The following is a 55,005-nucleotide window of genomic DNA, read 5'->3' as shown; positions in this document are numbered from 1 at the left end:
GACCTCGGTCTACCTCACCTCCGGCGAAGCCGACGGCATCAACGCCGCCGAAGGCAAGCAGGGCTCGGCCAAGCCCAACAAGCCCGCCTACGCCGAAGCCCGCCAGAACGGCATACGCGCCGCCTACGCCAAGATGGCCACCGGCGACCGCAGCAGCCCCTGGCAGCGCACCGTCGTCCCGACCAAGGGCGGCGGCCACGCCGAGGTCGACGTCCTCGTCGCCAAACCCCAGATCAACCTCGTCTGGCTGCAACTCCGCGAGGCCGGCACCGTCTACGACCCCGCCCCCGACAGCCTCCACGGCCTGTGGGACGGCAAGGTCCCCCGCCTGGAGTCGGTGCTCGCCTCCGGCACCCCGGTCAAGCAGCGGTTCGCGTACACGAAGGACCAGGTCGTCCAGACCCTGGCCGGCGTCCTGGAGCAGTACAAGCCCACCACCGTCCGCTCCCAGGACCCGACCCCCGGCCGGTTCCCCGACACCAAGCGGTACACCGACCACCAGGACCACTTCTACGGCGCCCGCTTCGTGCAGCTGGCCACCGCCGCCTACGCGAAGGACGTCAAGGACCGCCCGCACTTCGCGGTGCAGAACTACGTCGGCTACTTCAACGGCTCCCTCCCCAGCGCCCTGGACCCCGACGAGGCCACGGAGAAGCTGGACATCCTGGACACCTACGCCTGGCTCGACAGGCAGAACCACTGCGGCAGCGACGCCGGCTGCGGCGACCTCAAGGTGTCCGACAACCCGGCCGGCAACCACTGGACGCAGACCGTCAACTACGCCCGCGGCACCAGCACGTCCTGGCTGACCTCCGACCGGGAGCACGGCCTGTGGGCCTTCAAGGTGCTCGACGGACAGGTCGCCGTCTGGCACCGGGCCGGCCTCATCGGCCGCTGGAGCGGGCCCACCCTGCTCCCCGGCACCGGCATGGACCAGGGCATGTCCACCGTGACCCTCAAGGACGGCCGGATCGCCGTCTTCGGCACCCGCACCTCCTTCGGCGCGAAGCCCGCCGACTACCGGCGCGAGGTCGTCCACGCCGTCCAGAAGGGCCCGGGCTCCGAGGAGTTCGGCCCGTGGCAGTCGCTGGGCACCCCCGAGACGGCGGACGAGAACTGGACTTCCGACATCAGCGCGCCCGCCGTCTCGATCGACGGCACCGGCCGGCTGGCGGCGTACGTCCGCGACGGCGCGTACAGCCTGCGCGGCCGGGTGCAGCACCCGGACGGCAGTTGGGGCCCGTGGGAGAGCCACGGCGGCACCGACCTGCACGGCTCCCCGGTCACCGCCACCGACGGCGCCGGCCGACGGATGGTCTTCTCCACGACCTCCAAGACGGTGGTGGGGTGGGTACAGCCGAAGCCGGGCGCCCCGCTGGGCCCGGCCACCGCCACCGGGCTGCCCGACACCACGCTCCCGCTCACGGCGGAGGGCCGCGAGGGCGGGGTCCGGCTGTGGTTCCGCAAGCCCGGATCCGGCAACGTCCGTACGGCCCTGATGACGGGTGACGGCGGGCTGAAGGTGAACAACCTCACCGACCTCGGCGGCCTCCAGGGCTTCGGCTCGGTGACGGCGAGCGGGCACGTACTGGCCGGCCGTACGGCGGGCGGGCAGCTGGGCTCGGACCTCGGGCCGGGCCGGCCGTGGGAGCGGTCGCCGCTGATGTTCGTCGGCGCGCCGTCCTCGACGACGACCGGGAAGAACATGGTCAGCCTGGCGGTGGTGGGACTCGACGCACGGCTGTACGTGACCTCGTCGGCGGACGCCCCGGACGCGTACCTGGCGCCGTGGCAACCGGTGGGCCCGCGCAACACGGCCCCGTAGCCCAAGGCCGTGAAGTTGAGGGCTGTTCGGCCCTGGCAGGAGGATGTTGATGCTGGGGCGGCTTTGTAGGTGCAGCGGTCGACGCGGAGGCTTTTGTAGGCGTAGCGGGACAGGGGGTTTGCGGATGGCGGAGAGGCGGGCCAGATAAGACTGCGCCGGTGTCGGCGGCCGCTTGGAGGAAGGCGTTGGCGGCGAAGCCGGGGTCCAGCAGAACGATCATGCCGGAGTGACGGCACGGGTACCGCAGGCGACCAGGGCGGTCAGGCAGATCTGGGGGTATCCGGCGGTGTACTGGTTGGAGCCCTTGCCCAGGGCCTGCCGGACGGCGGGATCATCGGGTACGTCGAGGTAGGCGCCGTTGATCGCGACGACGAGCAGGGCGCTCCAGCGGGCTCGGGTGGTGCGGATCGCGGACGCCAGTCCGGGCAAGAGGTCCAACAGGGCGCTCAGCGGGCGGACTCCGAGCCGGGCGCGGGCATGCCATAAGGCCGTCGCGGTGACCTTCGGTATCGGCAGAGCGTCCAACACGGTGATGAGCTTGGACCACACGGCAGCACAGCCGCGTCCCGGTGGTGGCCGTCCGTGGTGTTTACCGCTGGCGGACCGGGTACGACTGATGGCCGTGTACTACCTCACGATGCGATACCCCGCCCCGCTGTTCGGGATCTCACCGGCCACGGTCGGCCGGGTCATCCAGCGGCTCGGGCCAATGCTCGCGCTGGAGCCGGCTCCGCGGCCCGTCGCGGGGGTTGAGCGGCTGGGGACCATCCGAAGGAATCGGCCTGGCAGCGCTCCGTCGCGACTACCACCTCGCGAACGGCGTTCGCATCGCAAGCTCGGGAGCGGCTCGGCGCAGCGCGGCCCCGAAATCACCGGCCAAGCCGGTGAGAAGCTCCAACGCTGCGGTACGCGAAAGGACTTCCACGTCCGGATCCGGGTGCCATGCAGTGCCCGAGGTGCATCGGATCTCCGTGGTGTCCCCTGCGGGCACGAAGGTCAGGCGTCGCTCGATCCCCTGCCCGTAGAGGTCGATCTCGGCGGCACGGCCCGATTGCAGACTGTCGATCGCTTCAGGGAGCTGCTCGATCACCGACGAAAGATCGTACGAAATGTTGACCGGCCATTCCTGTTGACCGAACCCCGAGACGACGAAGCGTGCATCCGTTTCGGAGAGCAGCTGACACACGTCCATGGTCAGCGACTCATAGTCGTCGGAGAGCTCGACTTCCAGCAGATCGGGCGGCAGTTGCGCCGAAGGGGACGTGAGGGACATCCTCATGCTCATTTCACCGTCACTTCACTATGGGGAATGCTGTCTTGTAGCTTCCATCAGGTTTGGGAACCATACGGACGTGGGTCGGTTCCACGATCGAACCATCGGGCTTGATGACCTGACCCATTCCCGGTGGGATCGGTACTTCGCGTACTCCGGCATTCGGATCATGGTGCGCCTTCAGGAACTCCACAGCCTTGGCATTGTCCAACCACTGCCCTTGATCATTTCCTGTGGAGCGGGCACGGTCCGTGAGGCTCTGCGTGTTCTTCGTTCCCGCTCCGTGCTCACTGAACGTGTGACCGAAGGTGGGTCGGCTCTTTTCGTTCCAGTTGAGATCCTCGGTCTTCTTCTTGCACGGTTTGAGTCCGAGCGGATCCGACCAGGTGTGAGGGTTGGACACGTAGGACCGGGGAGTGGGTGCAGGAGCCAGGCCCAATGGGTCCGGTGTCAGGTACTGCGCCACCTCAGGGTCGTAATGTCGGAAATAGTTGTAGTGCAGACCCGTTTCCGGGTCGAAATACTGACCTGGAAACCGAAGCGGAGTATAGGTCGTACTGGTCGCAGCCCACGTCGTCGTGCCCCACAAGGTGCTGCGCATGCGCCATGCCAGATTGCCCGCATCGTCGATCAGTTCACTCGGTGTGCCGATCAGGTCGGTGACGATGGAAAAGAATCGCTCGGCGACCAATTCATGTGGTGCGTCAGGTCCGAGAATGCGCTCCGTCTGGGTGAGCGGATGCAACCCGTCGTGGTCCCAGGTCAGCGCCACAGGATGGGGCAAAGTCGTGGCGGTGGTTGTCTGTTCGCACAGCAGGCTGTCGTCCCAGACGAACAACACCTGCTCCACGATCGACAGACCGCGGTCGGCCAGGCGCTGCTTGGAGACACGGCGGCCGAGCGCGTCGTACTGGTAGCACCACACGGAGCCGTCCGGTGTGGTGACGGATGTCAGCCGGTCCTCGGCGTCCCACGTGTAGCGCCAGTCATCCCCTTAGCCCCACACCCTCCTACGCATAGCGACCATTGACACCAAAAGGCCGCATTCTCCACCAAACCCCCGATACCAGCACGCCGGTTGACCCCAGGTGCGGACGAACAGCCTCCACATCTCGATCACATATCCGGACCAAAAACTCCACAAGGCACAATCACGTCCTGTCTTTTCCGGAAACCGGCAGTCATCGGCGAAATCGGTGAACCAACTTGCCGAAATTGGCCTCTCTCTGACTGCTCAGCGGTTTTTCCGCCCGGAACGACCCCCAAGGCGTGACCCCGATGCCCATGACCCGCCGCCGCTTCGCGGCGCTCGCAACCGTGCTTGCCGCCGGCACCACCGGCGTGCTCGCCGTTGCCTCCGGCCAGCAGACGCCGGCGGAGGCCAGGCAGGAGAAGGCCCCGGCGGCCGCGCTCCCGGCGAGCACCACGGCCGGATCGGTCGTCCAGGTCGTCGCCCACCCCGACGACGACCTGTTCTTCATGAACCCCGACCTCAGCCGCTCGCTGCTGGCCGGCATACCGGTGACCACCCTCTACCTCACCTCCGGCGAGGCCGACGGCCGCAACGAGGCCAAGGGCGGCGCCGCCAAGGACCCCGAACAGCCCGCCGACCGCGCCCACTACGCGGAGGCCCGGCAGAACGGCATACGCTCCGCCTACGCCCAGATGGCCCTCGGCGACCGGACCGGCGTGTGGCGCCGTACGGTCATACCCACCATCGGCGGCGGCCAGGCCGAGCTGGACGTCCTCGTCGCCAAGCCGGAGATCAACCTGGTGTGGCTCCAGATGCGCGAGGCCCGTACCACCGGCGAGGACACCCCGGAGAGCCTGCGCGGCCTGTGGAACGGGCGGATACCGGCGCTGCCGTCCCAGCTGACCTCCGGCACCCCGGTCAAGCGGACGTACACGTACACGAAGGACCAGCTGATACAGGCGATAGCCGGGATCCTGGAGCGGTACCGGCCGACGACGATACGGATGCAGGACCCGACTCCCGGCCGGTACGAGTCGGGCAGGTACACCGACCACCAGGACCACATGTACGGGGCGCGCTTCGCGCAGGCCGCCACCGCCGCCTACGCGGAGCGGGTCGCGAACCGCCCGCGCTTCTCGGTCCAGAACTACCTCGGCTACCACAACAGCACCCTCCCGCACGCGCTGGACCCGCAGACGGCCGAGACGAAGACGGGCTACCTGCGGACCTACGCCTGGCAGGACCACGAGAACTACTGCGGCTCCCCCTCGGGCTGCGGCGACCGCAAGGTCGCGGGCAATCCGACCGGGCGCAACTGGGCCCAGTCCCTGCGCTACAGCCGCGCCGACCACGCCTCCTGGCTGGCGGAGGGCACGCCCGGCCGCCTCTGGGCCTTCGCCACGCTGGACGGGCAGGGCGCGTACTGGACGCGGAGCCCCGGCGGCGACTGGGCAGGGCCGGCCCTCCTCCCCGGCACGGGCATCGACCCGGGCCCGACCGCCACGCGCCTGCCCGACGGCCGGATCGGGGTCCTCGCCACCCGTACGGTCTTCGGGGCCGCGCCCGCCGACTACCGGCGCGAGGTCGTGTACGCGGTCCAGTCCGCGCCCGACGGCCCCTTCGGCCCGTGGCAGTCGCTCGGCACCCCCGAGCGGGGCGACGAGGACGGCACCTCGGCCATCAGCTCGCCCGCGGCAGCCGTCGACTCCGAGGGCCGCGTGACGGTCTACCTCCGCGACGCCCGCCGCACCCTGCGCGCCGCGACCCAGCAGCCGCACGGCGGCTTCTCCACCTGGCAGCGGCTGGGCGGCGACGACCTGCAGAGCGATCCGGTGACGGCCGTCGACTCCGCCGGGCGCCGTCACGTGTACGCCACCACGACCGACTCGGTCCTGGCGTGGACCCAGGCCACCCCCGGCGGCCCGCTGCTCGGACCGTCACCGACGGGCCTGCCCGCCACCACGGTCCCCCTGTCGGCGGCCCCGGACGGCGCGGGCGTCCGCGTGTACTTCCGCCGCCCCGACTCGGGGGTGGTCCGCACCGCCCTGGTCACGGCGGGCCCCGGCAAACCGCAGGTCTCCAGCGTCACGGAGGCGGGCGGCCGGGCCGGCTACGGCGCGGTCGGCGTCGCGGGCCGCCTCATCTCGGGCCGCGCGGACAGCGGCACGGTCGGCACGACGGGCCTCGGCGGCCCACCCGCCTGGTCGGAGTCCCGCATGCTCTACGCGGGCGCCCCCGCGGCCGTCCTCGAACCCGCCGGCACCATCACCACGGCGGTCCTGGGCCTGGACGCCCAACTCCACACCACCACGACCCCTCCGACCCCCACCCGCCCCACCTGGCACCGCGCGGTGCGCTGATGGCCGGTCGAAGCCATCAGTCGAGGTCCTGGATCTCCTCCGCAATCACCTTTCTCCTCTGCGGGTCGACTCGCACACGACCGGGTCCGTCGAAAAGCGAGGGGTCCACGAGGAGCGTCCCAAGCCCGGCCCGGTCGAGCCCCTGATCCTTGACCAGTTCGAGCGCCCGCTCCACGACGACGCTTTCCGGCGTCTCGTCGACTCCCGTCATGTCCACCACGTGATGCACGTGGACGATTTCGCCGCTCGGATCGTAGACGACACAGCATTTGGCGTACGCGACGCGCATGTCACCTGTTGAGGAAAATCCAGGCATGATTCACTCCCAGAAGTCGAACCTTGCGTACAGCCAAGCCGACTGATTGGCCGTCGTAGCGGTCCCGAACGTAATTCTGGTCATGCGGTCGAACACCGACGGCGGCCAGTTCGGCCAGTCACCGAAGTCCACTTCCTCCTCGGCCCCCGAAGGAAGCCTGCGACGGAAGTGCTTTATCCCCGCGTAGCTCGTCCCGCCGCCTGCGGTGCCGTGCAGTACCGCGGTCACATAGACCGGGATCGGGGCAACGACGACGTCGATCGTGGTGTATTGGTTCCCTGAGCCCTTGAACCAGTGCCCGACTATCTGCGTGACCGCCATGACTGACCCCTCTCGGTCAGAGCCCCGTTCCCAGGAAACACCCGGCACGGCACCGGCGCATCTCAAGACGACTCCGGGCCGGTGGTCGACGACCACCGGCCCGGAGTCTTTGAACTTCCCTACAGCACAGGGAGGTTTTTGCGGAGTTCGAAGGCCGTGACCTCGCTCCGGTATTCCTCCCACTCCTGCTTCTTGTTGCGGAGGAAGAAGTCGAAGACGTGTTCGCCGAGGGTTTCGGCGACCAGTTCGCTGCGTTCCATCAGGGCGATGGCCTCGCCGAGGTTCTGCGGGAGGGGTTCGATGCCCATCGCGCGGCGTTCGGCGTCGGAGAGGGCCCAGACGTCGTCGTCGGCGCCGGCCGGGAGTTCGTAGCCCTCCTCGATGCCCTTGAGGCCCGCCGCCAGGAGGACGGCGTACGTGAGGTAGGGGTTGGCGCCCGAGTCGATCGAGCGGACCTCGACGCGGGAGGAGCCCGTCTTGCCCGGCTTGTACATCGGGACGCGGATCAGGGCGGAGCGGTTGTTGTGGCCCCAGCAGATGTACGAGGGGGCCTCGCCGCCCGAGCCGGCGGTGCGGGAGGAGCCGCCCCAGATGCGCTTGTAGGAGTTGACCCACTGGTTGGTGACCGCCGCCGTCTCCGCGGCATGGCGAAGGAGGCCCGCGATGAAGGAGCGGCCGACCTTCGAGAGCTGGTACTCCGCGCCCGACTCGTAGAAGGCGTTGCGGTCGCCCTCGAAGAGGGAGAGGTGGGTGTGCATGCCCGAGCCCGGGTACTCCGAGAAGGGCTTCGGCATGAAGGTGGCCTGGACGCCCTGTTCGAGGGCGACCTGCTTCATGACCAGGCGGAAGGTCATGATGTTGTCGGCCGTGGAGAGCGCGTCGGCGTAGCGCAGGTCGATCTCCTGCTGGCCGGGGGCGCCCTCGTGGTGGCTGAACTCGACCGAGATGCCCATGGATTCGAGCATGGTGATCGCCTGGCGGCGGAAGTCCATGCCCACGTTCTGCGGGGTGTGGTCGAAGTAGCCGGAGTTGTCCGCCGGGACCGGGCGGGTGCCGTCCAGCGGCTTGTCCTTCAGCAGGAAGAACTCGATCTCCGGGTGGGTGTAGAAGGTGAAGCCCAGGTCGGAGGTCTTGGCGAGGATGCGCTTGAGCACGAAGCGCGGGTCCGCGAAGGACGGGGAGCCGTCCGGCATCAGGATGTCGCAGAACATCCGGGCGGTCCCGGGGGCCTCCGCGCGCCACGGCAGTATCTGGAAGGTGCTCGGGTCCGGCTTGGCGATCATGTCGGACTCGTAGACCCGCGCGAAGCCCTCGATCGCGGAGCCGTCGAAGCCGATGCCCTCGTCGAAGGCCTGCTCCAGCTCCGCGGGGGCGACCGCGACGGACTTCAGGAAGCCCAGTACGTCGGTGAACCACAGGCGCACGAAGCGGATGTCGCGCTCCTCAAGCGTCCGGAGGACGAATTCCTGCTGCTTGTCCATGCCTTCATCCTCGCAGTTCAGACGGCCTGTGCACCACCGCCCCCGGCGGGTTCGGGCACAGTCGGGCCGGCCCAGTATCGCCAGCGGTGGTTTCCGCCACATTACGCACCCGCCAAAGGTCGCGGCACCCCCGCACTGACCCTGGGCCCGTCATGAGCATTACCATCTGCGCCCATGGGGGGCCGGCAGGACACACAGCGGGGGCGGCGGGTACGTCCCGGGCTCCTGCGCGCCGTCCTGCCAGCGGCCTTCGGGGTGCTGGTCGGGGTGCTCCTGCTCTGCGCGCGGCCCGGTGAGCCACATGCCCCGGCGGCCCTGCAGGCCGCTGCCGCCCACGGGCCGGCGCACGCCGTCTGCGTGTCCCCGTACGACCTGCCCGGCTGCTCGCCCCTCGCGCACACGATCCCGGGCGTGCTGCCGGTGCCGCCGCCCGCCGTGACCGTGGCGGGCGGCGATCCGCTGCCCGCCGCCAGGGCCGGCGCGGACGGGCGGATCCGGCCGCCCGGGACGCTCGCGCGCGCCCCCGACCTGCATGTCCTCCAGGTGCTGCGAACCTGACGGGTCCGGTTTCCCGTCCATCCACCCCCCTCATCAGCAGAAGGAACCAGGGCACATGGCCAGCAGGACCTCGGACAACATTTCCCGCCAGCAGCGCATAGCCGAGATGCGCCGGGCCGACAAGGCGCGGGAGCGGCGCATGAAGGCCATCGCGATCACGGTCTCCTCAGCCGTGGTCGTCGGCCTGGTCGGATTCGGCGCGTGGGTGCTGATCGACCAGAAGCAGGCCGAGCAGCGCAAGCAGCAGGCCGCCGAGAAGCTCCTCAAGGAGCAGCAGGAGATCCGCAAGCAACCCGTCGAGGGCGAGCAGGTCTGGGACGCGAAGAAGTTGGGCCGCAATCACGTCGAGACCCCGGTGAAGTACGAGATGAACCCGCCGGTCGGCGGTGACCACCACCCCCGCTGGATGAACTGCAACGGCGACGTCTACAAGAACGCCATCCCGCAGGTGAACGCCGTGCACTCGATGGAGCACGGAGCGGTCTGGGTGACGTACAACGAGAAGGCCGCCAAGGCCGACCTCGACAAGCTGTCCGCGCGGGTGGAGAAGACCCCGTACACGCTGATGAGCCCGGTCAAGGAGCAGGCCGGAGCGATCATGCTCAGCGCCTGGGGCAAGCAGCTGACGGTGGAGACGGCGGAGGATCCCCGGGTGGCGCAGTTCTTCACCAAGTACGTGCAGGGTGAGCAGACCCCGGAGCCGGGCGCCGCCTGCACGAACGGCCTGACCAAGTGAGCCGCACCCCCCGTACGTACTGGGTCTCGGGCACGGCGGTGCTGCTGGCGCTGCTGTTCGCGGCCGTGGCCACGATGGCCGCCGCCGCGAACGGGGGCGGCGACGGCAAGCCCGCACCGGTGGCCGCCGTGCCCGGGCTGCGCTCCCCTGACGCGGGCTTCGCCCGGGACATGGCGGTGCACCACCAGCAGGCGGTGGAGATGTCCTTCATCGTCCGCGACCGCACCCAGGACGAGGCGGTCCGCAGCCTCGCGTACGACATCGCCAACACCCAGGCCAACCAGCGGGGCATGCTCCTCGGCTGGCTGGACCTGTGGGGGCTGCCGAAGGTGCTGGCCGACGAGCCTGCGATGTCCTGGATGGGGACCACCGGTGACGGCCATGCCGGGCACGGCGGACACGCCGCCCAGCCCGGCGGGCCGCTCATGCCCGGCATGGCCACCAAGGAGGAGCTCGCGCAGCTGGGCTCAGCCTCCGGCCGGGACGCGGAGGTGCTCTACCTCCAGCTGATGACCGACCACCACAAGGGCGGCGTCGCGATGGCCGAGGGCTGCGCCCGGCTGTGCGGGACCCCGGTCGAGCGGGAGCTGGCGCAGGGCATGGTCGACGCGCAGCGCTCGGAGCTCACCCTGATGGCGGACATGCTGCGGCAGCGGGGAGCTGCGCCGCGCGGGTGACGGGACACGCTCGTACGGTGGTGGGAGGGCGCCTCTCACCCGTACGGGCGTGCACTCCCCCGTGTCGAGTCGCGTGGGCCGAACGGCCGAATGAGGATGAGGGCGCCGAGGCGGGTGCACCCGCGCCCGCCGCACACGGCGCTCAGGAGGTTTACGCGATGACCACCGCCGGAGACATCATGCACGCCGGGGCCCAGTGGATCCCCGCCACCGAAACCCTGGACCGGGCCGCTCAGCTGATGGCCCGCCTCAACGTGGGCGCGCTGCCCATCAGCGACAAGACGGAACGCCTCTGCGGCATCCTCACCGACCGCGACATCGTGGTGGGCTGTGTGGCCAAGGGGCACAACCCGTCGAAGGTGACGGCGGGCGACATGGCCCAGGGCACGCCGCGCTGGATCGACGCGGGCGCCGACGTCTCCCAGGTGCTGGAGGAGATGGAGAGCCACCAGATCCGCAGGCTGCCGGTGATCAGGAACAAGAAGCTCGTCGGCATGATCAGCGAGGCCGACCTGGCCAAGCACCTCACGGACCGGCAGATGGCCGACTTCGTGGAGAAGGTCTACGCCCGCGGCTGAGCCGCGTCGGATGTGGTGAGGACCGCCCGGGCCACCTGGTCCGGGCGGTCCAGCATGACCAGGTGCCCGGCGGGCTCGGCGGCCTCGAAGCGGGCGCCCAGCCGGTCGGCGAGCTCCGCCTGGCGGGCGAGCCAGCGCCGGGGGCCGCGCCCGGTGCCGCCGTCGTGGCCGGCGAGGACGGTCGCGGGGGCGGTCAGCGGGTGCGTGCCGCGCAGGGCCAGGACCTCGGCGGCCATGTCCGGGTAGCGGGAGTTCTCCAGCAGGGCGCCGCGCCAGACGCGGCCGGTGCGGTAGCAGCGGCGTACGAGGTCCCGGGCGGCCGGGTCGGCGCCGCCGGTGCGGGAGGCCCGTACGGTCGCGCGGCGTGCGGCGGGGCCCAGCGCGACCGGCAGCCCGACGGCGGTGAGGGCCCGGCCGAGGGCGCGGGCGGCGGCGGTCCGGAGCCCGGCGGGCAGCAGCGCCCGCGGGGCCTCCTCGACGCTGGAGTCGAGCAGTACGAGGGCTGCGGTGCGCTCCGGGTACAGCCGGGCGAAGGCCTCGGCGTGGAACCCGGCGATGGAGTGCCCGACGACGGTGACGGGGCCGGGCGCGGCCAGTGCGTCCATGAGTCCGGCGATCCGGTGGGCCTCCGCGGCGGCGGTCGGCGGCTCCGCGGCCGGGGCGCTGAGGCCGTGTCCGGGCCGGTCGAAGCGGACGACGGTGCGGCCGGCGGCGACGAGCCGCGCGGCGACCGGGTCCCAGTCGAACCAGGCCATGGCGAGCCCGGCGCTCAGCACCACCACGGGCCCCCGCCCCTCGACGACCACGTGCAGCGGGACCCCGTCGACCCTCACGAACCGCCCGGGACCGCTCACGTACGGCGCTCCTTGTGCACGGAGTACGCGAGCAGGCCCAGCCAGAGCGCCACGAACAGCACCTGGAGCCGCTGCCCGGCCCCCAGCGCCCACGTCCCGCGCCCGGCGGTGAACAGCGCGATGGCGGTCAGGGTCCAGACGGTGGCGAGCAGCTCCAGGACCACGAGCGCGGGCCCGTAGCGGGCGAGCGGGGCGAACCAGCCGTAGCGGCGGGCGGCGACGGTGAGGGCCACGATCCCGACGAGGGCGCCGGTCATGGCGAGGCTGCTGCTGACGGCATGGGCCTGATGGGTGGCGGGAACGAGTCCGGCGGTCTCCCGGGCGGCGCATTCGGGGTCCTGGGTGGGCGTGCAGCTCAGCGGGAGCCAGGCGTCGGCGGCGGTGGCCGCGCCGAAGAGGGTGACCCCGGCCCATCCGGCGACCGCCCAGGGGCGGCGGGATTCGGCGTACCGCACCAGCCGGAGCAGGGCCAGCAGCCCGCCGGCGAAGGCGAGCAGCCCGGCGCTGAAGTCGGTGGCCCGGAACAGGCCGCCGAGCGGCTGGTCCTGGGCGGCGAGCTCGCTGACGTACGTCTCGATGGGGTTGAGGCCCGTGGAGAGGACCACCTCCAGCACCCATGCGGTGTAGGCGGCGGCGCCGAGGCCGATGAGCGTCGCGACCGGCCAGGCGGTGCGCGGAGAGAGGCCATGAGGGGACATAGTGTGACTAATCCTAAACAGACCGGGGGTCGCTCCTCTGATCGGATACCCACCCCGGGTAGGGTTCCGATCATGACGCGCAGTGACCGGCGAGCCGCCCCGTGGCCCCGGCTGCTCCTGCTGTTCGCCGCGCTGCTGCTCGGCGTCGTCACCCTGCACACCGTGGGCCGTCCGGCCGGGTCCCACACCCTGGTAGACGTGCCCGCGGGCCATTCCGTTGCCCGGTCCCCGGCACCGGCCGCCGAGGGCGGCGAGCCGGCCCCCGGCCTGGCCGTGCTCGAAGAGACCGGCCTGCCGGGCCTCGGCGCCGGACCCACCGGCTCCCGCGATACCGCGCCGCTCGGGGGCGCGGCCCGCGTTCCGGGCCGGTCCGGCGCAGTCCGGCCGACGGTGCTCCGGATATAGGACCTGCCCCGCCGCCGCCCCGCAGGCCGTGGGGCGGCGGCCCCGCGCGCCGCCCATCCGCCCGTGCCACGACACCCGCGAGGTGCTCCCCCATGCCCGCTCTCCCCTCCCGACTCCCCTCCCGCCGATCCGTGCTCGGCCGGGCCGCCTCCGCTGCCGCCGCCGTCGCCGGTGCCGGGCTCCTCACCGGCTGCGGCACCTCGTTCGGCGGGCGCTCCGGCCCCGAGCTGCCCGACGCCGCCGGCCGGGGCCACGGGGGCATGCACCACGGCGGTGCCGCCGCCGATGTGGCCGGCTACGTCGACCCCGCCGGCCCCGAGGTCAAGGCCGCCGAGGCCGCCCGCAAGGCCACCGGCCCGGTCACCGAGGTCAAGCTCACCGCCACCGCCACCACGCTCGGCTTCGGGGCCGGGCACTCCGTCCGCTCCTGGGCGTACGGCGACCACCTGCCCGGCGAGGAGGTCCGGGTCACCGCGGGCGGCACCCTCGCCCTCACCCTGGCCAACAACCTCCCGGAGGCCACCTCCCTGCACTGGCACGGCATCGCGCTGCGCAACGACATGGACGGGGTCCCGGGACTGACCCAGCGGGACATCGCCGCGGGCGGCTCGTTCGCGTACCGGTTCGCCGTCACGCACCCGGGGACGTACTGGTTCCACCCGCACACCGGCGTGCAGCAGGACCGCGGGCTGTACGCGCCGCTCATCGTCGAGGACCCGAAGGAGCCCCTCTCGTACGACAAGGAGTGGGTGGTGGTCCTGGACGACTGGATCGACGGGGTCGACGGCACCACTCCGGACGCCGTCCTCGCGGCGCTCCGCAAGCGCGCGAACCCGCAGGCCCACGGCGCGCACGGCCGGGCCCCCAGCCCGAGCCCCAGCCCGAAGCCCAGTGCCGCCGGCAAGCCCCCGCGTCTCCTCGTGGGCGCCGACAGCGACATCCTCGGCGAGGAGGCGGGCGACGTCGCCTACCCCTACTACCTGGTCAACGGCCGGGTCGGGGAGGACCCGTCCGTCTTCACCGCGAGCCCCGGCGACCGGATCCGGCTGCGCATCATCAACGCCGGCGGCGACACGGCGTTCCGGCTGTGCCTCGGCGGCCACGAACTGACGGTCACCCACGCGGACGGCTTCCCGGTGGAGCACGCGAAGACGAACTCGCTGCTGCTGGGGATGGGCGAGCGCTACGACGTCCTGGTCACGGCCAAGGACGGGGTGTTCCCGCTCACCGCGCTCGCCGAGGGCAAGGGGCAGTCGGCCCTCGCGGTGCTGCGCACAGGGGCGGGGACGGCGCCGACCCCGGCTACCCGGCCGACCGAGCTGGACGGGCAGCCGCTGATGGCGGACGCGCTCAAGCCGGCGGAGTCGGCCGCGCTGGCCCCGCGCGAGCCGGACCGTACGGTACAGCTCCGGCTGACCGGCTCCATGGCCCGGTACAACTGGGCCTTCAACGGCACGCCGTACACCCCGGACCAGCGGCACCCGGTGAAGGCGGGCGAACGGGTCCGGGTGGAGTACGCCAACGCCACGCCGATGTGGCACCCGGTCCACCTGCACGGCCACACCTTCGCCCTGGGCGGCGAGGCCGGCGGGGCCCGCAAGGACACCGCGATCCTGCTGCCGGGCCAGAGGCTGACGGTGGAGTTCGACGCGGACAACCCGGGGCTGTGGATGACCCACTGCCACAACATCTACCACTCGGAATCCGGGATGATGACGGTCCTCGGCTACCAGCTCTGACGCCCGTTCCACGGGGTGGAAGAAGCGCGGCCCAGGACATCGCGTCAGAAAGACGATTACACTGGGCCGCGTGCCTCAACTACGCCTCGCTATGAATCAGATCGACTCGCGCGTCGGCGACATCACCGCCAACGCGGACTCGGTCGTCCACTGGACCCGGCACTCCGCCGAGCAGGGCGCCCACCTGGTGGCGTTCCCGGAGATGATGCTGACCGGGTACCCCGTCGAGGACCTCGCCCTGCGCGGGTCCTTCGTCGAGGCCTCCCGCACCGCGCTGCGCGAGCTCGCGGCGCGCCTCGCGGCCGAAGGCCTCGGCGAACTGCCCGTCGTCGTCGGCTACCTCGACCGGACCGAGAAGGCCGCGCCCCGGCTCGGCCGCCCGGCCGGCTCCCCGGAGAACGCGGCCGCCGTGCTGCACCGCGGCGAGGTGGTGCTGCGCTTCGCCAAGCACCACCTCCCCAACTACGGAGTCTTCGACGAGTTCCGGTACTTCGTTCCGGGCGACACCCAGCCGGTGATCCGGGTGCACGGCGTCGACGTGGCCCTGGCCATCTGCGAGGACCTCTGGCAGGAGGGCGGCCGCGTCCCCGCCACCCGCTCCGCCGGGGCCGGGCTGCTGATCTCGATCAACGCCTCCCCGTACGAGCGCAACAAGGACGACCTGCGCCTGGAACTGGTGCGCAAGCGTGCCCAGGAGGCCGGCTGCACCCTGGCCTACCTGGCCATGATCGGCGGCCAGGACGAGCTGGTCTTCGACGGCGACTCGATCGTGGTCGACGGCGGCGGTGAGGTCATCGCCCGCGCTCCGCAGTTCTCCGAGGGCTGCGTGCTCGTCGACCTCGACCTGCCGGCCGCGCTCGCCGACGCGCCCGAGGGCGTGGTGGACGACGGGCTGCGCATCGACCGCGTGGTCCTGTCCGAGGAGCCGGTGGCCCCGTACGAGCCGGTCGTCACGGGCGGGTACGCCGATCGCCTCGACGACGACGAGGAGATCTACGACGCGCTCGTCGTGGGCCTGCGCGCGTACGTCAAGAAGAACGGATTCCGCTCCGTCCTGATCGGGCTCTCCGGAGGCATCGACTCCGCGCTCGTCGCGGCCATCGCCTGCGACGCGATCGGCGCGCAGAACGTCTACGGCGTCTCGATGCCCTCGAAGTACTCCTCGGACCACTCCAAGGGCGACGCGGCCGAACTGGCCGAGCGGACCGGCCTGAACTTCCGGACCGTGCCGATCGAGCCGATGTTCGACGCCTACATGGGCTCGCTGGGCCTGACCGGGCTGGCCGAGGAGAACCTCCAGTCCCGGCTGCGCGGCACCATGCTGATGGCGGTCTCCAACCAGGAGGGACACATCGTGCTGGCCCCGGGCAACAAGTCCGAGCTGGCCGTCGGCTATTCCACCCTGTACGGCGACTCGGTCGGCGCCTACGGCCCGATCAAGGACGTCTACAAGACGGACATCTTCCGGCTGGCCCGGTACCGCAACCGGGCGGCGGCCGAGCGCGGCGAGACCCCGCCGATCCCGGAGAACTCCATCGTGAAACCGCCGAGCGCCGAGCTGCGCCCCGGCCAGGTGGACACGGACTCGCTGCCGGACTACCCGGTGCTCGACGCGATCCTGGAGCTGTACGTGGACCGCGACCAGGGCCTGGAGGCGATCGTCGCGGCGGGCTTCGACCGCGAGCTGGTGGCCAGGACCATTCGGCTGGTGGACACGGCGGAGTACAAGCGCCGCCAGTACCCGCCGGGCACCAAGATCTCCGCGAAGGGCTTCGGCAAGGACCGCCGGCTGCCGATCACGAACGGCTGGCGCGAGCACGCGTAGGTCAAGGGGGAGGGGGCCTCGCCGCTGATGCGGCGGGGCCCCCTCCCCCCTTGCGTGCCGCTACTTCTTCACCGTCAGCCGCGCGGCGATCGGCAGGTGGTCGCTGCCCGTGCGCGCGAGGGTCCAGGAGGCCTCCGGCTTCATGCCGCGGACCATGATCTGGTCGATGCGGGCCATCGGGAACTGGGCCGGCCAGCTGAAGCCGAAGCCGTCGCCCGCCGCGCCCTGCGTGGAGCGCATCTGCGAGGTGACCTCGGACAGGGAGCGGTCGTTCATCGTGCCGTTCAGGTCGCCGAGCAGCAGGACCTTCCGCAGCGGTTCGGCGGCGAGCGCGGCCCCGAGGGCGTCGGCGCTGTTGTCGCGCTGGTTGGCGGTGAAGCCGGCGTTCAGCTTGACCCGGACCGAGGGCAGGTGGGCGACGTAGACGCCGATGTCCCCCTCCGGGGTGGCCACGGTGGTGCGCATGGCGCGGGTCCAGCCCATCTTGATGTCCACGGGCCGGCTGGAGGTCAGCGGGTACTTGCTCCACACGCCCACCGTGCCCTCGACCGCGTGGTACTTGTACGTGTCCGCCAGGGCGTTCTCGTAGATCGGGACGGCGCTCCCCTTGAGCTCGGTCAGGGCCAGTACGTCGGCCCCCGACTTCGCCATGGACCTGGCGGTGCCGCTCGGATCGGGGTTGTCGGCGTCGACGTTGTGGGTGGCGACCATGAGGTTGCCGCCGGAGCCGGATTTGTCGGTGACCAGTCCCCCGAACAGGTTCACCCAGACCGCGCCCGTCAGCAGTATCGCGATGAGCGCGCTCGCCGACCTGCGGTAGACGGCGGCCGCCAGCAGGACCGGGACGGCCAGGCCCAGCCAGGGCAGGAAGGTCTCGGTGAGGCTGCCGAGGTTGCCCACGTCGTTGGGCAGCTCCGCGTGGAAGATCATGACCAGCGAGATCAGCACGGCGAGCCCCGCCAGGACGAGCCCGCGGCGCCAGATCCCGCGGTCCCCTCTCAGCTCGGCCAGCCGGCGCCGGAAGCGGGATCCGGAGGGCTCGTGCTCCGAGCCGCCGTTCCCCTTTTCCGTCAGATACGCCTGTGCCATGCCGCTGCCCTCACTGCCGTGCTCGCGCTCCGTCCCCGCCCCTTGACCCTAGGCGATGTACGGAGCCTTCCGTGCGCTACGTCACGGCCGCCTGTTACGGCCGTACGTCCGGGAGGACGAACGGCCGTACACCAGGGGTTCCGCTTGTCACGAAACGCGCACATTGGCGCGCGCGGGCCGGGCGCGCCCCCCGGGGCACTTCCGCCGCGGGCCCGGCGGATGCCACCATGGTGGGTGAGTCCGGGGACACCGTAAGGGTGCCTCGAGATGACACAAGGAGCAGTTGCAATGACGCATGCCGTTTCGCCTGCCCGCGAACCCGCGCACAAGGCCTCCCCCACCTTGTACGGAGGCACGGGCACCCGGCGCATCACCGTCCGCGACCTGACCCTCGCCAAGGAACGCGGCGAGAAGTGGCCCATGCTCACCGCCTACGACGCGATGACCGCGTCCGTGTTCGACGAGGCCGGCATCCCGGTGATCCTCGTCGGCGACTCCATGGGCAACTGCCACCTCGGCTACGACTCCACCGTCCCGGTGACGATGGACCAGATGACCATGCTGTCGGCGGCCGTCGTACGCGGCACCAGCCGCGCCCTCGTGATCGGCGACATGCCGTTCGGCTCGTACCAGGAAGGCGCCGTACAGGCGCTGCGCAGCGCCACCCGGCTGGTCAAGGAGGCGGGCGTCGGAGCGGTCAAGCTGGAGGGCGGCGAGCGCTCGCTGCACCAGACCGAGCTGATCGTGCAGGCCGGCATCCCCGTCATGTCCCACCTGGGCCTGACCCCGCAGTCCGTCAACGCCATGGGCTACCGGGTGCAGGGGCGCGGCGACGAGGCCGCGCACCAGCTGCTGCGCGACGCCAAGGCCGCGCAGGACGCGGGTGCCTTCGCGGTCGTGCTGGAGCTGGTTCCGGCCGAGCTGGCCGCCGAGGTCACCCGGTCCCTGCACATTCCGACGGTCGGCATCGGCGCGGGCGCGGAGTGCGACGCGCAGGTGCTGGTGTGGACCGACATGATGGGCCTGACCGGCGGGAAGATGCCGAAGTTCGTCAAGCAGTACGCACAGCTCCGCCAGACCATGGGCGACGCGGCGAAGGCCTTCGCCGAGGACGTGGTCGGCGGAACGTTCCCGCTGGAGGAGCACGCCTTCCACTGAGCCGTGACGACGGCTCGGTGAAACAGTGACCGACAGCCCGCCGACAGCGCGTCGGCGGGCTGTCGGTCGTTTGTCGGCGGGTTGTCAGTGGCGCCTGGTCCCATGGTGGACATGACGCGAAACGACAAGAACCGCAACGCCGTAGAGGTACGGGGGCTGGTCAAGCACTACGGCGACACCAAGGCCCTGGACGGTGTCGACCTGGACGTCCGCGAGGGCACCGTCCTCGGGGTCCTCGGACCCAACGGAGCCGGCAAGACCACCCTCGTGCGCTGCCTGTCCACCCTGATCACCCCGGACGCCGGAACGGCGACGGTCGCGGGCTACGACGTGGTCCGCCAGCCGCGGCAGCTGCGCCGCACCATAGGCCTCACCGGGCAGTACGCCTCGGTCGACGAGAAGCTCTCCGGCTGGGAGAACCTCTACATGATCGGCCGCCTGCTCGACCTGTCCCGCAAGGACGCCCGCCTGCGCGCCGACGAGATGCTGGAGCGCTTCTCCCTGACCGAGGCGGCCAAGAAGGCCGCCATGAACTACTCCGGCGGCATGCGCCGTCGCCTCGACCTCGCCGCCTCGCTCATCGGCAACCCGGCCGTGCTCTACCTGGACGAGCCGACCACCGGCCTGGACCCCCGTACCCGCAACGAGGTGTGGGACGAGGTCCAGCGGCTGGTCGCCGAGGGCGCCACCGTCCTGCTCACCACCCAGTACATGGAGGAGGCCGAGCAGCTCGCCAGCGAGCTGACGGTCATCGACCGCGGCAAGGTCATCGCCACGGGCAAGGTCGACGAGCTCAAGTCCCGGGTCGGCGGCCGCACCCTGCGGATCCGCCCCGTGGACGCCTCGGACCTGCCGGGCATGGCCCGCGCGCTGGCCGAGGCCGGGCTCGACGGGGTGGCCGGCTCGCAGGCCGTGCCGGACGAGGGGGTGCTGCTGGTGCCGATCCTCAGCGACGGGCAGCTGACCGCCGTCGTCGGCCTGCTGGCGGCCCGCGGGTACGCGATCGCCGACCTCGGCACCTACCTGCCCAGCCTCGACGAGGTGTTCCTCTCCATCACCGGCCAGAAGCCCACCATCGAGACCCCCGAGGAGGTCGCGGCATGAGCACCGCAACCACGACGAAGCCGGCCGACACCCCGGCCGCCCCGGCCGCCGGCGCGGCCGCCGCGACCGGCGAGGGCCGGATCGGGCTGCGGGCCAACCTGCGGCACATCGGCGCCCTGGTGCGCCGCAACGCGCTGCAGATCAAGCAGGACCCGGAGTCGATGTTCGACGTCCTGTTCATGCCGATCATCTTCACGCTGCTGTTCGTGTTCGTCTTCGGCGGCGCGATCTCCGGCAAGGGCAACCAGGGCGAGTACGTCAACTACGTGGTCCCGGGCCTGATGGCGATGATGGGCATGAACATCGCGATGGGCGTCGGCACCGGCGTCAACGACGACTTCAAGAAGGGCGTGATGGACCGGTTCCGGTCCATGCCCATCGCCCGGTCCTCGGTGCTCATCGCCAAGATCGTGGTCGAGCTCGGCCGGATGATGGTCGCCATCGCGATCCTGCTCGGCATGGGCTTCATCCTCGGCCTGTCGATCAAGACCTCGGTGCTCGACCTGCTCCTGTCGATCGGTCTGTCCGCGGTCTTCGGCGCCTCGCTGATGTGGATCTTCATCCTGCTCGGTCTGACCATGAAGACCGCCCAGGCCGTCCAGGGCATGGCGATGATCGTCCTGATGCCGCTGCAGTTCGGCAGCTCGATCTTCGCCCCGCCGTCCACGATGCCGGGCTGGCTGCAGTCCTTCACCGACTACAACCCGCTGTCGAACCTGGCCGACGCGGCCCGCGCCCTGATCAACGGGACGCCGATCGGCAACTCGGTGTGGATCACGCTGGCCTGGTCGCTCGCCATCACGGCGGTCACCATGCCGATCGCGGTCCGCAAGTTCCGCCAGAAGACCTGATCCGGCTCGGATCGCTGTGGATCGGTCCGTTCGGATCGCGTCCCGGACGGACCCCTTCCCGGGGACCGGATCAGACGAGGGCGGTGGCCTCCTCCAGGGTGAGGCCGCCGCCTTCGGCGTACGCCGCCTCGTAGCCGGCGTCGCCGAGCGCGGCCCGTGCCAGCTCCTCGGCCCGGGCCATGTCCGCGCGCTCGGTGCTGACCATGAAGTGCGCGGGCGGCACGTGGGCCCGGTAGGCACCGATCAGCCGCGCGGCGTCGTACGCCTGCCGCGGGCCGCCGAGCGAGGCGCGGGAGACGGCGGCCGACAGCAGGAACATGGCGGGCAGGTGCGGGCCGACCATCACCGCGAGCGGGTCCCGGGCGGCGGCCGTCGCCTCGCGGTTCCGCGCCAGCGCCTCCTCGTACCGGCCGTCCTGGTTCTCCAGCCAGGCCAGCGTGGCGAGCAGGAACACGTCGAAGACGGCGAACGCGCCGAAGGCGAACTCCTCGCGCAGCAGCCGGATCTGGACCCGGGCCTCGGGGATCCGGCCGGTGCGGCCGAGGATGTTGGCGAGGAACATGCGGGCGGCGGGCATGGCCTCGTTGCCGTACTGCTGCACCGCGGCGACGATCTCGGAGAGGATCTCCTCTGCCTCCTCCATCCGGCCGTGCTCGATGAGGGTGCCGGCCATGCGGACCCGGAGCACCGTCACCTGGGCCTTGGCGCCGAGGCGTTCGGCGTGCTCGATCGCCGCGCGGAAGTCCTGGGCGGCCAGGGCGAACTCGCCGCGCCTCTCATGGGACTCGGCGCGGGCGGACAGCGCCTCGGCGCAGCCCCAGTCGTCGCCGAGCTCGCGGAAGAGGGCGTGGCTCTCGTCGGCGTCGCGGGAGGCGTCGCCTGCCCAGTCGGCGCGGTTGGCGAGGATGTTGGCGCGCAGCTGGAGGGCCGAGGCGAGCTCCCAGCGGTAGCCGAGCTCGCGGGCGGTGTCGACGGTCGCGTCGACGACCTTCTTGAGCAGTCCGGGGTCGCCCGCGATCATGACGGCGTAGATCCAGAGGGAGGACGGGGTCCGGCAGGTCTGCGGGAGCCCCGGCCGGTAGGTGGCGAGCACTCCGTCGACCCGGGCCCGCACCTCCGGGCTGTTCCAGTCGGAGTTGGTCTGGTCGCGGGCGGCCAGCCGGACCAGGTGGAGGGCGCGCCAGGCCTCGGCGAGCTGTTCGCCGCTGTAGGGCGGGGGCGTGTCGACGAGCCGCTCGTACACGGGCTCGGCCGGGACGAAGGGCGGCAGGAAGGGATCGGGGCCGAGGGCCGCGGCCGCCTCGGACCAGTGCCGGGACTCGGCGCGCAGGTCGTGCATGTGCCAGTACCAGCCCAGGGAGTGGACCAGGCAGAGCACTTCGCCGGCGTCGCGGGCGGCGACGGCCCGGCGCAGGGCGGTACGTACGTTCTCGTACTCGGTGGCGAGCCGGTCGGCCGCGGCGCGCTGGCCGTGGCCGCGCAGCAGGGGCTCGGAGGTGCGGGCGAGTTCGCGGTAGTGGACGAGGTGGCGTCGCTCGGTGTCCTCGCGGTCGCCGCCGGCCTCGGCCAGGCGCTCCGCGGCGTACTCGGCGACGGTCTCCAGGAGGCGGTAGCGCATGCCGGAGCCGTCGGGGCCGGGGGCGGCCACGACCAGGGACTTGTCGACGAGGGAGCCGAGCACGTCGGGGACGTCGAGGCCGGTCCCGCCCGCGCAGACCGCTTCGGCGGCGGCGAGGTCGCAGCCGCCGGCGAAGACGGACAGCCGGGCGAGGACGGTGCGTTCGGGCTCGTCAAGGAGGTCCCAGGACCAGTCGACGACGGCGCGCAGGGTCTGCTGGCGGGGCAGGACGGTCCGGGAGCCGCTGGTCAGGAGCCGGAAGCGGTCGTCGAGCCGGTCGGCGATCTGGCGCGGGGTGAGCAGGCGCAGGCGGGCTGCGGCCAGCTCGATGGCGAGGGGCAGGCCGTCGAGGCGGCGGCAGATCTCGGCGCAGGCGGCCGGGTCGTCGGCGGCGGCGAACCCGGGCCGGGCGGCGGCCCCGCGGTCGGCCAGGAGCCGCAGCGCGACGGGGTCGGGCAGCGGCTCCACCGGGCGCAGCAACTCCCCCGGCACCCCGAGGGGTTCGCGGCTGGTGGCGAGGATCTGCACGCCGGGGCAGCGGGCGAGGACCTCCTCGGCGAGCTCGGCGGCCGCCCCGATGACGTGCTCGCAGTTGTCGAGGAGGAGCAGCATGCGCCGCCGGGCGGCGTGCTCGACGAGCCGTTCCACGGGGTCGCCGCCGGTGCGGTCGGTCAGCGCCCGCAGCTCCTCGGCGGCCGCGCCGCGCAGTTTGGTCTCCCGCGCGCCGAGGGCGGCGAGCACGGCCTCGGGCACGTCCTCCGGGTCGTCCACGGGGGCCAGTTCGACGAGCCACACCCCGTCGGGCCAGCCGCCCGCGGCGTGCGCCTCGGCGGCCTCCTGCGAGAGCCGCGTCTTCCCCGCCCCACCCGGCCCGAGCAGGGTGACGAGCCGCGCCCGGCCGAGGTCCTCGCCGATGACGCGGATGTCCTCCTCCCGCCCGACGAAAGTGGTGAGCCGGGCCCGCAGGTTCCCCCGTGCCGACGGACTCGGCACGGGGGCGGCCGGGGATGCGGGTGCGGGCGGGGCGAGGAGCTCGGCGTGCAGGGCGCGGAGGGCGGGGCCCGGGTCGGCGCCCAGGCCGGCGGCCAGGGTGCGGCGGACCTCGTCATAGGCGGCCAGGGCCTCGGCGGGGCGGCCGGCGCCGCGCAGGGCCTGGATGCGCAGGGCCTGGAGGGGCTCGTCCAGCGGGTGCTGCGCGCACAGCGCGGTCAGCTCCGGCAGGGCCTGCTCGGCTCCGCCCAGGGCCAGGGCCGCCGTGAGCCGGCCCCGGCGCGCGTCCGCCCGTACGGCATCCCAGCGCGCGGCCTCGGCGGCCGGGTCCGGGAGGTCCGCCAGCGCCGGCCCGCGCCACAGGGCGAGGGCCTCGTCGTACAGGGCGGCCGCCTCGGCCGGGTCCGGGGCCTCGCCCGCGGCCCGGGCCAGCCGCTCGAAGCGGTACAGGTCGACGTCCTCCCGCTCGGCGGCCAGCAGGTAGCCGCCCTCCACGGAGCGCACGGCCTCGTGCCCCAGCGCCCGCCGCAGCCGCGCGACCAGCGCCTGCAGGGCGGCCACCGCGTCGGCCGGCGGGTCCGCGTCCCAGACCTCGGCGACCAACAGGTGCGCCGGGACCGCCCGCCCCGGCCGCAGCGCGAGCGCCGTCAGCAGCGCCCGCAGGCGCGCTCCGCCGACGGCGACGGGGGTCCCGTCGCCGCGCATGGCCTGGGTGTTGCCGAGAATCGCGTAACGCACCGGCCCATTGTCCCCGGCCGCACGCCCGACCCCGACCCGATTTCCCGTCCCCGCCCGGGATAGGTTTCGCCGCATGGGTCACCAGGGCAGCCGCGGTGAGCGGCAGATCAGTTCCGTATTCCTCGGCATCGTCGCCGTCATGGCGGTCACCGGCTGGGCGGTGTGGACCGGGTACTCGACGAGCACCGGGCTCGCGGTGTTCCTCTTCGTGACCTCGGCGTGGATCGTCTCCCTCTGCCTCCACGAGTACGCGCACGCCCGCACGGCCCTGCACAGCGGCGACCTCACGGTCGGCGCCAAGGGCTACCTCACCCTCAACCCCCTCAAGTACACGCACGCGCTGCTCAGCATCATCCTGCCGGTGATCTTCGTGATCCTGGGCGGTCTCGGCCTGCCCGGCGGCGCGGTGTACATCGAGCGCGACCGGATCCAGGGCCGCTGGAAGCACAGCCTCATCTCGGCGGCGGGCCCGCTGACCAACGTGGCCTTCGCCGTCGTGTGCACGGCCCCCTTCTGGCTTGACGCCCTCGACGGCGTCCCGCAGGCCTTCCGCTTCGCGCTGGCCTTCCTCGCCCTGCTCCAGGTCTCGGCGGCGATCCTGAACTTCCTGCCGGTACCGGGCCTCGACGGCTACGGGGTGATCGAGCCCTGGCTGTCGTACCGGGTCCGCCGCGAGGTGGCCCCGCTGGCACCGTTCGGCCTGATCGCGGTCTTCGCCCTCCTGTGGATCCCGGAGGTCAACGCGTTCTTCTTCGACGTGGTGCGCGACGTGCTGTCCGGGCTGGGCGTGTCCGACCTGGAGACCTACTGCGGCCGCGACCTCTACCGCTTCTGGCAGGACGCCAACGGCTTCTGCGCGATCCCGCAGCGGTAAGGCGGTCTCAGGCGGCGGCGCCGGGCCCGGAGGCGGCTGCCTTCTCGGCCTTCGCCTTGCGCATGTAGTACCAGGCCATGTTGGACGTGAGCCCCGCCAGCAGCACCCAGATGATCCCGAGGAAGCTGCCCTCCACGAAGGCGACGACGGCCGCGGCCACCGCAAGGACGCAGACGACAACGGCGAAGACGGCAAGGCGGGGCATGGGAAGAGCTCCTCGGGGACACGGAACGGGGTCGAGCCCCTCCAGTGTCCCCCATGCCCCGCAGTGCTCCCGTAAAGACCGCGGGGAGGTCAGACGTCCGTGATGCGGAGGCCCGCGTGGGCCTTGTAGCGGCGGTTCGTGGAGATCAGGTTGGCCACCAGGGACTCGACCTGGTGGGCGTTGCGCAGGCGGCCGGCGAAGACGCCGCGCATGCCCGGGATGCGGGCGGCCAGGGCCTGGACGATGTCCGTGTCCGCGCGGGCTTCGCCGAGGACCATCACGTCGGTGTCGATCTCGTCGATCGACTCGTCCTGGAGGAGGACCGCCGAGAGGTGGTGGAAGGCCGCCGTGACGCGGGAGTCCGGGAGCAGGGCGGCGGCCTGCTGGGCGGCGCTGCCCTCCTCGACCTGGAGGGCGTACGCGCCCTGCTTGTCGAAGCCGAGCGGGTTCACGCAGTCGACCACGAGCTTGCCCGCGAGGTCCTCGCGGAGGGCTTCGAGGGTCTTGGCGTGGCCCTCCCACGGCACCGCGATGATGACGATGTCGCTGCGGCGCGCGCACTCGGCGTTGTCGGCGCCCTCCACGCCGAGGCCCAGTTCGTCGGCCGCGGTCCGCGCGCGGTCGGCGGCCCGGGAGCCGATGATCACCTTCTGCCCGGCCCGGGCCAGCCGGTAGGCGAGGCCGCGCCCCTGGTCGCCGGTGCCGCCGAGGACGCCGACGACGAGCCCGGACACGTCGGGGAGGTCCCACGGGTCCTTGGCCGGCGGCTTCTGCGTGTTGTCTGAGGAAGTCATGGGGGCGAGAGTACTGCCGAGTAGTCAACAGCCGAAGGGGCGCGAACCGCTCCCCTATGTCCCTTCCATGCGGCAGGATGCCGATATGGATGCCGTGAGGGTCGCGCTGCTGCGCGAGGTGCTCGCCGGTACGCAGTGGCCGGGGGCCGCGCGCCGGTTCGCCGGGGCGTTGCGGCGGTCGGTGGTGCCGGCCGGTGGGAATCTGCTGCTGGTGGGGACCGAGCAGTACGAGCCCTGGCATCTGGCGGCGCACCTGGTGGACGAGGCCGCCTGGTCGGGGCTGCCGGAGCTGGCGCCCACGCTCGTACGCCACCGCGTGCTGCCCGGGGAGCCGCCGCACCTGTCGGTGGGGCTGGGCAGGCTGGAGGCGGCCCGGCGCGGGCACACCCTGCTGGTGGTGGCTCCGGAGGAGCCGGGCGAGGGGCTGCTGGAGCGGGTGCACGACGCCCGTCGCGCGGGGGCGACCGTACTGTCGCTGGACGGCGGGGATCCGGATCTGCGGACGCTCGCGCACGACGCGCTGTCGGTGGCGGAGGGCACCGCCGAGCTGGACCTGGACACCGTGCAGCACCTGGTCAGCGCGGCGGCCGGGGAGAACAGCCTGCCGGTGCAGCGCGGGCCGCGCCGCTTCCGGGACCGGCTGGCGCGGCTGGCCGATCAGCTGACCGCCCCGCCGCCCAGTCGCTGGTAGGCGCCCGTCCCTACGACGCCGTGCCTTCCTCGTCCTCGCGGGTCTTGTCGTTCCACTTCGGGTCGTTCTGCCATTCGAGGTTGCGCTCCTGCGCCGTCTCCATGGCGTGGGACGCCTCCTCCCGCGTCCCGTAAGGGCCGAAACGGTCCTTCGCCGGGCACTCGGGGCCTTCCTCGACCTTCTGGTGGACCAGGCAGTAGTACCACTCGCCCGGTTTGCCCACCTGGCGCTTCTTGAACAGGGCCATCGCTGTCGGGCTCCTCTCGATACCGCTCTCTGCCGCCATGCTGCCCCATCCCCGCTGGATACACTCGCTTGCATGTCTGGCCAGTCGCTGCTCGTACCAGGCGAGCTTTCTCCCGTCCGTTCCGTTCCCGGAAACATCCGCCGGCCCGAGTACGTGGGCAAGTCCGCGCCCACCCCGTACACCGGACCGGAGGTGCAGTCGGCCGAGACCATCGAGGCCATGCGCATCGCCGGCCGGATCGCCGCCCAGGCGATGGAAGAGGCCGCCAAGCTGATCGCCCCGGGGGTGACCACCGACGAGCTGGACCGGGTCGCGCACGAGTACATGTGCGACCACGGCGCCTACCCGTCGACGCTGGGCTACCGGGGCTTCCCCAAGTCCCTGTGCTCCTCGGTCAACGAGGTCATCTGTCACGGCATCCCCGACTCCACCGTCCTGCGCGACGGCGACATCGTGAACCTCGACGTGACCGCGTACATCGGCGGTGTCCACGGCGACAACAACGCCACCTACCTGTGCGGGGAGGTGGACGAGGAGTCGCGGCTACTGGTGGAGCGGACGCGCGAGGCGCTGAACCGGGCCATCAAGGCGGTGAAGCCGGGCCGCCAGATCAACATCATCGGCCGGGTCATCGAGTCGTACGCGAAGCGCTTCGGCTATGGCGTGGTCCGGGACTTCACCGGCCACGGCATCAACTCCTCCTTCCACTCCGGCCTGATCATCCCGCACTACGACAGCCCGCACGCCACCACCGTCATCGAGCCCGGGATGACCTTCACCATCGAGCCCATGCTGACCCTGGGCACGCACGAGTACGACATGTGGGCGGACGGCTGGACGGTCGTCACGAAGGACCGCAAGCGGACGGCGCAGTTCGAGCACACGCTGGTGGTGACGGACAGCGGGGCGGACGTCCTGACCCTGCCGTAGCCCGTAGCCCGGGCGCAGTTTTTACCGACAAGGCGTCGGGAACACATTGACTTAGGCATACCTAAGTAGGAGGATCGGGTGTGGCGGCACGTCCGCCACGCCTGTTCCCCCTTTTCTGGAGGTCAGTCTTGGACGCCTTCTCCACGGTCATCCGCGTCGCTTCGCACGAGCAGCACACCGAGGCGGAGACGTCGACCTTCATGAGCGACCTGCTGGGCGGCCGGCTCGGCGTGGACGCGTACACGCGCTACACCGAGCAGCTGTGGTTCGTGTACCGGGCCCTGGAGGACGCGGCCGAGTCCCTCAAGGACGACCCGGTCGCCGGACCCTTCATCCGGCCCGAGCTGATGCGCGTCGGCGAGATCGAGCGGGACCTGGTCCACCTGCTGGGCCCGGAGTGGCGCGAGAGCGTGGCGGCGCTGCCCGCGACCGAGGCGTACGCAGCCCGGGTGGCGCAGTGCGCGGCCGAATGGCCCGGCGGATACGTGGCCCACCACTACACCCGCTACCTGGGCGACCTCTCCGGCGGCCAGATCATCCGCGACAAGGCGGAGCGGACCTGGGGCTTCGAGCGCAAGGGCGACGGCGTCCGCTTCTACGTCTTCGCGGACATCTCCAACCCGGCGGCCTTCAAGCGGACCTACCGCCAGCTGCTCGACGCGATCGCCGCGGACGACCTGGAGAAGCAGCGCATCATCGACGAGTGCAAGCGTGCCTTCGACTTCAACGGCGCGGTCTTCCGCGAGCTGGGCGAACAGTTCCCGCTCAGCGCGTAGCTCCTCCGGGGTGTGCCGCGAAGCGGACGCGGCCGCCGATCTCGACCGTGCCGTCGGGGCCGGGGGCGGTGAGGATCTGCGAGCCGGCGCCCTGGGTGATGTTCAGGGCGCGGTTCAGCTCCGCGGTCAGCAGGATCGCCGCCGAGCCGGTGGCCTCGTCCTCCGCGATGACCCCGTCGGCACGGCGCGGAAAGCCGCGGGCCCGTACCCGGCCCGCGGCCTCGTCCTCCCAGGCCCACGCGTACAGCCAGCCCTCGCCCGGCGGCGGGGCGGGCAGCGCCTCGACCTCGGCGACGCTCCCGTACTGCTCGGTGCGCTTGCCCTCGACCCATTCGGCGCGGGCCGTGATCCAGGTGAACTCCCCGTCGTCACGGGCCCATACGGATCCGGCGGGCGGTTGGAGCTCCTCGATGTCCAGCAGCCAGGCGAGCCCGACCAGCGGGTGCCCGGCGAAGGACATCCGCGTACCGGGCGTACGGATGTCGACGACCCCGCGCTCGGGGTCGTCGACGAACACCGTCTCGCTGTAGCCCAGTTCGGCGGCCAGCGCCTGCCGGGACGCGTCGTCGGGGCAGGTGCGGCCGTCGCGTACGACACCGAGCAGGTTGCCGAACCGGCCGTCGGCCGCGCAGAAGACCCTCAACACGTCGAGATCGTTCACGCGGGCATTCAAGCACGGCTCAGAGCTGCGGGGTGCGCCGCCTGCGGGCGAGCCAGACCGCGCCCGCACCGGCGGCGATGACCGAGCCGGAGGTGGCGAGCAGCGCCCCGGCCGGGATCTCGGCGCCGGTCGCGGCGAGGTTGCCGCCGACGGTGGCGGCGGTGACGCCCGTACCACCCGTACCGCCCGTGGTCGTGGTGCCGGCGCCCGTCGTCGGGAGGGCGGCGTCCTTGTCCACCGCCACGGAGAGGCTGACGGGGTCGATCGGGTCGCCCGCCTTGTACATCGAGCCGGTGGTGCCGTTGGCGAAGGCGGCCGCGCCCTCGGCGGTGAAGGCGGCGGGCACGGCGTTCAGCGCCAGTACGCCGCCCGTGGTCCTGTAGTCGGTCTTCGACAGGTCGAGCGTGGCGAAGGGGACGGTGCCCGCGTACAGGGTTCCGGTCTTGCCGGTGGCCTCGACGCGGAGGTCGCCGATCGTCATGTCGAGGCCGTGGGCCGCGTACTGGAAGTGGAGGTTCCCCTCGAAGGAGGCGTTCAGCTTCTGCTTCTTGACGTCCAGCTCGCCCTTGCCGAAGGCGAAGTCGAAGAGCTCGCCGTTCTTGGCGGCCCCGCCGGCCGGGGTGATGGTGCCCGCGCTCAGCACGTACCTGCGGAAGGACTCCTTCACGCCCCACGTCAGCTTGCCGCTGAGGATCTTCTGCGGGCCGTCGGCCGGGGCCGTGGGCTTCGTGGTGGGCGCGGTCTTCGACGGGGTGGGGGCCGGGGTCGTCTTCGTCCCGGTCGGTGTCGGCTTCGGCGGCGTCGGCTGCTCGAACTCCAGCTTCGCGGTCAGCGGGTCGCCCGCCTTGTTCTCGTACGAGGCCGAACCGAGCGCGTCCGCCGCCTCCTTGGTGAGCGTGGTCGCCAGTCCGGTCATCGACTGGCCGGCGAAGGCCACCGTGGCCAGCGGCACGTCCTCGGCCGTGGCGCCGCCCTTGGTGACGTCCGCGGTGAGCTTCTTGGTGCCGGTGTCGATACGGAAGTCCGAGAGCTTGACCTCGAAGCCGTGCCCGGTCGGTGGGGCGGGCGAGGAGAAGGTGACGCTGCCCTTGAAGGCCGCCTTCACCACGTGCCCGCCGGCCGGGTCGTACTGGCCGGTCGGCTCACCGAAGCGCAGGCTGCCGTCCTCGTTCTGCCGGGCGCCGTCGGCCACGGTGATGGAGCCCTTGGCCATGCCGGTGACGTACGCGCGGTAGCTCGCCAGCACGCCCCAGTCGAGGGTGCCGCCGGTGATCTTCAGCGGCCCGGCCGGGGCGCCGCCGCCCGCGGCGGTCGCGGGCAGGGCCAGGACGGTGGTGCCGAGGGCGGCGGCGGTCAGGACGGCGGCCGCGAGGGCCATCGGGCGGTGGTGGGACAGCATGGCTGGCACTCCTGAGGGGAGGGGAGGGGAGGGGAGGGGAGGGGAGGGGAGGGGAGGGGAAGTGGTCTGTCGAGGGCGATGGCCAACGGCTAGCGCGGCGCGTCGGCAGCCTGGCCGCCCGCATCGGCGCCGCCCTCGCCGGCGGCGCCACCACCGTCAGCGGAAGCGGCATCGTCGGCGGCGCCACCAGCAGCGGCAGCCGTGCTACCGGCATCGGCAGCGGTAGTGGTCGTGCGGCGTGTACGGACGGCCAGGAAGGTGGCGCCGCCGGCCAGGGCCAGGAGGGCCACGGCCAGGGCGGCGTACAGCCCGGCGTTCGAGGACTCCCCCGCCGTCCCCTGGGACAGGGTCGGCGCGGGAGACGCGCTCGCGGGCGGGGCCGTGGAGCCCAGATCGGGCAGGGCCGGCAGCTTCGCACCGGCGTCGAGGGCGATGGCGAGCGAGACGGGATCCATCTCGGTACCCGGCTTGTACATGGAGTTGAAGGCCTGCGATCCGCCCTCCGTCAGGAGGGCCGTGGCTTCGGTCAGCGTGGCCAGCCCGCCCTCGGTCTTCATCCCCTTGGCGTCGAACTCCACCAGCGCGACGGCGTTCTTCGTCGCCTGCCCGCCGGCCGTGACATCGGCGGACAGCACGCCCCTGCCGTTCTCCACCTTGACGCTCACCTTGCCGAGCTTCAGGTCCAGATGGGCGCCGGTGAACTGGACGGTGCCCGCGAAGGCGGCGTCAAGGGTGCCCTTCGCGCCGTCGTACGACCCCTTGCCCTGCGGGAAGCGGAACAGCGCCCCGCCGTCCCGGGCCCCTTCGGCAAGGATCCACTTGCCCTGCTCCACGGAGCCCGTCACGTACTCGCGGAAGGTGCGCCGCACGCCCCAGTCGACGGCGGCTTCGACGAACGCGCCCTGCGCCTGCGGCGTCGCGGCCGTGGCGCTCACCGTCGGCGAGGGCTCCGCGGCCGGGGCCGTCTTGACGTCGGCTGACAGTGAGACCGGGTCGAGCTGCGCACCGGCCGCGTAGTAGCCGGCGAAGGCCTGGGCGCCCTCCTCCGTCAGCGTCGCCGGGACATTGGAGAGGACGATCGGGCTGCCGCCGCCCTTCATGTCGACGCCGCCGAGACCCAGCGTGGCGAAGGGCACCTGGGACCGGCTGGTGACGGCACCCGTGTCCTTGGCCTTGCTGGAGACGTCCGCGTACAGGGTCCCCTTGCCGCCGCCGATCCGGACGGTGGGCCGGCTGACGGACATCTCCAACTCGTAGACGCCGTCGGACTTCTGATGGCCCTGGAAGGTCACCCCACCCGCGTACGAGGCCTCGAAGGCGCCGGAGTCCGGGTCGTACGAGCCGGCCGCCGAATGGAAGCGGAACAGGCTCCCGCCGACCGTGGCGGCTCCGCTCTTCAGCTGGAAACCGCCTTTCGCCGCCGGCCCGGTGACATAACTCTGGAACGACGATTTGATGCCCCAGTCCAGACGACCCCCCTGCACGGTGCCCGCCCGGGCGACGGTGGCCGGGAGCAGGGCCCCCAGCAGAGCCGCCAACAGGGCGGCGGCGAAGGCGCGGACAGGTCGTGCGGGCATGAATGCCCCCTCCAGGTCTAGCAAGCAAGGTTAGGCTAACCTAAGCTATGCCTGGCCGGGTTCGGAACCCCCGGTCTCCAGAACCCCAGTCGGACGATCAGGACGGTGCCTTCGTGCCTACGCCCGCCGCGTCACACCGCGTCACCCGTCTCGCCCTTGCCGTGGCAGCACTGGCACTCGCGCTGACGGGCTGCGGAGGTACGGCCACCACCCCGCGCGCATCCGCCCCCGCCACCGTCGACCGGGTCGAGCCCCTCACCCCGTCGCCGCTGCCCGCCCTGCCCGTCACGGTGCCCTCGGCCGACGGCAACCGGGTCACGGTCGCCTCGGCGGACCGGGTCGTCCCCCTGACCGGCAGCCTCAACGAGATCGTCCACACCCTGGGGCTCGGCCCGCAGGTCGTCGCCCGGGACATCACCGCCACCTTCGAACAGGCCGCACGGCTCCCCGTGGTGACCCGGGGTCACGAGGTCTCCGCCGAAAGCGTCCTGTCGCTGCGCCCCACGCTCGTCCTCGCGGAGACCACCAGCGGCCCCGCCGAGGCGATCCAGCAGATCCGCGACGCGGGCATCCCCGTCCTCGTCGTGGCCCCGGCCAAGTCCCTGGACGACGTACCGAAGCGCATCGACGCGGTCGCCGCCGCCCTCGGCGTCAAGGACGCGGGCGACCGGCTGAACCAGCGCACCGCGGACCGCATCGCGGCCGCCCGCAAGGCCATCCCCACCACCTCGGGCAAGAAGCCCCGCGTGGCCTTCCTCTACCTGCGCGGCACGGCCTCGGTCTACCTCCTGGGCGGCTCCGACTCCGGCGCCGCCTCCCTCCTGGAGGCGGCCGGCGCGGTCGACACCGGCAAGGAGTCCGGCCTGGGCAAGGACTTCACCCCGATCACCAGCGAGGCCCTGGCGGCCGCCGCCCCCGACGCGATCCTGGTCATGTCCAAGGGCCTCGAATCCGTCGGCGGCACCGACGGCCTGATCAAGATCCCGGGCGTCGCCCAGACCCCGGCCGGCCTGGACCGCCGCGTGGTCACCGTCGACGACGGCATCCTCCTCAACTACGGCCCCCGCACCGACCAGGTCCTGACCTCCCTGATCACCCAGCTCTACGGCAAGGCCACCTGACATGACCGTCCAGAATCCAGCCCCGCCGGCGCTCGAGGCGCGGGGTGTGGGGCGGAGCCCCGCGCGGCGCAGCCGCACGGCCCTCGTCCTGACCGCCGTTCTCGTCGCCGCCCTGCTGCTCCTCGCCCTGGTCTCCGCCGGGACCGGGGCCTACGACATCCCCCTCGGGGACGTACTCGCCTCCGCCCAGCACCGCATGGGCCTCGGCGGCACCCCCCTCGACCGCGTCGGGGAGAGCGTCCTGTGGAACGTACGGCTGCCGCGCGTCGCGCTCGCGCTGCTCGTCGGCGCGAGCCTGGGGTGTGCGGGGGCCCTGATGCAGGGCGTGTTCGGCAACCCCCTCGCCGAGCCCGGCGTCATCGGCATCTCGGCGGGCGCCGCCGTCGGCGCCGTCGCCGCCATCGGCCTGGGCCTCACCTTCCTCGGCAACTGGACCGTCACCGCCTGCGCCTTCGCCGCCGGCCTGTTCACCGTCGGCTCCGTCTACTTCCTCTCCCGCAACAACGGCAGGACCGAGGTCGTCACCCTCATCCTCACCGGCATCGCCGTGAACGCCTTCGCCGGCGCCCTCATCGGCCTGTTCGTCTTCTTCGCGGACAGCGGCCAGGTCAACCAGATCACCTTCTGGCAGCTCGGCTCGCTCGCCCAGGCCACCTGGCCCAAGGTGCTCGCCGTCCTGCCCTGCGCCCTCGCCGGCCTGCTCGTCGCCCCCTTCCACGCCCGCCGGCTCGACCTCCTCGCGCTCGGCGAACGCCCCGCCCGCCACCTCGGCATCGACGTGGAGCGGCTCCGCCTGGCCCTCATCCTGGTCGTGGCGCTGCTCACCGCCGCCGCCGTGGCCGTGGCCGGCGTCATCACCTTCGTCGGCCTGCTCGTCCCGCACCTGCTGCGCATGGCGGGCGGCCCCGGCCACCGCTTCCTGGTCCCCGGCAGCGCCCTCGCCGGCGCCGTCGTCCTGGTCGCGGGAGATCTGGCGGCCCGTACCGTCGCCCAGCCCGCCGAACTGCCGCTGGGCGTACTGACCGCCCTGCTCGGCAGCCCGTTCTTCTTCTGGCTCCTGCGCCGTACGCGCCGCAAGCAGGGAGGTTGGGCGTGACCAGCAGGCTGACCGGGCTGCTCTCCCGGAACAGGCGGACCGTCCCGGCCCGTCCCGCGCCCGGGGCGGCCCTCGCCGAGACCCTGGACCTCCACGTCCGGCTCGGCGCCCGCGAGGTCCTCTCCGGCATCGACCTGACCGCCCGCTCCGGCGAGGTGCTGGCCCTCGTCGGCCCGAACGGCGCCGGCAAGTCCACCCTGCTGGCCGCGCTCGCCGCCGACCTGCCCGCCGCCTCCGGAGAGGTACGGATCGACGGCCGCGCGGTGGCCGGATGGGGCGCCCGCGACCTCGCGCTGCGCCGCTCCGTACTCCCCCAGACGGCGGCACTCTCCTTCCCCTTTCCGGTGGAGGACGTCGTACGGATGGGCCGCGCCCCCTGGGCCGGCACCCCCCTCGCCGATGCCGACGACGAGGCGGTGGCCGCCGCCATGGCCGCCACCGAGGTCACCGGCTTCGCCGCGCGCCCCTTCTCCGCCCTCTCCGGCGGCGAGCGCGCCCGGGTCGCGCTGGCCCGCGTACTGGCCCAGCGGGCCCCGCTGCTCCTGCTCGACGAGCCCACCGCCGCCCTCGACCTGCGCCACCAGGAACTCGTCCTGCGGATCTGCCGCGAGCGGGCCGCGGCCGGGGACGCGGTGGTCGTCGTCCTGCACGACCTGGGGCTGGCCGCCGCCTACGCGGACCGGGCCGCCGTCCTGCACGACGGGCGGATCGCCGCGGACGGCCCGCCGTCCGAGGTGTTCGAGGACGCTCTGCTCAGCCGGGTCTACCGACAGCCGGTGGAGGTCCTCCCGCACCCGCGCACCGGCGCTCCGCTTGTGCTCCCCGTACGCGGCGAAGGCCGTCCCACCGTACGGAACGGTCACATCGACTTGACCTCCGCTTGACCCTCCCATGGGGTCGTCATGAGGGTGCCGTGACGGCCCCGTGTCCGGCGCCGCGAGGTGAGAGCTGAATCACTGGACGAGTGGGTATGGGTCAGGTAAGCCTCGGTTAAGTTAGGTCCGCCTCACCGGCCCTCCCCCCTGGGACGGGCCCCACGTCCGACGCCCAGGAGCCCCCTATGCGCCCCGCCCGCCTCACCGTCATCGCCGCCGCCTCCGTCGCGGCGGCTCTGACCGCCGTCACCGGCTGCTCCCAGAAGAGCGACGCGGGCGGCGCCGGCGCGATCAAGGTGGCGGCCTCCGACAGCGCCTGCGAGGTGTCGAAGACCGAGTTCCCGGCCGGCAAGGTGCAGATCGACGTCGAGAACAAGGGCTCCAAGGTCACCGAGGTCTACGTCCTCTTCCCGGACGCCCGCATCGTGACCGAGCGCGAGAACATCGGCCCCGGCACCAAGGCCTCCATCACCGCCGAGATCAAGGCGGGCGAGTACGAGATCGTCTGCAAGCCCGGCATGAAGGGCGACGGCATCAGCCAGAAGGTCAAGGCCACCGGCAAGGGCGCAGCCGAGGAGAAGCGCAGCCCCGAGGCCGACGCCGCGGTCGCCGCCTACCGCGCGTACGTGGTCCAGCAGGCCGAGGAGACCCTCCCCAAGGCGCAGGCCTTCGCGGACGCCGTCAAGGCCGGCGACATCGAGACGGCGAAGAAGCTGTACGCCGCCTCCCGCATCGGCTGGGAGCGCACCGAGCCGGTCGCCGAGTCCTTCGGTGACATCGACCCGAAGGTCGACGTCCGCGAGGACGGCCTGGAGGCCGGCCAGGACCCGGCGAAGGACTGGACGGGCTGGCACCGCCTGGAGAAGTCCCTGTGGGCCGACAACAAGATCGACGAGAACGACAAGAAGCTCGCCGACACCCTGATCGCGGACCTGACCGACTGGCAGAAGAAGGTCGGCACGGCGGAGATCACCCCCTCCTCGATGGCCAACGGCGCCAAGGAGCTCCTCGACGAGGTCGCCTCCGGCAAGGTCACGGGCGAGGAGGAGCGCTACTCCCACACCGACCTGGTCGACTTCAAGGCCAACGTGGAGGGCGCGCAGAAGGCGTACGAGCTGCTCAAGCCGCTCGCCTCGAAGAACGACCCCGAGCTCGCCAAGCAGCTCGACACCCAGTTCGCGGCGATGAACACGCTGCTGGACAAGTACCGCGCCGACAAGGCCTCCTACGACTTCACCTCCTACGACAAGGTCGGCGAGGCGGAGCGCAAGGAGCTCTCGGACGGCGTCAGCGCCCTCGGCGAGCCGCTCTCCAAGCTCGCCGCCGCGGTCACCAAGTAACGAGCAGAGTCGAAGGAGGCGGGAGAACAGCATGAGCGAGTCGGAGTCGGCGGCGCAGCAGCCGCAGCAGCAGGACGGCGGCGAGTCCACCGCGACCGCGCCCTCGCGGCGGGCCGTACTGGGCTGGGGCGGTGCCGGGCTCGCGCTCGGCGCGGCCGCGGCCGGCGGTGCGGTGGCCGCGTTCGACAGCGGGCCGGACATGGTCTCGGCGGCCTCCGCCGGGGCGGCCGTGCCGTTCCACGGTGAGCACCAGGCCGGTATCGCGAGCGCCGTGCAGGACCGTCTGCACTTCGCGGCCTTCGACGTGAAGACGAAGAGCCGCGACGAGCTGGTCAAGCTCCTCAAGGAGTGGACCGAGGCGGCCCGCCTGATGACGGCCGGCCTGCCGGTCGGCGACGTGTACGAGGGCCGGCCGGAGGCCCCGCCCACCGACACCGGCGAGGCCCTCGGTCTGAAGGCCTCCCGCCTCACCCTGACCATCGGCTTCGGCCCGGGCCTGTTCGCCAAGGACCGCTTCGGTCTGGAGGGCAAGCGCCCCGACGCGCTGGTCGACCTGGAGCTGTTCCCCGGCGACAACCTGGACCCGGCCCGCTCCGGCGGCGACATCTGCGTCCAGGCCTGCGCCGACGACCCGCAGGTCGCCGTGCACGCGATCCGCCAGCTGGCCCGCATCGGCTTCGGCAAGACCGTGGTGCGCTGGTCGCAGCTGGGCTTCGGCAAGACCTCGTCGACCACGCCCGAAGAGCAGACCCCACGCAACATGATGGGCTTCAAGGACGGCACCCGGAACATCTCGGGCACCGACAAGCCGGCCCTGGACAAGCACGTGTGGGTCGGCGCCGGCGACGGCAGCGAGTGGATGACCGGCGGCTCCTACCTGGTGGCCCGGCGGATCCGGATGAACATCGAGATCTGGGACCGCACCCCGCTGCAGGAGCAGGAGGACATCTTCGGCCGCGACAAGGGCGAGGGTGCCCCGGTCGGCAAGTCCAAGGAGCGCGACGAGCCGTTCCTGAAGGCGATGAAGCCGGAGGCGCACGTCCGCCTCGCGCACCCGGACACCAACAACGGCGCGACCATCCTGCGCCGCGGCTACTCCTTCACCGACGGCACGGACGGTCTGGGCCGCCTCGACGCGGGCCTGTTCTTCCTGGCCTACCAGCGCGACGTCCGCAAGGGCTTCATCCCGATCCAGCGCAACCTGGCGAAGTCCGACGTCCTCAACGAGTACATCCAGCACGTGGGCTCGGCGATCTTCGCCGTCCCGCCGGGTGTGCGTGACAAGGACGACTGGTGGGGCCGGACGCTGTTCGCGTAGTCCGCGCCGTCCCGTCGTAGAGCCTGGAGAGGAACAACCGCTGTGTTCGGCAACTATCTGATCGGCCTGCGCGAGGGGCTGGAGGCCAGCCTGGTCGTCTGCATCCTCGTCGCGTACCTGGTGAAGACCGAGCGCAGAGACGCCCTGCGCCCGATCTGGCTCGGCATCGGGATCGCGTGCACCCTCTCGCTGATCTTCGGCGCGATGCTCGAATTCGGCTCGCAGGAGCTGACCTTCGAGGCGCAGGAGCTGCTGGGCGGCAGCCTGTCGATCATCTCGGTGGGCCTGGTGACGTGGATGGTCTTCTGGATGAAGCGCACCGCGCGGCATCTGAAGGCCGAGCTGCAGGGCAGGCTCGACTCGGCGCTCTCCATGGGCACCGGCGCGCTCGTGGCCACCGCCTTCCTGGCGGTGGGCCGCGAGGGCCTGGAGACCGCGCTGTTCGTGTGGGCTTCGGTCCGGGCCAGCGGCGAGGGCTCGTCCGCGCCGCTCATCGGGGTGCTGCTGGGCATCGCGACGGCGATCGTGCTGGGCTGGCTCTTCTACCGGGGCGCCCTGAAGATCAACCTCGCGAAGTTCTTCAAGTGGACCGGCGCCATGCTCGTGGTCGTGGCCGCGGGCGTGCTCGCGTACGGGGTCCACGACCTGCAGGAGGCCCGCTTCCTGGGCGGCCTGGACGACAAGGCCTTCGACATCAGCTCGGCGATCCCGCCGGACAGCTGGTACGGGACCCTGCTCAAGGGCGTCTTCAACTTCCAGCCGGACCCCACGGTGCTCCAGCTGTCGGTGTGGGCGCTGTACGTGATCCCCGTGCTGGTGCTGTTCTTCTACGATTCGAGCCGCCCCGTGGCCCCGAAGGCGCAGCCCTCGGAGGCCGCGCAGGCCGGCTGACGCGGACCGGAACACCGAACGGGGCGGGGGGGGGGGGGGGGGCCGCCCCCCCCCCCCCCCCCCCCCGGCCCGTTCGCCGTGTCCGGGTCACCAGAGCCGGTCGATGACCCCCGGGTACAACGGCACGCGGACGCCGGTGAGGCCGCCCGGTCCCGGTCGGGGGCATCCGTGAAGAAGGCCCCCATCACCGCCTTGTCGAAGCCCGGCCCATCGGTGGCCAGCGGTTGCTCCGGCGTCCCGCCCACCAGGACCGTGCCGGGCAGCTGCTCGAACCCGGCCGCCTCGTAGAAGGGCGCCAGCGGCCGGTCGCAGCTGAACAGCGCCAGGTCCACCGCCGGATCGGCCGCCAGCGCGGCGCGGGCCGCCGCCACCAGCCGGCCGCCGAGCCCTTGCCCGCGTGACTCCGGCCGGGTCACCACGGCGCTGAGCCCGGCCGCCCGGTACGTCCGCCCCGCGAGCGGGATCTCCTTGTACAGCAGCGCCAGCGAGGCGGCCACCCTGTCGGCGCCGTCCACGAGCAGCAGGGCGCGCGGTGCCAGCGCCGGATCGTGCCCGGGCGAGGCCCCCGGCCAGGCCGCGTCCTCCAACCGGGCGACCTGCCGGGCCAGCCCCTCGGGCACCTCGGCCTCCGCGAACCCGAGCACCCTGGAATCCAGCCCCTCCGGCGCGGTGCCGTCCCCGCTCAAGGGATCCGCACCCCCGCGCCGCCGACCCTGACCCGGGGGTCACCGGCGCGCAGCTCCACCGTGAGCACTCCGGGCCGGCCCATGTCCCCGCCCTGGTGGAGGGTGAGGACGGCCTCCCCGGGAACGAGCCCCAGCTCACGCGCGTACGCGCCGAACGCGGCCGCGGCGGCCCCCGTCGCGGGGTCCTCCACGACCCCGCCGACCGGGAAGGGGTCCCGTACGTGGAACTCCGCCGGACCCGCCCGGTGCACCAGCTGCACGGTGGTGAGGTCGAGGCGCCGCATCAGCGCCTCCAGCCGGGCGAAGTCGTAGGCGAGGTCCGCGAGCCGGGCCCGGGTCGCGGCGCCGAGCACCAGGTGCCGGGCTCCGGCGTAGGCGATCCGGGGCGGGAACGCCGGGTCCAGGTCCGCCTCCGGCCAGTCCAGCGCGGCCAGCGCCTCGGCGAGGTCGGCGGCGCCGATCTCCTCGATGTGCGGCTCGACGCTGGTCAGCGTGGCCCGCAGCAGCCCTTCCTCGGCGGTGACGGACACCGGGACGGTCCCCGCCCGGGTCGCGAAGACGAGCTCGCCCGGCCCCATCCGCTCCCCGAGCGCCACCGCGGTGGCCACGGTGGCGTGCCCGCAGAAGGGCACCTCCGCCTTCGGGCTGAAGTAACGCACGGTGAACGCCCGCCCGGGCTCGCCGCCGAGCCCCTCGGGCGGGGCCGTCAGGAAGGCCGTCTCGCTGTAGCCGAGCTCGGCGGCGATCCCCAGCATCGCCGCCTCGTCCAGCCCGGCGGCGTCGAGCACGACCCCGGCGGGGTTGCCGCCTTCCGGGTCACGGGAGAAGGCGCTGTAGCGCAGTACTGCTGTATGGGTCGTCATCCGGCCATGATCGTCCGCGTCGCCGCGCCCTGGCAACGGGGTTGCTCAGCCCCGCCCGATGTACGGCATCGAGGTCGCCATCACCGTCGCGAACTGGACGTTCGCCTCCAGCGGGAGCTCGGCCATGTGCAGCACCGTGCGGGCCACGTCGGCGGCGTCCATCACCGGTTCGACGGCCAGCTGCCCGTTGGCCTGGAGGATGCCGGTCTGCATCCGCTCGGTCATCTCGGTCGCCGCGTTGCCGATGTCGATCTGGCCGCAGGCGATGCGGTACGGGCGCCCGTCGAGCGACAGCGACTTGGTCAGGCCCGTCATCGCGTGCTTGGTCGCCGTGTAGGCGATGGAGTTCGGGCGCGGAACGTGCGCGGAGATGGAGCCGTTGTTGATGATCCGGCCGCCCTGCGGGTCCTGTTCCTTCATCTGGCGGAAGGCCGCCTGCGCGCACAGGAAGGCGCCGGTGAGGTTGACGTCCACGACGGAGCGCCAGGCCTCGTAGCTGATGTCCTCCAGCGGGACGCCGCCCGGGCCGAAGGTGCCGGCGTTGTTGAAGAGCAGGTCGAGACGCCCGTAGCGCGCGCGGACCGCCTCGAACAGAGCAGTCACCTCGTCCGGATCGCTCACGTCCGTCGGCACGCGCAGCACGTCGGCGCCGTCCCCGGCCGCCTTCGCGGTCTCCTCCAGTGCTTCGGCCCGGCGGCCCGCGACGGCCACGGCCCAGCCGGCCGCGGCCAGGGTCAGGGCGACGGAACGGCCGATCCCGGAGCCGGCGCCGGTCACCACGGCGATCTTCTTGGCAGTTGCGTTCATGGGGCCGCAGGGTACGTCACACCGGGCTCCGGCCCCGGGACGTTCCGATAGCTGAGAGCATGGGGCGGTCAGGGGTGCACGAAGCAGATGAGCAGACTGGAGTTCCGCATGTCGGAAAGAGCCCCCGCGACGACCCCCTCAGCCGAGCCGACCGGGCCGTCGCCCGCATCGCCCTCCTCCCCCCTGACCGCGGCACGCCGCACCGGCCTGCTCGTCACCTTCATACTCGGCGGGCTCACCGCCCTGCCGCCACTGTCCATGGACATGTACCTCCCGGCCCTGCCGGAGGTCACCACCGCCCTGCGCAGCCCGGCCGCGACCGTGCAGCTCACCCTCACCGCCTGCCTCGCCGGCATGGCCCTGGGCCAGCTGGTCATCGGCCCGATGAGCGACAAGTGGGGCCGCCGCCGGCCGCTGCTCACCGGCATGATCGTGTACGTCCTCGCCACCGCGATCTGCGCCCTCGCCCCGACCGCCGAGCTGCTGATCGCCTTCCGCCTGCTCCAGGGCCTGGCCGGGGCGGCCGCGATCGTCATCGCACGGGCCGTCGTACGCGACCTGTACGACGGCGTCGAGATGGCCCGGTTCTTCTCCACCCTGATGCTGATCTCGGGCACGGCCCCGATCATCGCCCCGCTCATAGGCGGCCAGGTGCTGCGCTTCGCCGACTGGCGCGGCGTCTTCGTCATCCTCACGGCCGTCGGCATCGTCCTCACCCTGATGGTCTGGCGCGGCCTCGCCGAGACCCTGCCGCCGGAGCACCGGCACACGGGAGGCGTGGCCGCCGCCCTCCGCACCATGCGCGGCCTCCTGGGCGACCGCGTCTTCACCGGCTACACCCTCTGCGGAGGCTTCGCCTTCGCCGTCCTGTTCTCGTACATCTCCGCGTCCCCCTTCGTGGTGCAGGAGATCTACGGTGCTTCGCCCCAGGCCTTCAGCCTCCTCTTCGGGGTCAACTCGGTGGGCCTGATCGCCGTCGGCCAGATCAACGGCAAGCTGCTCGTCGGCCGGGTCAGCCTGGACAAGGCGCTGGCCGTCGGACTGGCCGTCATCACGCTCGCCTCGGTGTCCCTCCTCCTCATGTCGACCGGGGTGTTCGGGAAGGTCGGCCTGGCCCCGATCGCGGCCGCCCTCTTCGTCCTCATGTCGGCGATGGGCCTGGTCCTGCCGAACACCAACGCGCAGGCCCTGATGCGGACCCCGCACGCGGCGGGCTCCGCCTCCGCCCTGCTCGGCACGTCCTCCTTCCTCATCGGCGCGATCGCCTCCCCGCTGGTCGGCATCGCCGGCGAGGACACGGCGGTCCCGATGGCACTGGTCCAGGTGACGTGCGCCGCCCTCTCGGTGGCCTGCTTCCTGCTCCTGTGCCGCCCCTGGCACCCCCGCGAAACCCCGTAAACTTCGGTGGTGAACACCACCGCCGAGACCCTCCGCAGCGCCCTGGCCGGGTTGCTCGACGGGCTCCCGCCCAAGCAGGCCTCCGCCGCCGTCGAGCGGCTCATCGCCAGCTACCGGGGGCAGACCCCCACCGACTCGCCCGTCCTGCGCGACCGCTCCGACGTGGCGGCGTACGCGGCGTACCGGATGCCGGCCACCTTCGAGGCCGTCCGCGCCGCCCTCGACGGCCTCGCGGAGGCGGCGCCCGACTGGGCGCCCGGCTCGCACGTGGACGTCGGCGGCGGCACCGGCGCCGCGACCTGGGCGGTGGACGCCACCTGGGACGGCCCGCGCGACACCACGGTCCTCGACTGGGCGGAGCCCGCCCTCGCGCTCGGCAAGGAGCTGGCCGCGGCCTCCGGCTCCCCCGTGCTCCGCGCGGCGGACTGGCGGCGGGTCGTCATCGGCACCGGCCTGTCCCTCCCCGACGCCGACCTGGTGACGGTCTCGTACGTCCTCGGCGAGCTGACCCCGCAGGCCCGTACCGCCGTCGTCGCCGAGGCGGCCCGCGCCGGCCAGGCCGTGGTACTGATCGAGCCCGGCACCCCGGAGGGCTACCTCCGCATCCGCGAGGCCCGCGACCAGCTCATCGCGGCGGGCCTCAAGGTCGCCGCCCCCTGCCCCCACGACGGCACCTGCCCGATCGAGGTCGGCCAGGACTGGTGCCACTTCTCGGCGCGGGTCAGCCGTTCCTCCCTGCACCGGCAGGTCAAGGGCGGCTCCCTCCCGTACGAGGACGAGAAGTTCAGCTACGTCGCCGCCACCCGCTTCCCGGCCCGCCCGGCCCCCTCCCGGATCACGCGGAAGCCGCAGATCCGCAAGGGGCTCGTCCTGCTGGACCTGTGCGGTCCCGAGAACGGTCCTTCGTCGGGGCTGACCCGGGCCACCGTGACCAAGCGCCACGGCACCCTCTACAAGGCGGCGCGGGACGCCGACTGGGGCCAGGACTGGCCGCCGCAGCCGTGATCGGGGGCGGCAGCGGCGACCGGCCCGGGACCCGCTAGGGCCGCAGCTCCTGGGTGCAGCACTTCACGCTGCCGCCGCCCTTGAGCAGCTCCCCCAGATCCATCGGCACCGGCTCGAACCCCCGCTCGCGCAGCGGCGCCAGCAGCCCGGTCGCCGCCTGCGGCAGCAGCACGTGCCGGCCGTCCGAGACCGCGTTGAGGCCCAGCGCGGCCGCGTCCTGCGCGTCGGCGAGCAGCGCGTCCGGGAAGAGCCGCCGCAGGACGGCCTGGCTGCCCGCCGAGAAGGCGCCCGGGTAGTACATGACCTCGTCGCCGTCGAGGACGCTGAGCGCGGTGTCCAGGTGGTAGTACCGCGGGTCCACCAGGTCGAGGCCGATGACCGGGCGGCCGAAGAACTCCTGGGCCTCGTCGTGCGAGAGCGGGCTGGAGCGGAAGCCCCGGCCGGCCAGGATGTAGCTGGCGGTGACGGCGAAGTCCCCCTCGCCCTCGTTCACGTGCGACGGCTCGTGGACGTCCCGGTAGCCGTGGCCGCGGAACCAGTCGAGGTGGATCTCGGCCTCGGGCGCCCTTTCCGGATAGGCGAACCGGGCGCCGAGCACCCGGCCGTCGACGACCAGGGCCCCGTTGGCCGCGAAGACCATGTCGGGCAGGGCGGGGTCCGGTACGAGGGTCTCGACGGTGTGTCCGAGGGAGCGGTAGCGGTCCCTCAGGTCCTCCCACTGGGCGAGTGCGAGGGGCAGGTCCACCGGTTTCGTGGGGTCCATCCACGGATTGATGGAGTACGTGACCTTGAAGTGTGCGGGTGGGCACATCAGGTAGCGCCGGGGTGTGGCGTCTCTGCGCAAAGAAGGCTCCTCACGACGTACACGACGACGAGCAGTGAAGAGAATCGTCTCTCCTCAAGCGGGACAACGCAGTGAACTGATCGGGTGGTTTACGGGACGAGGGGAAGGCGGGAAAGACGAGACGTCTCGGTTGGTACCTTGGCGGCATGCCCAAGACGCCTGACGCCACCCGCCGCAGCGACCGCTCCCGGCGCGCCATCCTCGACGCCGCGCTCACCCTCGTCGGAGAGGTCGGCTACAACAAGCTGACGATCGAGGCCATCGCGGCACGCGCCGGGGTCGGCAAACAGACCATCTACCGCTGGTGGCCGTCGAAGGCCGACGTCCTCCTCGACGCCTCCCTCTCCCTCGCCGGGGACGCGGAGACAGAGGCCGAGTGGACCGGCTTCCCGGACACGGGGGATCTCGCCGCCGACCTGAAGTACGTACTGCGGGCGACGGTGGACGAGCTGAACGACGAGAAGTACGAGGCCCCCGCGCGCGCCCTCACGGCGGCCGGGGCGACCGACCCCGCGCTCGGGGCGCGCTTCACCGAGCAGCTGCTGGAACCGCAGCTCGCCCTGTACGAGGCGCGGTTGCGCACGGCGAGGGAAGCCGGGCAGCTCGCGCCGGACCTCGACCTGCGGCTGACGGTGGAGATGCTGGTCGGCCCGCTGACGTACCGGTGGCTGCTGCGGACGGCGCCGCTGACGCACGGTTACGCGGATGCGCTGGTGGACCGGGTGCTGGGCGGGGTGGCGTCCGTCACCGCGGACTAGCCGCACGGAAGGCCACCGGACGATAAATGCCCGAATTCTTCGCGTATATACCGGCTTTCGGTCACCCATCCCGAACCCCCCGGTCGTGGAGAGCGGTCACCCGGGGCTCAGGATGGTGGGACCATGTGAAGGTCCGCCGGGGCAACCGTGAGGTGAGGGGATAGATGGGGTCCGAGTCCGGCCGCTTCAAACGCGGCGAGCAGAGCAGGATTTCCCAGTGGCTGCTTCGGCGCCGGAAGCCCGGCGCCGCCGAGGACCCCGGACGCGAGCGCGAGGAGCTCCTCCTGTCCGTCGCCGCCGCAGGCCTGCCGCTCGCCCCCGCCGCCCATCCCGCCGGCTACCGGTGTTCGTGCGACCGGATCGGCTGTCCGACGCCGGCCCGGCACCCGCTCTCCTTCGCCTGGCAGACCCAGTCGACCACCGACCGCGCGCAGGTCGAACGCTGGGCGCGCAACCAGCCCCAGGCCAACTTCATCACCGCGACCGGCATGGTCCACGACGTGCTCGACGTCCCGCTGGAGGCCGGCGCCGCCGCCCTCGCCCGGCTGCTGGAAGCCGGCATCGAGGTCGGCCCCGTCGCCGAGTCGGGCGGTACGGGCGACCAGGCCCGCATGCTCTTCTTCACCGCCACCCGCGGCACCCCCGAGGACGAGGACGAGTGGTGGCCCTGCGAACTGGACTGCCATCCCGAGACGATGGACGAGCACCCCGGGCTCCGCTGGCACTGCCGGGGCAGCTATGTCCTGGTCCCCCCGGCGGCCCTCCCCGGTGACCAGTCGGTGACCTGGCTGCGCGGGATGGAGCACCCCCTCCCGGACCCGCTCACCCTCCTGGAAACCCTGACGGACGCCTGCGCCGAGTACGCGGGCGCCTCCCCCCAGACCCCGGCGGCGGTCGCCTGGCCCCTGGGCCGCTAACCCCGGACCCCGGCCGGGGTCCGGTCAGCCGGGGCGGTCAGTGGATCTGGGTGACCACCACGTCGAGGGACCACGCCTTGGCCGGCTTCGCGGGGGCCTCGGCCTCGACCACGTAGCCCAGGTCCCGCAGGGCCGTCACCAGCTCGGCGGGGGTCGCCGGGGCCGCGCCCGCGAGCAGCAGGTCCCGGACCAGCCGGCCCTTCGTCGCCTTGTTGAAGTGGCTCACCACCGACCGCTTCTCGACCCCGTCCACCACCTGCGAGTGCAGCACCCGCACGGTAGCCGTCCGGCCCGCCACCTCGCCCTTCGGCTTCCACGCCGACGCGTACGCCGACGACCGCAGGTCCAGCACGAGGCCCTCGCCGGCCGCCTCCGGCATGGCCTCCGCCATCGGGGCGCGCCAGTACGCCCCCAGCGCCCCCAGCGCCGGCAGCTTCACGCCCATCGAGCAGCGGTACGAGGGGATCCGGTCGGTGATCCGCACCGCGCCCCACAGCCCCGAGAAGACCAGCAGCGCGTCCTCGGCCGCCGTGCGCGCCGCCGGGGTGAGGTCGGCGAGCCCCAGGGCGTCGTACAGGACGCCCGTGTAGACCTCCCCCGCCGGGCGGGCGGCCGCCGAGCGCAGCTCCGCGTTCTTGGCGACCTCGCCCCGCAGCCCCTCGCTCAGGCCGAGCACCTCGCGGGCCTTGAGCTCGTCGGCCGCGCACAGCTCGACCAGCTCGTCCAGGACGGCCGCGCGCGCCGCGGCCAGGCCGGGCAGGGACAGCGCCTCCGGCTCCAGGGGTGCGCCGGAGCCGCCGGCGGCCTTTCCTTCGGACGGCGGCAGCAGCACGAGCACGGTGGTTCTCCTTCTTCGCGTACGAGCGCGGGGGTGCGGCCCCGACATGCCAGCGTAGGCCCTCCCGCGCGGGCCCCCGTCCCCTCACCGGCCCCGCCCACCCCGCCCGGCCCCGTTCACCGTGCCGCTCCGTGGCCGCCGACCTACGCTCGGGGCATGCCCCGTCGCCCGATGCACATGTCCGACGCGGCCAAGGCCGCGCTGCGCACCGCCCTGCAGAAGCTCCGGACGGAGCTGCACGCCACCGCGGACTTCCCCGCGCCCGTGCTCGAAGCCGCCGCGGCGGCCGCCCAGGCACCCGCGCTGTCCCACAAGGACGCCACCCACCTGCCGTTCTTCACGATCGACCCCCCGGACTCGAAGGACCTGGACCAGGCCATGTACCTGGAACGGCGGCCGGGCGGCGGATTCCGCGTCCACTACGCCATCGCCGACATGGCCGCCTTCGTCAAGCCCGACGGCGTACTGGACGCCGAGGCCCACAAGCGGGTCGAGACGCTGTACTTCCCCGACGTCAAGGTGCCCCTGCATCCGCCGGTGCTCTCCGAAGGCGCCGCCAGCCTGCTGCCGTACCAGACCGTCCCCGCCCTGCTGTGGCAGCACGACCTGGACGCCCACGGCGTGGTGACCGACTCGAACGTGAGCCGCGCCCTGGTCCGCAGCCGGGCCAAGCTGAACTACGCGGGCGTCCAGCAGGACATCGACGCGGGTACGGCCGAGGAGTCCGTCGCCCTGCTGCGCGACATCGGCACGCTGCGCGAGGCCGAAGAGGCCGAACGTGGCGCCGTCTCGCTCGTCCTGCCGGACCAGGAGGTCGCCTTCGAGGACGGGGAGTTCCTGCTGAGCTACCGGGCACCGCTGCCCGTGGACGGCTGGAACGAGCAGATCTCCCTGATGACCGGGATGGCCGCCGCCAAGATCATGCTGGAGAGCGGTACGGGCGTCCTGCGGACCCAGAAGAAGAGGACGCCCGACCCGGTCCCGGGACTGCGCATGATCGCCCGGCAGCTCGGCATCGACTGGCCGGACCACATGTCGTACGCCGAGCGGATCCGCACCCTCAATCCGGCCCTGCAGAACCACGCGGCCTTCCTCCACGAGGCCACCCGCCTGTTCAAGCGGGCGGAGTACACGACCTTCCGCGGCGGCGTCCTCCCCCAGTTCCCCCTGCACGCGTCGATCGCGGCCCCGTACGCGCACTGCACGGCTCCGATGCGGCGCCTGGTCGACCGGTACAGCGGTGAGCTGTGCGTGGCCGCCTGCGCGGACCAGGCCCCGCCGGCCTGGGTGCTCGCGGCCCTGGACGGCCTGCCGGGCACGATGGCCGGCGGCAAGGGCGGCACGGCGGACCGGGAGTCCGTCGACATCGTGGAGGCGGCACTGCTCAGGAAGCGGGTGGGCGAGACCTTCGACGCCGCCGTCATCGACACCGACGTGGACGCGCCCGCGCCGGCGTCGGGGGGCCTGGCGTATCTGGCGCAGCCCCCCGTGATGGGCCGGATCACCTCGCCGAGCGCGAGCCTCGCGCTCGGCGCGACCGTCCACGCCAAACTCGACCGCGCCGACCCCGAAGCGGGCCTCAACGTGGACAAGATCCTCTTCAGCGTGCCGTAGCGGCCCGCACCGCGGCGACCAGCGCCGCCGGGTCGTCGGCGTGGAAGCGCAGCCCGGTCGCGTCGCCGCGGCCACCCAGCGGCCGTACGTACGGCAGCGGCCGGTTCAGCTCCACCGTGACGGTGGTCTGGCTGCCCACGATCAGGTCCAGCACCCCGTCCTCGGAGACGGTGACCAGCCGGCCCTCGGGGTAGCGGCGGTCGACGCGGACCGTGGCCACCGCGTCCGCCGGGACGGTCAGGTCGAACAGGGCCCCGTAGCGGATCCGCAGGGAGCCGTCGGGGCGGACCACGTGCGGGCGCGTCACGCAGGCGGCGTGCAGGGCGAGCACGAGCAGGATCCCGTACAGGTCGAGCCCCAAGACCACCCGGTGGACCGCGGGCCAGGGGATGAGGAAGGCCAGGCCGACCGTCTCGATCACCGACACGAAGAGCATTCCGTACATCATGGCCGTCTGCGGTGCGGTGTATCCGACGGCCAGGTCCCCGGCCCGGACCCCGTGCTTACGGCGCAGCACCCACCAGCCGAGGGAGCCCCCGGCCCGCACCTCATGCCGCACCAGCCGCCGCACCTGCACCGGGACAACGGTGCGCACGGCCGCCCGCCACCCTGCCCCACTCATCCCCGGCCCCTCTCCATGAACGCCTCCATGACCCGGCGTACGACTTCTGCCTGCGCGGGTGCGTACTCGGCGAGTAGCGCCTCCTTGAATCCGGGCACGACGGCTCCCCCGGTGGGGATCGCGGCGAACACCTCGTCGGGGACGGCTGCCACCAGTTCGGCGGCCAGCCCCGGGATCCGGGGATCGTCGGCGGGGGCGTCGGCCAGCTCGTCGAGCCGCTCGTACAGCGCGAGCAGGTCCGGATCGGCGGCCAGCGGCCCGAGCGCCTCGTAGAGCCGCTCCCCGCCGGGGCCCGAGCCGTCGAGCAGCGTCAGGTGCTCGCGGTCCATGGCGGCACTCGGGGAAGCCGTCTGCGGCGCCTTGGCGAGCAGCGCGGCGAGGGCGGGCGAGACCGGTTCGGTCTCCCCGGGCGGCGCGTCCAGCAGCACGGCGAGCCGACGCCGGCGCTCGGCCAGCTCGGCCTCCTGCCGGGCCAGGTCGGCGTCGAGCTCCTCCAGCACGTCGGCCAGTTCGCGCCCCGCGTCGTCCACGAGGACGTCCCGCACCTCGTCGAGGCTCAGACCGAGCTCGGCGAGCCGGCGTACGCGGGCCAGCAGGACGGCGTCGCGGACGCTGTAGGCCCGGTACCCGTTGGGGCGCCGCTCCGGCTCCGGGAGCAGCCCGACGTGGTGGTAGTGCCGGATCGCCCGGGTGGTGACCCCGACGAGCGCGGCGATCTCTCCGATCCGCATGGCCCCAGTAGAAACCCTGCCGTTGCGGCAAGGTCAAGGCGGCGGCTGACCACGGGTACCATGGGCCACGCAGATCGACACAAGCGGGCGGCCGCGTCGGGGTCTTCGGATCCCGCCGAGGAACGTCCGGGCTCCACAGGGCAGGGTGGTGGGTAACGCCCACCCGGGGTGACCCGCGGGACAGTGCCACAGAAAACAGACCGCCGGGGGCTTCGGCCTCCGGTAAGGGTGAAACGGTGGTGTAAGAGACCACCAGCGCCTGAGGTGACTCAGGCGGCTAGGTAAACCCCACCTGGAGCAAGGTCAAGAGGATCCGTCCACGGACGGGTCTGCGCGAACGTTCGAGGGCTGCTCGCCCGAGTTCGCGGGTAGACCGCACGAGGCCGGCGGCAACGCCGGTCCTAGATGGATGGCCGTCTCCCCGGCGACCGCGAGGTCACCGGGTGACAGAACCCGGCGTACAGCTTGTGTCGGTCTGCGCTCACTCCGCCGCGGTCTGGGCGACACGCCACAGCCGCCGCGGCAGGTCCCCCTCCTCGAAGGCATGGACCTCCTGGAGCCTCCACCCCCGCGCGAGGGAGTCGACCAGGTCGCGGGAGAAGAAGTGGACGGCGAAGCCGCCGTGCTCCCAGATGTCGTCCCCGTGTGCGATACCGGCCCCGTAGTGCGCGTCGCCGGTGTGCCGGACGGTGTAGACGAAGGCGCCGCCCGGTCTGAGCACCCGCCGCACCTCGGCGACCAGCGCGTGGATCTCCTCGGTGGACAGCGCCATGCAGAGCAGCATGTGCGCGAACACGGCGTCGACCGAGGCGTCCGCGAGCGGCAGCGGCTCGCGCACGTCGTGCACCATGGCGGTGACCCGCCCTGCCAAGCCCCGCGCGCCGGCGGCGGCGCGCAGCTGGTCGAGGCCCACCGGGCTGAAGTCGGTGGCCAGGACGGTGAAGCCGGCGCGGGCGAAGTGGAGCGCGTCGCGGCCGTGTCCGGCACCCAGTTCCAGCACCTCGCGGGCTCCGGCGGCCCGGAAGACCGCGGTGGCGTGGACGGCCGGCTCGGAGGGGACCTCGCCGTACATGCCGGGGTGCTCGGCGTAGGTGTGCTGCCAGTGCTCGCGCTGGACGGCGGCGAGCCCGGCCTCCGGCGCCTGCTTGCGTGGTTCGTGCTCGGACATCCAGGCCACCTCCCGTGAGGTCAGCCTAGTTGCCCGATGGCCGCGTCACCGCAGGTGGGACGTGTCGTTCAGGAGGCGGACCGAGGCGTTGCCGTCGGCGTAGTAGGCCACCGCCGAGAGGGAGGCCGCGGAGAGTTCCATGCGGAACAGGGACTCCGGTGGGGCGCCCAGCGCGAGGCGGACCAGGATCTTGACCGGGGTCACGTGGCTGACCAGCAGGACCGTGCGGCCCGCGTGGGCGGCCAGCAGCCGGTCGCGGGTGGCCGAGACGCGGCGGGTCGCGGCCGTGAAGCTTTCGCCGCCGCCCGTGGGGGCCGCCTTCGGGGAGTCCAGCCAGGCCTGCAGGTCGTCGGGGAACCGCTCCCGCACCTCGGCGAAGGTCAGGCCCTCCCACGCGCCGAAGTCCACCTCGCGCAGGCCCTCTTCGACCGTGACCGGGAGGCCGAGGCGGTCGGCGACGGCCTGGGCGGTCTCGCGGCAGCGGCGCAGCGGGGAGCTGATGACCGTCTGGACCGTGCCGCGCGCGGCCAGCGCCTCGGCGACCGCGGACGCCTGGCGCCGCCCGGCCGGGGACAGTTCGGGGTCGGAGCCGCCGCTGCCGGAGAAGCGCTTCTGCGGGGTGAGGGCGGTCTCGCCGTGCCGCAGCAGCACGAAGGTGGCGGGGGCTCCCATGTCGGGCCCCCAGCCCTGGCCTCCGGCGGGGGCCTGCGCGACGGGCTCGGCCCGGCCGGGCGACGGTGCCGCGGGCGCGGCCGGTGCCGCTTCGGTGCGGCCGGGCTCCGCGAACAGGGTGTCGGCACCGGCCTCCGCGGGCACCGCCGGGGTGGCCTTCGTACGGGAAGCGGAGGCGGGTGCCTCGAACAGCGCGCCGGCGGCGGGCCGTGCCGCCTCGGCCGGGCGGGCCGCGGCCGCGCCGCCGGCCGCCGATCCAGGGGCCTCCGCCGGGCCGTGGCCGGCCGCGCCGGCGCGGGCTGCCGCGCCGGTCCTGCCGGTGGCCAGGGCCGCGCGGGCGGCGGCGGCTCCGGCCGCGGCGTCGCCGGGCGGGCCGGACGGCGGGGGCGTGGCCAGGGCGCGGGCCGCCGAAGCGTCCAGGGCGGCCGTGGAGCCGGACGGCTCCCACTGCTTGCCGCGCCGGCCCGCGTCCATCGCCTCGTTGGCGAGCCGGTCCGCGTGCTTGTTCTGCTCGCGCGGGATCCACTCGTACGTCACCTGGGAGGCGGGGAGGATCTTCGCCGCCTCCGCTGCCAGCGGCTTCATGTCCGGGTGCTTGATCTTCCAGCGGCCCGACATCTGCTCGACGACGAGTTTCGAGTCCATGCGGACCTGGACCACCGCGTCCGGGGCAAGCTCCCGGGCGGCCTTGAGGCCGGCGATCAGGCCCTTGTACTCCGCCACGTTGTTCGTCGCGACGCCGATGAACTCGGCGCGCTCGGCCAGCGTCTCGCCCGTCGCCGGGTCGAGGACCACCGCGCCGTAGCCGGCGGGCCCCGGGTTGCCCCGGGAACCGCCGTCCGCCTCTACGACGAACCCGACAGGCCCCCGCATCAGATGCCCGAGTCCGCCGTACGGACCAGGATGCGGCCGCAGTTCTCGTGCCGGACGATCTGGTCGCGGGCCGCGGCCTTGATCTCGTTGACCTCGGCCATGTCGAGCTCCAGGCGGCAGCCCTCGCAGCGGCGCTGGTACAGGCGCGCGGCGCCGACCCCGCCCTGCTTGACGCGGATCTTCTCGTACAGGGCCATCAGGTCGGCCGGCATGGACGCCACGATGACCTCGCGGTCCTTGGTGACCTTCGCGGCCTCGGTGTCGAGCTCGCCGGTGGCGGCGTCGCGGCGCGCGGTGGCGTCCGCCAGCTTGGCCTCCAGGGCGGAGACGCGCTCGGTGAGCTCGGTGACGCGCTCCTGCGCGCCCTCCAGACGCTCCATGACCTCCAGGACCACGTCCTCCAGGTCTGCCTGCCGCTTGGCGAGGGAGACGACCTCGCTCTGCAGGTTCGCCAGGTCACGGGCCGAGATGCCGACGCCGGAGTCGAGCCGCTGCTGGTCGCGGGCGGCGCGCTGGCGCACCTGGTCCACGTCCTGCTCCGCCTTGGTCTGCTCGCGGGCGGCGTCGCTCGCCTGCGTCTGGGCCGCCACGAGCAGGTCGCGCTGCTGCGTCAGGTCCTTGGTCAGGGAGTCGACCTCGGCGTGCTCGGGCAGCGACTTGCGCTTGTGGGCGAGCTGAGACAGCCGGACGTCCAGGGCCTGGACGTCGAGAAGTCGGATCTGGTCGGCGGGCTCGGCGTTCAGTTGGGGGCTCCAGAGGTAGAAGGGGGTGTGACGGACGGCGCGTGGGCCGTCCACGGGTCGGTGACCGTGCGCGAGACGTGGGTCCGCAGACCCCAGCCCTGGCGCTCGGAGATCGCGTCGAGCTGCGCGGCGGCCTGCTCGCACCAGGGCCACTCGGTGGCCCAGTGCGCGGCGTCGACGAGGGCCAGCGGGCTCTGCTCGCGGGCCTCGGACACCGGGTGGTGGCGCAGGTCGGCGGTCAGGAAGGCGTCCACGCCGGCGGCCCTGACCTGGTCGAAGAGGCTGTCGCCGGAGCCGCCGCTGACGGCGACGGTACGGATGAGCGCGTCGGGGTCGCCGGCCGCGCGGATGCCCTGGGCGGTCTGCGGGAGCCGGGCCGCGGCGCGGGCGGCGAACTCGCGGAGGGTCTCGGGGTGGTCCAGTTCGCAGATCCGGCCGAGGCCGCGGCGGCCGGCGGGGTCGCTCGGGTCGGGCACGAGCGGGCCGGTGACGCGCAGGTCGAGGGCGCCGGCGAGGGCGTCGGAGACTCCGGGGTCGGCGGTGTCGGCGTTGGTGTGGGCCACGTGCAGCGCGATGTCGTTCTTGATCAGCGTGTGCACGACGCGGCCCTTGAAGGTGCCGGCCTGGACGGTGGTGGTGCCGCGGAGGTAGAGGGGGTGGTGGGTGACGATCAGGTCGGCGCCCAGCTTCACCGCCTCGTCGGCGATCTCCTGGACGGGGTCCACGGCGAACAGGACGCGGGAGACCTCGGCGTCGGGGTCGCCGCAGACGGTGCCGACGGCATCCCACTGCTCGGCCCGCGAGGGGGGCCAGAGAGCGTCCAGGGCGGCGATGACTTCAGAGAGACGGGGCACGGGCCAAGGCTACCGTCCGTGGCCCCCGGGCTCCGCCCGGCTCCTGGGGCTCCGCCCCGGACCCCGCGCCTCAAACGCCGGCGGGGCTGGATGTTGCCCGCCCGAGTGCGCGGGTGCGGCTGCAAGACCGGGGCTCCGCCCCGGACCCCGCCGCCTCAAACGCCGGCGGAGGCTGGATTTGCCCGGCCTCAGCCCGCACGTGCGCGTAGCGCGACCTTGCGCCCAGGCGGGTTGGATTGCCCGCAGGGCAAATTCAGCCTCGCCGGCGTTTGAGGCGCGGGGGTACGGGGGCGGAGCCCCCGCAACGGCGCCGCGCGCTCGGTGCGAACCCCTGCTACCGCGCCAGGAAGCCGCGGAGGTCGTCCAGGACCTTGTCGGCGGCGGTCACGCCAAGGCCCAGGTACCACGTCTCGTCCGGGACGTCCTTGGCCCGGCCCTGCTTGACCGCGTCCAGGCCCTTCCACAGCGGGTTGCCCTCGGCGGAGTCCCGCTTCGTCTTGTCCTTCGGGCCGTACACCCCCGTGAAGATCCAGTCCGCGGCCGCCTCGTCCATCCGCTCCGGGCTGATCTCCACCGCCAGGTCCTCGGCCTGCTGGTTCTGCGGGCGCGGGATGCCCGAGTCCTTCAGGATCGTGCCGATGAAGGAGGCC

At 72.5% G+C, this 55,005-nt stretch carries 54 protein-coding genes, 1 other RNA gene and 2 pseudogenes (2 of these 57 running past the window's edge); 29 read left to right on the top strand and 28 right to left on the bottom strand.

All coding sequences use genetic code 11. The annotated features are described in order from the left end of the window. Positions 1-1,825: the 3' portion of a PIG-L family deacetylase gene (locus ACGFYU_RS13600; RefSeq protein WP_393827443.1), read on the top strand. It extends 1,001 nt beyond the left edge of the window; only the last 1,825 of its 2,826 coding nucleotides appear in the window; the start codon falls outside the window, past its left edge; its stop codon occupies positions 1,823-1,825. 216 nt (positions 1,826-2,041) lie between these two features. On the opposite strand, the gene ACGFYU_RS13595 is transcribed toward ACGFYU_RS13600, so the two are convergent. Next, a complete protein-coding gene (locus ACGFYU_RS13595; protein WP_393827442.1) occupies positions 2,042-2,353 on the bottom strand; it encodes a hypothetical protein in 312 nt (103 codons plus the stop codon). A gap of 46 nt (positions 2,354-2,399) precedes the next feature. Between ACGFYU_RS13595 and ACGFYU_RS13590 the strand changes: the two are divergent. After that, a pseudogene (locus tag ACGFYU_RS13590) lies at positions 2,400-2,561 on the top strand (IS5/IS1182 family transposase); the annotation flags it as partial. Between the two features lie 66 nt (positions 2,562-2,627). Here ACGFYU_RS13590 and ACGFYU_RS13585 read toward each other — a convergent pair. Further along, positions 2,628-3,098, bottom strand: coding sequence for a hypothetical protein (locus ACGFYU_RS13585; RefSeq protein ID WP_393827487.1), 471 nt, complete (start codon positions 3,096-3,098; stop codon positions 2,628-2,630). A gap of 19 nt (positions 3,099-3,117) precedes the next feature. After that, a pseudogene (locus ACGFYU_RS13580) lies at positions 3,118-4,089 on the bottom strand (RHS repeat domain-containing protein); the annotation flags it as partial. Positions 4,090-4,376: 287 nt separating this feature from the next. Between ACGFYU_RS13580 and ACGFYU_RS13575 the strand changes: the two are divergent. Beyond that, positions 4,377-6,431, top strand: a complete 2,055-nt coding sequence (locus ACGFYU_RS13575) for a PIG-L family deacetylase (RefSeq protein WP_393827441.1) — start codon at positions 4,377-4,379, stop codon at positions 6,429-6,431. A 16-nt stretch (positions 6,432-6,447) separates the two neighbouring features. Here the strand turns inward: ACGFYU_RS13575 and ACGFYU_RS13570 are convergent, their stop codons facing one another. The 3 genes from ACGFYU_RS13570 to ACGFYU_RS13560 all read right to left on the bottom strand — a co-directional run bounded on the left by ACGFYU_RS13570 (position 6,448) and on the right by ACGFYU_RS13560 (position 8,549). After that, positions 6,448-6,720: a hypothetical protein gene (locus ACGFYU_RS13570; protein ID WP_393827440.1), complete on the bottom strand. Its 273-nt coding sequence runs from the start codon at positions 6,718-6,720 to the stop codon at positions 6,448-6,450. 30 nt (positions 6,721-6,750) lie between these two features. Beyond that, a complete protein-coding gene (locus tag ACGFYU_RS13565; RefSeq protein ID WP_393827439.1) occupies positions 6,751-7,068 on the bottom strand; it encodes a hypothetical protein in 318 nt (105 codons plus the stop codon). Positions 7,069-7,187: 119 nt separating this feature from the next. Continuing rightward, the gene (locus ACGFYU_RS13560) at positions 7,188-8,549 is read right to left on the bottom strand and encodes a glutamine synthetase family protein (RefSeq protein WP_356869213.1); all 1,362 of its coding nucleotides are present in this window, start codon (positions 8,547-8,549) and stop codon (positions 7,188-7,190) included. A gap of 174 nt (positions 8,550-8,723) precedes the next feature. On the opposite strand from ACGFYU_RS13560, the gene ACGFYU_RS13555 reads away from it, so the two are divergent. The 4 genes from ACGFYU_RS13555 to ACGFYU_RS13540 all read left to right on the top strand — a co-directional run bounded on the left by ACGFYU_RS13555 (position 8,724) and on the right by ACGFYU_RS13540 (position 11,098). Next, the gene (locus ACGFYU_RS13555; protein WP_393827438.1) at positions 8,724-9,107 is read left to right on the top strand and encodes a hypothetical protein; all 384 of its coding nucleotides are present in this window, start codon (positions 8,724-8,726) and stop codon (positions 9,105-9,107) included. A gap of 55 nt (positions 9,108-9,162) precedes the next feature. Then, positions 9,163-9,843 carry a DUF3105 domain-containing protein gene (locus tag ACGFYU_RS13550; protein ID WP_393827437.1) on the top strand — a complete coding sequence of 227 codons (681 nt, stop codon included), beginning with the start codon at positions 9,163-9,165 and terminating at the stop codon, positions 9,841-9,843. Then, positions 9,840-10,520, top strand: coding sequence for a DUF305 domain-containing protein (locus ACGFYU_RS13545; protein ID WP_393827436.1), 681 nt, complete (start codon positions 9,840-9,842; stop codon positions 10,518-10,520). The genes ACGFYU_RS13550 and ACGFYU_RS13545 overlap by 4 nt, the downstream gene beginning before the upstream one ends. A 158-nt stretch (positions 10,521-10,678) precedes the next feature. Beyond that, positions 10,679-11,098, top strand: coding sequence for a CBS domain-containing protein (locus ACGFYU_RS13540; protein ID WP_393827435.1), 420 nt, complete (start codon positions 10,679-10,681; stop codon positions 11,096-11,098). Here ACGFYU_RS13540 and ACGFYU_RS13535 read toward each other — a convergent pair. Further along, a complete protein-coding gene (locus tag ACGFYU_RS13535) occupies positions 11,083-11,952 on the bottom strand; it encodes an alpha/beta fold hydrolase (RefSeq protein ID WP_393827434.1) in 870 nt (289 codons plus the stop codon). The two genes, ACGFYU_RS13540 and ACGFYU_RS13535, sit on opposite strands and share 16 nt — an antisense overlap. Continuing rightward, entirely contained in the window at positions 11,949-12,650 is a 702-nt protein-coding gene (locus ACGFYU_RS13530; RefSeq protein ID WP_393827433.1) for a DUF998 domain-containing protein, read from the bottom strand. The genes ACGFYU_RS13535 and ACGFYU_RS13530 overlap by 4 nt, the downstream gene beginning before the upstream one ends. 72 nt (positions 12,651-12,722) lie before the next feature. Here ACGFYU_RS13530 and ACGFYU_RS13525 point away from each other — a divergent pair, with 72 nt between their 5' ends. The 3 genes from ACGFYU_RS13525 to ACGFYU_RS13515 all read left to right on the top strand — a co-directional run bounded on the left by ACGFYU_RS13525 (position 12,723) and on the right by ACGFYU_RS13515 (position 16,619). Further along, the gene (locus ACGFYU_RS13525; protein WP_393827432.1) at positions 12,723-13,055 is read left to right on the top strand and encodes a hypothetical protein; all 333 of its coding nucleotides are present in this window, start codon (positions 12,723-12,725) and stop codon (positions 13,053-13,055) included. 92 nt (positions 13,056-13,147) lie between these two features. Then, positions 13,148-14,794, top strand: a complete 1,647-nt coding sequence (locus ACGFYU_RS13520; protein ID WP_393827431.1) for a multicopper oxidase family protein — start codon at positions 13,148-13,150, stop codon at positions 14,792-14,794. 91 nt (positions 14,795-14,885) lie between these two features. Then, positions 14,886-16,619, top strand: a complete 1,734-nt coding sequence (locus ACGFYU_RS13515; RefSeq protein ID WP_393827430.1) for an NAD+ synthase — start codon at positions 14,886-14,888, stop codon at positions 16,617-16,619. Positions 16,620-16,679: 60 nt separating this feature from the next. Here the strand turns inward: ACGFYU_RS13515 and ACGFYU_RS13510 are convergent, their stop codons facing one another. Then, positions 16,680-17,708, bottom strand: a complete 1,029-nt coding sequence (locus ACGFYU_RS13510; protein WP_393827429.1) for an endonuclease/exonuclease/phosphatase family protein — start codon at positions 17,706-17,708, stop codon at positions 16,680-16,682. Positions 17,709-17,996: 288 nt separating this feature from the next. On the opposite strand from ACGFYU_RS13510, the gene panB reads away from it, so the two are divergent. From panB to ACGFYU_RS13495, 3 genes are all read left to right on the top strand, one after another. Further along, complete coding sequence (gene panB, locus ACGFYU_RS13505) at positions 17,997-18,866, top strand: 3-methyl-2-oxobutanoate hydroxymethyltransferase (protein ID WP_393827428.1); 870 nt, start codon at positions 17,997-17,999, stop codon at positions 18,864-18,866. 102 nt (positions 18,867-18,968) lie between these two features. Continuing rightward, complete coding sequence (locus tag ACGFYU_RS13500; protein WP_393827427.1) at positions 18,969-19,970, top strand: ATP-binding cassette domain-containing protein; 1,002 nt, start codon at positions 18,969-18,971, stop codon at positions 19,968-19,970. After that, entirely contained in the window at positions 19,967-20,821 is an 855-nt protein-coding gene (locus ACGFYU_RS13495; protein WP_393827426.1) for an ABC transporter permease, read from the top strand. Before ACGFYU_RS13500 ends, ACGFYU_RS13495 begins: the two co-directional genes overlap by 4 nt. A 70-nt stretch (positions 20,822-20,891) precedes the next feature. On the opposite strand, the gene ACGFYU_RS13490 is transcribed toward ACGFYU_RS13495, so the two are convergent. Next, a complete protein-coding gene (locus ACGFYU_RS13490; protein ID WP_393827425.1) occupies positions 20,892-24,167 on the bottom strand; it encodes an ATP-binding protein in 3,276 nt (1,091 codons plus the stop codon). Between the two features lie 73 nt (positions 24,168-24,240). Between ACGFYU_RS13490 and ACGFYU_RS13485 the strand changes: the two genes are divergently transcribed. Beyond that, a complete protein-coding gene (locus ACGFYU_RS13485; RefSeq protein WP_393827424.1) occupies positions 24,241-25,041 on the top strand; it encodes a site-2 protease family protein in 801 nt (266 codons plus the stop codon). Between the two features lie 7 nt (positions 25,042-25,048). On the opposite strand, the gene ACGFYU_RS13480 is transcribed toward ACGFYU_RS13485, so the two are convergent. Together ACGFYU_RS13480 and npdG are read right to left on the bottom strand one after the other, a co-directional pair. After that, positions 25,049-25,246, bottom strand: coding sequence for a hypothetical protein (locus tag ACGFYU_RS13480; protein WP_393827423.1), 198 nt, complete (start codon positions 25,244-25,246; stop codon positions 25,049-25,051). An 89-nt stretch (positions 25,247-25,335) separates the two neighbouring features. Next, positions 25,336-26,040, bottom strand: coding sequence for an NADPH-dependent F420 reductase (gene npdG / locus ACGFYU_RS13475; RefSeq protein ID WP_393827422.1), 705 nt, complete (start codon positions 26,038-26,040; stop codon positions 25,336-25,338). Between the two features lie 85 nt (positions 26,041-26,125). Between npdG and ACGFYU_RS13470 the strand changes: the two genes are divergently transcribed. Beyond that, positions 26,126-26,731, top strand: coding sequence for a hypothetical protein (locus tag ACGFYU_RS13470; RefSeq protein ID WP_393827421.1), 606 nt, complete (start codon positions 26,126-26,128; stop codon positions 26,729-26,731). 10 nt (positions 26,732-26,741) lie between these two features. On the opposite strand, the gene ACGFYU_RS13465 is transcribed toward ACGFYU_RS13470, so the two are convergent. After that, positions 26,742-26,978 carry a hypothetical protein gene (locus ACGFYU_RS13465; protein WP_393827420.1) on the bottom strand — a complete coding sequence of 79 codons (237 nt, stop codon included), beginning with the start codon at positions 26,976-26,978 and terminating at the stop codon, positions 26,742-26,744. Between the two features lie 72 nt (positions 26,979-27,050). Here ACGFYU_RS13465 and map point away from each other — a divergent pair, with 72 nt between their 5' ends. Continuing rightward, a complete protein-coding gene (gene map / locus ACGFYU_RS13460; protein WP_393827419.1) occupies positions 27,051-27,908 on the top strand; it encodes a type I methionyl aminopeptidase in 858 nt (285 codons plus the stop codon). Between the two features lie 128 nt (positions 27,909-28,036). Beyond that, entirely contained in the window at positions 28,037-28,684 is a 648-nt protein-coding gene (locus ACGFYU_RS13455) for a heme oxygenase (biliverdin-producing) (protein WP_393827418.1), read from the top strand. Here ACGFYU_RS13455 and ACGFYU_RS13450 read toward each other — a convergent pair. The 3 genes from ACGFYU_RS13450 to ACGFYU_RS13440 form a co-directional block, all read right to left on the bottom strand. Further along, positions 28,674-29,357, bottom strand: coding sequence for a PhzF family phenazine biosynthesis protein (locus ACGFYU_RS13450; protein ID WP_393827417.1), 684 nt, complete (start codon positions 29,355-29,357; stop codon positions 28,674-28,676). The genes ACGFYU_RS13455 and ACGFYU_RS13450 overlap by 11 nt on opposite strands. 7 nt (positions 29,358-29,364) lie before the next feature. Next, the gene (locus tag ACGFYU_RS13445; protein WP_393827416.1) at positions 29,365-30,744 is read right to left on the bottom strand and encodes an HtaA domain-containing protein; all 1,380 of its coding nucleotides are present in this window, start codon (positions 30,742-30,744) and stop codon (positions 29,365-29,367) included. An 89-nt stretch (positions 30,745-30,833) separates the two neighbouring features. Beyond that, positions 30,834-32,321, bottom strand: coding sequence for an HtaA domain-containing protein (locus ACGFYU_RS13440; RefSeq protein WP_393827415.1), 1,488 nt, complete (start codon positions 32,319-32,321; stop codon positions 30,834-30,836). Positions 32,322-32,434: 113 nt separating this feature from the next. On the opposite strand from ACGFYU_RS13440, the gene ACGFYU_RS13435 reads away from it, so the two are divergent. The 6 genes from ACGFYU_RS13435 to efeU all read left to right on the top strand — a co-directional run bounded on the left by ACGFYU_RS13435 (position 32,435) and on the right by efeU (position 38,962). Then, positions 32,435-33,442, top strand: coding sequence for a hemin ABC transporter substrate-binding protein (locus tag ACGFYU_RS13435; RefSeq protein WP_393827414.1), 1,008 nt, complete (start codon positions 32,435-32,437; stop codon positions 33,440-33,442). Position 33,443: 1 nt separating this feature from the next. Next, entirely contained in the window at positions 33,444-34,538 is a 1,095-nt protein-coding gene (locus tag ACGFYU_RS13430; protein WP_393827413.1) for a FecCD family ABC transporter permease, read from the top strand. Positions 34,539-34,555: 17 nt separating this feature from the next. Continuing rightward, a complete protein-coding gene (locus ACGFYU_RS13425) occupies positions 34,556-35,422 on the top strand; it encodes a heme ABC transporter ATP-binding protein (RefSeq protein ID WP_393827484.1) in 867 nt (288 codons plus the stop codon). A 176-nt stretch (positions 35,423-35,598) separates the two neighbouring features. Continuing rightward, positions 35,599-36,753: an iron uptake system protein EfeO gene (efeO, locus tag ACGFYU_RS13420; protein ID WP_393827412.1), complete on the top strand. Its 1,155-nt coding sequence runs from the start codon at positions 35,599-35,601 to the stop codon at positions 36,751-36,753. Between the two features lie 31 nt (positions 36,754-36,784). Further along, the gene (gene efeB, locus ACGFYU_RS13415) at positions 36,785-38,071 is read left to right on the top strand and encodes an iron uptake transporter deferrochelatase/peroxidase subunit (RefSeq protein WP_393827411.1); all 1,287 of its coding nucleotides are present in this window, start codon (positions 36,785-36,787) and stop codon (positions 38,069-38,071) included. A 42-nt stretch (positions 38,072-38,113) separates the two neighbouring features. Further along, a complete protein-coding gene (gene efeU, locus ACGFYU_RS13410; protein ID WP_393827410.1) occupies positions 38,114-38,962 on the top strand; it encodes an iron uptake transporter permease EfeU in 849 nt (282 codons plus the stop codon). Here efeU and ACGFYU_RS13405 read toward each other — a convergent pair. From ACGFYU_RS13405 to ACGFYU_RS13395, 3 genes are read right to left on the bottom strand one after another with little or no spacing between them, the layout of a single operon-like run. After that, positions 38,899-39,648: a GNAT family N-acetyltransferase gene (locus tag ACGFYU_RS13405; protein ID WP_393827409.1), complete on the bottom strand. Its 750-nt coding sequence runs from the start codon at positions 39,646-39,648 to the stop codon at positions 38,899-38,901. The two genes, efeU and ACGFYU_RS13405, sit on opposite strands and share 64 nt — an antisense overlap. Beyond that, positions 39,645-40,511: a PhzF family phenazine biosynthesis protein gene (locus tag ACGFYU_RS13400; RefSeq protein WP_393827408.1), complete on the bottom strand. Its 867-nt coding sequence runs from the start codon at positions 40,509-40,511 to the stop codon at positions 39,645-39,647. Before ACGFYU_RS13400 ends, ACGFYU_RS13405 begins: the two co-directional genes overlap by 4 nt. A gap of 45 nt (positions 40,512-40,556) precedes the next feature. Next, positions 40,557-41,318, bottom strand: coding sequence for an SDR family oxidoreductase (locus tag ACGFYU_RS13395; protein ID WP_393827407.1), 762 nt, complete (start codon positions 41,316-41,318; stop codon positions 40,557-40,559). A 108-nt stretch (positions 41,319-41,426) separates the two neighbouring features. Here ACGFYU_RS13395 and ACGFYU_RS13390 point away from each other — a divergent pair, with 108 nt between their 5' ends. Further along, positions 41,427-42,716 carry a Bcr/CflA family multidrug efflux MFS transporter gene (locus tag ACGFYU_RS13390; RefSeq protein ID WP_393827406.1) on the top strand — a complete coding sequence of 430 codons (1,290 nt, stop codon included), beginning with the start codon at positions 41,427-41,429 and terminating at the stop codon, positions 42,714-42,716. 9 nt (positions 42,717-42,725) lie between these two features. Then, positions 42,726-43,721, top strand: coding sequence for a small ribosomal subunit Rsm22 family protein (locus ACGFYU_RS13385; protein ID WP_393827405.1), 996 nt, complete (start codon positions 42,726-42,728; stop codon positions 43,719-43,721). 34 nt (positions 43,722-43,755) lie between these two features. Here the strand turns inward: ACGFYU_RS13385 and ddaH are convergent, their stop codons facing one another. After that, positions 43,756-44,610 (bottom strand): dimethylargininase, encoded by an 855-nt coding sequence (ddaH, locus tag ACGFYU_RS13380; RefSeq protein ID WP_393827483.1) that lies wholly within the window; start codon positions 44,608-44,610, stop codon positions 43,756-43,758. Between the two features lie 101 nt (positions 44,611-44,711). On the opposite strand from ddaH, the gene ACGFYU_RS13375 reads away from it, so the two are divergent. Both ACGFYU_RS13375 and ACGFYU_RS13370 read left to right on the top strand, forming a co-directional pair. Continuing rightward, a complete protein-coding gene (locus tag ACGFYU_RS13375; protein ID WP_393827404.1) occupies positions 44,712-45,323 on the top strand; it encodes a TetR/AcrR family transcriptional regulator in 612 nt (203 codons plus the stop codon). A gap of 164 nt (positions 45,324-45,487) precedes the next feature. After that, positions 45,488-46,240, top strand: coding sequence for a bifunctional DNA primase/polymerase (locus ACGFYU_RS13370; RefSeq protein ID WP_393827403.1), 753 nt, complete (start codon positions 45,488-45,490; stop codon positions 46,238-46,240). A 37-nt stretch (positions 46,241-46,277) separates the two neighbouring features. Here the strand turns inward: ACGFYU_RS13370 and yaaA are convergent, their stop codons facing one another. Beyond that, a complete protein-coding gene (gene yaaA, locus ACGFYU_RS13365; RefSeq protein WP_393827402.1) occupies positions 46,278-47,078 on the bottom strand; it encodes a peroxide stress protein YaaA in 801 nt (266 codons plus the stop codon). 156 nt (positions 47,079-47,234) lie between these two features. Here yaaA and ACGFYU_RS13360 point away from each other — a divergent pair, with 156 nt between their 5' ends. After that, the gene (locus tag ACGFYU_RS13360) at positions 47,235-48,692 is read left to right on the top strand and encodes a ribonuclease catalytic domain-containing protein (RefSeq protein ID WP_393827401.1); all 1,458 of its coding nucleotides are present in this window, start codon (positions 47,235-47,237) and stop codon (positions 48,690-48,692) included. On the opposite strand, the gene ACGFYU_RS13355 is transcribed toward ACGFYU_RS13360, so the two are convergent. Together ACGFYU_RS13355 and ACGFYU_RS13350 are read right to left on the bottom strand one after the other, a co-directional pair. Further along, positions 48,679-49,287 (bottom strand): hypothetical protein, encoded by a 609-nt coding sequence (locus ACGFYU_RS13355; RefSeq protein ID WP_393827400.1) that lies wholly within the window; start codon positions 49,285-49,287, stop codon positions 48,679-48,681. The two genes, ACGFYU_RS13360 and ACGFYU_RS13355, sit on opposite strands and share 14 nt — an antisense overlap. Positions 49,288-49,310: 23 nt before the next feature. After that, positions 49,311-50,045, bottom strand: a complete 735-nt coding sequence (locus tag ACGFYU_RS13350; protein WP_393827399.1) for a MerR family transcriptional regulator — start codon at positions 50,043-50,045, stop codon at positions 49,311-49,313. A gap of 75 nt (positions 50,046-50,120) precedes the next feature. Here ACGFYU_RS13350 and rnpB point away from each other — a divergent pair. Continuing rightward, positions 50,121-50,522: RNase P RNA component class A (rnpB, locus tag ACGFYU_RS13345), an RNA gene on the top strand. Positions 50,523-50,526: 4 nt separating this feature from the next. Here rnpB and ACGFYU_RS13340 read toward each other — a convergent pair. From ACGFYU_RS13340 to ACGFYU_RS13320, 5 genes are all read right to left on the bottom strand, one after another. Further along, a complete protein-coding gene (locus tag ACGFYU_RS13340; RefSeq protein ID WP_393827398.1) occupies positions 50,527-51,213 on the bottom strand; it encodes a class I SAM-dependent methyltransferase in 687 nt (228 codons plus the stop codon). A 45-nt stretch (positions 51,214-51,258) separates the two neighbouring features. Continuing rightward, positions 51,259-52,758: a bifunctional RNase H/acid phosphatase gene (locus tag ACGFYU_RS13335; protein ID WP_393827397.1), complete on the bottom strand. Its 1,500-nt coding sequence runs from the start codon at positions 52,756-52,758 to the stop codon at positions 51,259-51,261. After that, positions 52,758-53,501 carry a zinc ribbon domain-containing protein gene (locus ACGFYU_RS13330; RefSeq protein ID WP_393827482.1) on the bottom strand — a complete coding sequence of 248 codons (744 nt, stop codon included), beginning with the start codon at positions 53,499-53,501 and terminating at the stop codon, positions 52,758-52,760. Before ACGFYU_RS13330 ends, ACGFYU_RS13335 begins: the two co-directional genes overlap by 1 nt. Then, complete coding sequence (locus ACGFYU_RS13325) at positions 53,498-54,355, bottom strand: Nif3-like dinuclear metal center hexameric protein (protein WP_393827396.1); 858 nt, start codon at positions 54,353-54,355, stop codon at positions 53,498-53,500. Before ACGFYU_RS13325 ends, ACGFYU_RS13330 begins: the two co-directional genes overlap by 4 nt. Positions 54,356-54,689: 334 nt before the next feature. Next, positions 54,690-55,005: the 3' portion of an ABC transporter substrate-binding protein gene (locus tag ACGFYU_RS13320; protein ID WP_393827395.1), read on the bottom strand. The gene runs 740 nt beyond the window's last position; the window shows 316 of its 1,056 coding nt (coding positions 741-1,056); the start codon falls outside the window, past its right edge — the gene reads right to left on this strand; it ends in the stop codon at positions 54,690-54,692.

The organism is Streptomyces sp. NPDC048337 (assembly GCF_043201175.1).
In the GTDB taxonomy this organism is placed as follows: domain Bacteria; phylum Actinomycetota; class Actinomycetes; order Streptomycetales; family Streptomycetaceae; genus Streptomyces.
This window is presented reverse-complemented; position numbering and strand designations above follow the sequence as displayed.

Excerpts from the sequence above, each read along its gene's own strand:
- ACGFYU_RS13335 (WP_393827397.1), bottom strand. The coding sequence starts at position 52,758 with ATGCGGGGGCCTGTCGGGTTCGTCGTAGAGGCGGACGGCGGTTCCCGG.
- npdG (WP_393827422.1), bottom strand. The coding sequence starts at position 26,040 with ATGACTTCCTCAGACAACACGCAGAAGCCGCCGGCCAAGGACCCGTGG.
- ACGFYU_RS13445 (WP_393827416.1), bottom strand. The coding sequence starts at position 30,744 with ATGCTGTCCCACCACCGCCCGATGGCCCTCGCGGCCGCCGTCCTGACC.
- ACGFYU_RS13430 (WP_393827413.1), top strand. The coding sequence starts at position 33,444 with ATGACCGTCCAGAATCCAGCCCCGCCGGCGCTCGAGGCGCGGGGTGTG.
- ACGFYU_RS13470 (WP_393827421.1), top strand. The coding sequence starts at position 26,126 with ATGGATGCCGTGAGGGTCGCGCTGCTGCGCGAGGTGCTCGCCGGTACG.
- ACGFYU_RS13440 (WP_393827415.1), bottom strand. The coding sequence starts at position 32,321 with ATGCCCGCACGACCTGTCCGCGCCTTCGCCGCCGCCCTGTTGGCGGCT.
- ACGFYU_RS13510 (WP_393827429.1), bottom strand. The coding sequence starts at position 17,708 with ATGGCACAGGCGTATCTGACGGAAAAGGGGAACGGCGGCTCGGAGCAC.
- ACGFYU_RS13575 (WP_393827441.1), top strand. The coding sequence starts at position 4,377 with ATGCCCATGACCCGCCGCCGCTTCGCGGCGCTCGCAACCGTGCTTGCC.
- ACGFYU_RS13560 (WP_356869213.1), bottom strand. The coding sequence starts at position 8,549 with ATGGACAAGCAGCAGGAATTCGTCCTCCGGACGCTTGAGGAGCGCGAC.
- ACGFYU_RS13480 (WP_393827423.1), bottom strand. The coding sequence starts at position 25,246 with ATGCCCCGCCTTGCCGTCTTCGCCGTTGTCGTCTGCGTCCTTGCGGTG.
- ACGFYU_RS13465 (WP_393827420.1), bottom strand. The coding sequence starts at position 26,978 with ATGGCCCTGTTCAAGAAGCGCCAGGTGGGCAAACCGGGCGAGTGGTAC.
- ACGFYU_RS13565 (WP_393827439.1), bottom strand. The coding sequence starts at position 7,068 with ATGGCGGTCACGCAGATAGTCGGGCACTGGTTCAAGGGCTCAGGGAAC.
- ACGFYU_RS13530 (WP_393827433.1), bottom strand. The coding sequence starts at position 12,650 with ATGTCCCCTCATGGCCTCTCTCCGCGCACCGCCTGGCCGGTCGCGACG.
- ACGFYU_RS13360 (WP_393827401.1), top strand. The coding sequence starts at position 47,235 with ATGCCCCGTCGCCCGATGCACATGTCCGACGCGGCCAAGGCCGCGCTG.
- panB (WP_393827428.1), top strand. The coding sequence starts at position 17,997 with ATGACGCATGCCGTTTCGCCTGCCCGCGAACCCGCGCACAAGGCCTCC.
- ACGFYU_RS13375 (WP_393827404.1), top strand. The coding sequence starts at position 44,712 with ATGCCCAAGACGCCTGACGCCACCCGCCGCAGCGACCGCTCCCGGCGC.
- ACGFYU_RS13370 (WP_393827403.1), top strand. The coding sequence starts at position 45,488 with ATGGGGTCCGAGTCCGGCCGCTTCAAACGCGGCGAGCAGAGCAGGATT.
- ACGFYU_RS13395 (WP_393827407.1), bottom strand. The coding sequence starts at position 41,318 with ATGAACGCAACTGCCAAGAAGATCGCCGTGGTGACCGGCGCCGGCTCC.
- ACGFYU_RS13390 (WP_393827406.1), top strand. The coding sequence starts at position 41,427 with ATGTCGGAAAGAGCCCCCGCGACGACCCCCTCAGCCGAGCCGACCGGG.
- ACGFYU_RS13525 (WP_393827432.1), top strand. The coding sequence starts at position 12,723 with ATGACGCGCAGTGACCGGCGAGCCGCCCCGTGGCCCCGGCTGCTCCTG.
- ACGFYU_RS13495 (WP_393827426.1), top strand. The coding sequence starts at position 19,967 with ATGAGCACCGCAACCACGACGAAGCCGGCCGACACCCCGGCCGCCCCG.
- ACGFYU_RS13500 (WP_393827427.1), top strand. The coding sequence starts at position 18,969 with ATGGTGGACATGACGCGAAACGACAAGAACCGCAACGCCGTAGAGGTA.
- ACGFYU_RS13550 (WP_393827437.1), top strand. The coding sequence starts at position 9,163 with ATGGCCAGCAGGACCTCGGACAACATTTCCCGCCAGCAGCGCATAGCC.
- ACGFYU_RS13555 (WP_393827438.1), top strand. The coding sequence starts at position 8,724 with ATGGGGGGCCGGCAGGACACACAGCGGGGGCGGCGGGTACGTCCCGGG.
- ACGFYU_RS13585 (WP_393827487.1), bottom strand. The coding sequence starts at position 3,098 with ATGTCCCTCACGTCCCCTTCGGCGCAACTGCCGCCCGATCTGCTGGAA.
- efeO (WP_393827412.1), top strand. The coding sequence starts at position 35,599 with ATGCGCCCCGCCCGCCTCACCGTCATCGCCGCCGCCTCCGTCGCGGCG.
- ACGFYU_RS13570 (WP_393827440.1), bottom strand. The coding sequence starts at position 6,720 with ATGCGCGTCGCGTACGCCAAATGCTGTGTCGTCTACGATCCGAGCGGC.
- efeB (WP_393827411.1), top strand. The coding sequence starts at position 36,785 with ATGAGCGAGTCGGAGTCGGCGGCGCAGCAGCCGCAGCAGCAGGACGGC.
- ACGFYU_RS13520 (WP_393827431.1), top strand. The coding sequence starts at position 13,148 with ATGCCCGCTCTCCCCTCCCGACTCCCCTCCCGCCGATCCGTGCTCGGC.
- map (WP_393827419.1), top strand. The coding sequence starts at position 27,051 with ATGTCTGGCCAGTCGCTGCTCGTACCAGGCGAGCTTTCTCCCGTCCGT.
- ACGFYU_RS13485 (WP_393827424.1), top strand. The coding sequence starts at position 24,241 with ATGGGTCACCAGGGCAGCCGCGGTGAGCGGCAGATCAGTTCCGTATTC.
- ACGFYU_RS13515 (WP_393827430.1), top strand. The coding sequence starts at position 14,886 with ATGAATCAGATCGACTCGCGCGTCGGCGACATCACCGCCAACGCGGAC.
- ACGFYU_RS13400 (WP_393827408.1), bottom strand. The coding sequence starts at position 40,511 with ATGACGACCCATACAGCAGTACTGCGCTACAGCGCCTTCTCCCGTGAC.
- ACGFYU_RS13340 (WP_393827398.1), bottom strand. The coding sequence starts at position 51,213 with ATGTCCGAGCACGAACCACGCAAGCAGGCGCCGGAGGCCGGGCTCGCC.
- ACGFYU_RS13540 (WP_393827435.1), top strand. The coding sequence starts at position 10,679 with ATGACCACCGCCGGAGACATCATGCACGCCGGGGCCCAGTGGATCCCC.
- ACGFYU_RS13350 (WP_393827399.1), bottom strand. The coding sequence starts at position 50,045 with ATGCGGATCGGAGAGATCGCCGCGCTCGTCGGGGTCACCACCCGGGCG.